This is a genomic window from Desulfitobacterium sp. LBE, assembly GCF_007830365.1.
Classification (GTDB): domain Bacteria; phylum Bacillota; class Desulfitobacteriia; order Desulfitobacteriales; family Desulfitobacteriaceae; genus Desulfitobacterium; species Desulfitobacterium hafniense.
In genome coordinates, this window is the sequence record NZ_VLKD01000001.1 from 1742491 (window position 1) to 1800161 (window position 57671).

The 57671-nt window shown below is 49.8% G+C and carries 49 protein-coding genes, 3 pseudogenes and 3 riboswitches (1 of these 55 running past the window's edge); of the genes and pseudogenes, 7 read left to right on the top strand and 45 right to left on the bottom strand.

The window, feature by feature from the left end; all coding sequences use genetic code 11:
* The first annotated feature begins 117 nt into the window (after positions 1-117).
* Entirely contained in the window at positions 118-2226 is a 2109-nt protein-coding gene (locus DESLBE_RS08300; RefSeq protein WP_144676286.1) for an FAD-binding protein, read from the top strand.
* A 286-nt stretch (positions 2227-2512) separates the two neighbouring features.
* Here the strand turns inward: DESLBE_RS08300 and DESLBE_RS08305 are convergent, their stop codons facing one another.
* Positions 2513-2713 carry a hypothetical protein gene (locus DESLBE_RS08305; protein WP_018305077.1) on the bottom strand — a complete coding sequence of 67 codons (201 nt, stop codon included), beginning with the start codon at positions 2711-2713 and terminating at the stop codon, positions 2513-2515.
* Between the two features lie 186 nt (positions 2714-2899).
* Positions 2900-4600 carry an adenine deaminase gene (gene ade / locus DESLBE_RS08315; RefSeq protein ID WP_018305076.1) on the bottom strand — a complete coding sequence of 567 codons (1701 nt, stop codon included), beginning with the start codon at positions 4598-4600 and terminating at the stop codon, positions 2900-2902.
* A 109-nt stretch (positions 4601-4709) separates the two neighbouring features.
* A riboswitch (purine riboswitch) is annotated at positions 4710-4806 on the bottom strand.
* Positions 4807-4966: 160 nt separating this feature from the next.
* Between ade and DESLBE_RS08320 the strand changes: the two genes are divergently transcribed.
* A complete protein-coding gene (locus DESLBE_RS08320) occupies positions 4967-5458 on the top strand; it encodes a GNAT family N-acetyltransferase (RefSeq protein ID WP_005809429.1) in 492 nt (163 codons plus the stop codon).
* 113 nt (positions 5459-5571) lie between these two features.
* Here DESLBE_RS08320 and DESLBE_RS08325 read toward each other — a convergent pair whose 3' ends face one another.
* The 11 genes from DESLBE_RS08325 to DESLBE_RS08375 all read right to left on the bottom strand — a co-directional run bounded on the left by DESLBE_RS08325 (position 5572) and on the right by DESLBE_RS08375 (position 20326).
* Entirely contained in the window at positions 5572-7497 is a 1926-nt protein-coding gene (locus tag DESLBE_RS08325) for a heterodisulfide reductase-related iron-sulfur binding cluster (RefSeq protein WP_144676288.1), read from the bottom strand.
* Positions 7498-7524: 27 nt separating this feature from the next.
* Positions 7525-7800, bottom strand: a complete 276-nt coding sequence (locus DESLBE_RS08330; protein ID WP_144676290.1) for a hypothetical protein — start codon at positions 7798-7800, stop codon at positions 7525-7527.
* A complete protein-coding gene (locus tag DESLBE_RS08335; RefSeq protein ID WP_035213644.1) occupies positions 7761-8495 on the bottom strand; it encodes a hypothetical protein in 735 nt (244 codons plus the stop codon). Before DESLBE_RS08335 ends, DESLBE_RS08330 begins: the two co-directional genes overlap by 40 nt.
* A 49-nt stretch (positions 8496-8544) precedes the next feature.
* On the bottom strand, positions 8545-9132 hold the full coding sequence (locus tag DESLBE_RS08340; protein WP_018305072.1) for a hypothetical protein: 588 nt from the start codon (positions 9130-9132) through the stop codon (positions 8545-8547).
* A gap of 31 nt (positions 9133-9163) precedes the next feature.
* Complete coding sequence (locus DESLBE_RS08345; protein WP_005809438.1) at positions 9164-9628, bottom strand: hypothetical protein; 465 nt, start codon at positions 9626-9628, stop codon at positions 9164-9166.
* Positions 9625-10494, bottom strand: a complete 870-nt coding sequence (locus tag DESLBE_RS08350) for a hypothetical protein (protein ID WP_005809440.1) — start codon at positions 10492-10494, stop codon at positions 9625-9627. The genes DESLBE_RS08345 and DESLBE_RS08350 overlap by 4 nt, the downstream gene beginning before the upstream one ends.
* 76 nt (positions 10495-10570) lie before the next feature.
* A complete protein-coding gene (locus tag DESLBE_RS08355; RefSeq protein ID WP_018305071.1) occupies positions 10571-11368 on the bottom strand; it encodes an energy-coupling factor transporter transmembrane component T in 798 nt (265 codons plus the stop codon).
* Positions 11356-12234 (bottom strand): energy-coupling factor transporter ATPase, encoded by an 879-nt coding sequence (locus DESLBE_RS08360; protein WP_005809444.1) that lies wholly within the window; start codon positions 12232-12234, stop codon positions 11356-11358. Before DESLBE_RS08360 ends, DESLBE_RS08355 begins: the two co-directional genes overlap by 13 nt.
* The gene (locus DESLBE_RS08365; protein ID WP_005809445.1) at positions 12225-13043 is read right to left on the bottom strand and encodes an energy-coupling factor transporter ATPase; all 819 of its coding nucleotides are present in this window, start codon (positions 13041-13043) and stop codon (positions 12225-12227) included. The genes DESLBE_RS08360 and DESLBE_RS08365 overlap by 10 nt, the downstream gene beginning before the upstream one ends.
* 98 nt (positions 13044-13141) lie before the next feature.
* Positions 13142-18892 (bottom strand): cell wall-binding repeat-containing protein, encoded by a 5751-nt coding sequence (locus tag DESLBE_RS08370; protein WP_035213647.1) that lies wholly within the window; start codon positions 18890-18892, stop codon positions 13142-13144.
* 150 nt (positions 18893-19042) lie between these two features.
* Positions 19043-20326, bottom strand: coding sequence for a fibronectin type III domain-containing protein (locus DESLBE_RS08375; RefSeq protein ID WP_144676292.1), 1284 nt, complete (start codon positions 20324-20326; stop codon positions 19043-19045).
* A 115-nt stretch (positions 20327-20441) separates the two neighbouring features.
* Positions 20442-20571, bottom strand: a riboswitch (molybdenum cofactor riboswitch).
* Positions 20572-20943: 372 nt separating this feature from the next.
* Here DESLBE_RS08375 and DESLBE_RS08380 point away from each other — a divergent pair.
* Both DESLBE_RS08380 and DESLBE_RS08390 read left to right on the top strand, forming a co-directional pair.
* Positions 20944-22059 (top strand): helix-turn-helix domain-containing protein, encoded by a 1116-nt coding sequence (locus tag DESLBE_RS08380; RefSeq protein WP_144676294.1) that lies wholly within the window; start codon positions 20944-20946, stop codon positions 22057-22059.
* Between the two features lie 639 nt (positions 22060-22698).
* Positions 22699-23154, top strand: coding sequence for an Hsp20/alpha crystallin family protein (locus DESLBE_RS08390; protein WP_005809458.1), 456 nt, complete (start codon positions 22699-22701; stop codon positions 23152-23154).
* 49 nt (positions 23155-23203) lie between these two features.
* On the opposite strand, the gene DESLBE_RS08395 is transcribed toward DESLBE_RS08390, so the two are convergent.
* From DESLBE_RS08395 to DESLBE_RS08425, 7 genes are all read right to left on the bottom strand, one after another.
* Positions 23204-25453 (bottom strand): FtsX-like permease family protein, encoded by a 2250-nt coding sequence (locus tag DESLBE_RS08395; RefSeq protein ID WP_005809460.1) that lies wholly within the window; start codon positions 25451-25453, stop codon positions 23204-23206.
* Entirely contained in the window at positions 25453-26151 is a 699-nt protein-coding gene (locus tag DESLBE_RS08400; protein ID WP_005809461.1) for an ABC transporter ATP-binding protein, read from the bottom strand. The genes DESLBE_RS08395 and DESLBE_RS08400 overlap by 1 nt, the downstream gene beginning before the upstream one ends.
* A 17-nt stretch (positions 26152-26168) precedes the next feature.
* Positions 26169-26843, bottom strand: a complete 675-nt coding sequence (locus tag DESLBE_RS08405; protein WP_005809463.1) for a TetR/AcrR family transcriptional regulator — start codon at positions 26841-26843, stop codon at positions 26169-26171.
* Between the two features lie 208 nt (positions 26844-27051).
* Complete coding sequence (locus DESLBE_RS08410) at positions 27052-27363, bottom strand: type II toxin-antitoxin system RelE/ParE family toxin (protein WP_005809467.1); 312 nt, start codon at positions 27361-27363, stop codon at positions 27052-27054.
* A complete protein-coding gene (locus tag DESLBE_RS08415; RefSeq protein WP_015943598.1) occupies positions 27360-27638 on the bottom strand; it encodes a type II toxin-antitoxin system Phd/YefM family antitoxin in 279 nt (92 codons plus the stop codon). The genes DESLBE_RS08410 and DESLBE_RS08415 overlap by 4 nt, the downstream gene beginning before the upstream one ends.
* Positions 27639-27735: 97 nt before the next feature.
* Positions 27736-28503 (bottom strand): sulfite exporter TauE/SafE family protein, encoded by a 768-nt coding sequence (locus DESLBE_RS08420; protein WP_005809472.1) that lies wholly within the window; start codon positions 28501-28503, stop codon positions 27736-27738.
* Entirely contained in the window at positions 28496-28996 is a 501-nt protein-coding gene (locus DESLBE_RS08425) for a GNAT family N-acetyltransferase (RefSeq protein ID WP_005809474.1), read from the bottom strand. The genes DESLBE_RS08420 and DESLBE_RS08425 overlap by 8 nt, the downstream gene beginning before the upstream one ends.
* 453 nt (positions 28997-29449) lie before the next feature.
* On the opposite strand from DESLBE_RS08425, the gene DESLBE_RS08435 reads away from it, so the two are divergent.
* On the top strand, positions 29450-31312 hold the full coding sequence (locus DESLBE_RS08435; RefSeq protein WP_005809478.1) for an MDR family MFS transporter: 1863 nt from the start codon (positions 29450-29452) through the stop codon (positions 31310-31312).
* Between the two features lie 80 nt (positions 31313-31392).
* Here the strand turns inward: DESLBE_RS08435 and DESLBE_RS08440 are convergent, their stop codons facing one another.
* The 8 genes from DESLBE_RS08440 to DESLBE_RS08475 all read right to left on the bottom strand — a co-directional run bounded on the left by DESLBE_RS08440 (position 31393) and on the right by DESLBE_RS08475 (position 36938).
* Positions 31393-32103 carry a VTT domain-containing protein gene (locus DESLBE_RS08440; RefSeq protein ID WP_005809480.1) on the bottom strand — a complete coding sequence of 237 codons (711 nt, stop codon included), beginning with the start codon at positions 32101-32103 and terminating at the stop codon, positions 31393-31395.
* A gap of 246 nt (positions 32104-32349) precedes the next feature.
* Positions 32350-33105, bottom strand: coding sequence for an ABC transporter permease (locus DESLBE_RS08445; protein WP_015943595.1), 756 nt, complete (start codon positions 33103-33105; stop codon positions 32350-32352).
* Positions 33102-33863 (bottom strand): ATP-binding cassette domain-containing protein, encoded by a 762-nt coding sequence (locus DESLBE_RS08450; RefSeq protein ID WP_005809483.1) that lies wholly within the window; start codon positions 33861-33863, stop codon positions 33102-33104. Before DESLBE_RS08450 ends, DESLBE_RS08445 begins: the two co-directional genes overlap by 4 nt.
* A 15-nt stretch (positions 33864-33878) precedes the next feature.
* A complete protein-coding gene (locus tag DESLBE_RS08455) occupies positions 33879-34229 on the bottom strand; it encodes a DUF1048 domain-containing protein (RefSeq protein ID WP_005809485.1) in 351 nt (116 codons plus the stop codon).
* Positions 34230-34238: 9 nt separating this feature from the next.
* Positions 34239-34586 (bottom strand): DUF1048 domain-containing protein, encoded by a 348-nt coding sequence (locus DESLBE_RS08460; RefSeq protein ID WP_005809487.1) that lies wholly within the window; start codon positions 34584-34586, stop codon positions 34239-34241.
* Positions 34586-34909 carry a PadR family transcriptional regulator gene (locus DESLBE_RS08465; RefSeq protein ID WP_005809489.1) on the bottom strand — a complete coding sequence of 108 codons (324 nt, stop codon included), beginning with the start codon at positions 34907-34909 and terminating at the stop codon, positions 34586-34588. The genes DESLBE_RS08460 and DESLBE_RS08465 overlap by 1 nt, the downstream gene beginning before the upstream one ends.
* A 320-nt stretch (positions 34910-35229) precedes the next feature.
* Positions 35230-36618 carry a DUF2812 domain-containing protein gene (locus DESLBE_RS08470; protein WP_005809491.1) on the bottom strand — a complete coding sequence of 463 codons (1389 nt, stop codon included), beginning with the start codon at positions 36616-36618 and terminating at the stop codon, positions 35230-35232.
* The gene (locus DESLBE_RS08475) at positions 36618-36938 is read right to left on the bottom strand and encodes a PadR family transcriptional regulator (RefSeq protein ID WP_005809492.1); all 321 of its coding nucleotides are present in this window, start codon (positions 36936-36938) and stop codon (positions 36618-36620) included. The genes DESLBE_RS08470 and DESLBE_RS08475 overlap by 1 nt, the downstream gene beginning before the upstream one ends.
* Before the next feature lie 294 nt (positions 36939-37232).
* Between DESLBE_RS08475 and DESLBE_RS08480 the strand changes: the two genes are divergently transcribed.
* Positions 37233-37655: a hypothetical protein gene (locus tag DESLBE_RS08480; RefSeq protein ID WP_144676296.1), complete on the top strand. Its 423-nt coding sequence runs from the start codon at positions 37233-37235 to the stop codon at positions 37653-37655.
* A 101-nt stretch (positions 37656-37756) separates the two neighbouring features.
* Here DESLBE_RS08480 and DESLBE_RS08485 read toward each other — a convergent pair whose 3' ends face one another.
* From DESLBE_RS08485 to vanX, 15 genes and pseudogenes are all read right to left on the bottom strand, one after another.
* A complete protein-coding gene (locus DESLBE_RS08485; protein ID WP_144676298.1) occupies positions 37757-38071 on the bottom strand; it encodes a hypothetical protein in 315 nt (104 codons plus the stop codon).
* A 217-nt stretch (positions 38072-38288) separates the two neighbouring features.
* Positions 38289-38569, bottom strand: a pseudogene (locus tag DESLBE_RS08490) (S26 family signal peptidase); the annotation flags it as partial.
* A 105-nt stretch (positions 38570-38674) separates the two neighbouring features.
* A complete protein-coding gene (locus tag DESLBE_RS08495) occupies positions 38675-40054 on the bottom strand; it encodes an extracellular solute-binding protein (RefSeq protein ID WP_144676300.1) in 1380 nt (459 codons plus the stop codon).
* 32 nt (positions 40055-40086) lie between these two features.
* On the bottom strand, positions 40087-41193 hold the full coding sequence (gene ugpC / locus DESLBE_RS08500; RefSeq protein ID WP_144676302.1) for a sn-glycerol-3-phosphate ABC transporter ATP-binding protein UgpC: 1107 nt from the start codon (positions 41191-41193) through the stop codon (positions 40087-40089).
* Positions 41162-42592, bottom strand: a pseudogene (locus DESLBE_RS08505) (ABC transporter permease). The gene ugpC and the pseudogene DESLBE_RS08505 overlap by 32 nt, the downstream one beginning before the upstream one ends.
* On the bottom strand, positions 42589-43755 hold the full coding sequence (locus DESLBE_RS08510) for an efflux RND transporter periplasmic adaptor subunit (protein ID WP_144676304.1): 1167 nt from the start codon (positions 43753-43755) through the stop codon (positions 42589-42591). Before DESLBE_RS08510 ends, DESLBE_RS08505 begins: the two are co-directional and overlap by 4 nt.
* A 93-nt stretch (positions 43756-43848) precedes the next feature.
* Positions 43849-44733, bottom strand: a complete 885-nt coding sequence (locus DESLBE_RS08515) for a carbohydrate ABC transporter permease (protein ID WP_172625408.1) — start codon at positions 44731-44733, stop codon at positions 43849-43851.
* A 23-nt stretch (positions 44734-44756) separates the two neighbouring features.
* The gene (locus DESLBE_RS08520; protein WP_144676308.1) at positions 44757-45629 is read right to left on the bottom strand and encodes a sugar ABC transporter permease; all 873 of its coding nucleotides are present in this window, start codon (positions 45627-45629) and stop codon (positions 44757-44759) included.
* Positions 45630-45675: 46 nt separating this feature from the next.
* Positions 45676-45789 (bottom strand): annotated as a pseudogene (locus tag DESLBE_RS08525) (vancomycin resistance protein); the annotation flags it as partial.
* A gap of 243 nt (positions 45790-46032) precedes the next feature.
* Positions 46033-47166 (bottom strand): vancomycin resistance histidine kinase VanS, encoded by a 1134-nt coding sequence (gene vanS, locus DESLBE_RS08530; RefSeq protein WP_144676310.1) that lies wholly within the window; start codon positions 47164-47166, stop codon positions 46033-46035.
* Positions 47156-47854 carry a VanR-ABDEGLN family response regulator transcription factor gene (gene vanR, locus DESLBE_RS08535; RefSeq protein WP_015943584.1) on the bottom strand — a complete coding sequence of 233 codons (699 nt, stop codon included), beginning with the start codon at positions 47852-47854 and terminating at the stop codon, positions 47156-47158. Before vanR ends, vanS begins: the two co-directional genes overlap by 11 nt.
* Positions 47855-48051: 197 nt before the next feature.
* Positions 48052-49077 carry a D-alanine--(R)-lactate ligase VanI gene (vanI, locus tag DESLBE_RS08540; RefSeq protein WP_015943583.1) on the bottom strand — a complete coding sequence of 342 codons (1026 nt, stop codon included), beginning with the start codon at positions 49075-49077 and terminating at the stop codon, positions 48052-48054.
* A 13-nt stretch (positions 49078-49090) separates the two neighbouring features.
* A complete protein-coding gene (gene vanW, locus DESLBE_RS08545; protein ID WP_015943582.1) occupies positions 49091-49921 on the bottom strand; it encodes a glycopeptide resistance accessory protein VanW in 831 nt (276 codons plus the stop codon).
* An 80-nt stretch (positions 49922-50001) separates the two neighbouring features.
* Positions 50002-51363: a UDP-N-acetylmuramoyl-tripeptide--D-alanyl-D-alanine ligase gene (murF, locus tag DESLBE_RS08550; RefSeq protein WP_144676312.1), complete on the bottom strand. Its 1362-nt coding sequence runs from the start codon at positions 51361-51363 to the stop codon at positions 50002-50004.
* A 155-nt stretch (positions 51364-51518) separates the two neighbouring features.
* Complete coding sequence (gene vanX / locus DESLBE_RS08555) at positions 51519-52127, bottom strand: D-Ala-D-Ala dipeptidase VanX (RefSeq protein WP_144676314.1); 609 nt, start codon at positions 52125-52127, stop codon at positions 51519-51521.
* Between the two features lie 283 nt (positions 52128-52410).
* A riboswitch (FMN riboswitch) is annotated at positions 52411-52560 on the top strand.
* A gap of 139 nt (positions 52561-52699) precedes the next feature.
* Here vanX and DESLBE_RS08560 point away from each other — a divergent pair.
* A complete protein-coding gene (locus DESLBE_RS08560; RefSeq protein WP_144676316.1) occupies positions 52700-53662 on the top strand; it encodes a DMT family transporter in 963 nt (320 codons plus the stop codon).
* Positions 53663-53707: 45 nt separating this feature from the next.
* On the opposite strand, the gene DESLBE_RS08565 is transcribed toward DESLBE_RS08560, so the two are convergent.
* Together DESLBE_RS08565 and DESLBE_RS08570 are read right to left on the bottom strand one after the other, a co-directional pair.
* Positions 53708-55954: an FAD-dependent oxidoreductase gene (locus DESLBE_RS08565; RefSeq protein ID WP_144676318.1), complete on the bottom strand. Its 2247-nt coding sequence runs from the start codon at positions 55952-55954 to the stop codon at positions 53708-53710.
* 50 nt (positions 55955-56004) lie between these two features.
* Positions 56005-57671, bottom strand: the 3' portion of a protein-coding gene (locus tag DESLBE_RS08570; RefSeq protein WP_005809520.1) for an FAD-binding protein. The gene runs 490 nt beyond the window's last position; 1667 of the gene's 2157 nt are visible here — the last part of the coding sequence; its start codon lies beyond the right edge, outside the window — the gene reads right to left on this strand; it ends in the stop codon at positions 56005-56007.

Below are 57671 nucleotides of genomic sequence, written 5' to 3' on the forward strand. Positions count from 1 at the left end.
TCCAGAGCCAATAACTTTATAGACAAAACAGCGGAACTGTACGATGAAATTTCCGGCAATGATTTGTAAAATGAAATCGCGCAATTATATTATCAATCGTTGGGAGGAGAAAAAACAATGAGCACTACTATCTCACGCAGGGACTTTTTTAAGACTGCCGCTTTAGGGGCAGCCGGCATCGGCCTCATGGGACTGACAGGCTGCGACACATCCGTAGTAAATGAGACTCCCGGGGCGGACCTCACATCACCGGAAGGCACCGCCGCGCTTCCCGGCCCTTTCACCCTTGAAGAGTTTAAGGATTCACTGGTACAGCTTGACCCCATTACCAGTTTTGTTGGCGAGGTTACAGTAGACATCGTCGTTGTCGGCGCCGGTGCGGCCGGTGTACCGGCGGCAGTCACCGCCGCTGAGGAGGGCAATTCCGTCGCCGTGCTGCAAAAGCAGAGCACGGTCGTCTCTCAAGGCAACTGCGGTTCCGGTCTCATTATCGACAAGAGTGACACCGAGGGGCTCCTGCGTTATGTCCAGCAGACCAACAGTCTGAACAGCTGGCGCTCCGACCCTGAGCTTCTTAAAGCCTACGTTATGCATTCCGGCGAGGCCGTGCAATGGGTATACGACCGCGCCCGCCTGACCGGCACTTCCGCCGGCAAGCCCAATGACAAAGGACTCTTCGCTTACCTGGACACCAGCCAGGATTTCACCGGAGAATGGACCGACCATCGTTACAGCAAGTTCGACTACGGCACGGCTAAAGCCCATATGTATGCGCCCTGGATGGGACCGAAACCCAATAATATCGGCACGTACCTGAGCTACGTGCTGGACGAGGCCGCCCAGCAATATTCCGACCGTATGAAAATTTACTACAGCACTCCGGGGGTTCAGCTTATTGTGGATGCCGGCCGGGTGAAGGGCGTCGTTGGCAAGCTTGCCGACGGGACTTATGTGAAGTTTAATGCTAATAAAGCCGTTATCCTCGCCACCGGTGACTATCAAAACAACCCTGCCATGGTGAAGCACTGGTGCCCGGATGTGGAGGACTTCGACAAGAAACAGTTCCAGAAGACGGGCGACGGCCACCTCATGGCGGTCACCGCCGGGGCTGTCATGGAAAAGCTCGGGCATACCAAAATGCTCCACGACTTTGATGCCGGCCTCATGTATGAGGAGCCCTTCCTTTCCGTCAACATGAAAGGCAAACGCTTCTGCAATGAGTTCATCGGTTTCGTCTACATGAACGACATCATGCTCCATCAGGATATGTACAAGGGCGGCAAGAACTACGACGTTCCGGAGAAAGGTTCTCTCGGATGGTATTGCCAAATCTACGACAGCGACTATATGAGCCATGAAGCTTTCGAATCCTTAGTCCCCCCTGCCGTCATGGAAAAATACATGCCGGAAATTACCGATGAACACTATGCCGCCTCCCATAATGGCACAGCCCGCACAGGCGTCTTCCCCCATCTGATCGACACCTGGCGTGCCGACACCCTCGACGAGCTGGCCGACAAGCTCGGCATTGAGGATAAGCAAGCGTTCCTGGCCACTATCGAGCGCTACAACACATTGTGCACAAAGGGTGCGGATGAAGACTTCGGCAAGGATAAAAAGTGGATGAATGCTATTAAAAAACCTCCTTTTTATGGAATCCGGCGCCATCTGCGCGTCTCGGCCCTCTGCTCCGGGGTCTATATAAACGCCAACGGACAAGCTCTCGATGAAAACAAAATGCCTATCGAAGGACTTTATTGTGCCGGCAACCTGGGCGGACAGTTCTACGGCGCGGCGGATTATCCCTTCCATGCTACAGGTCTCTCCATCGGGCGCTGCTTCACCTTTGGCCGTCTGGCCGCTAAGCACGCCGCCTCCCTTTCCGGCGGCAGTGGCAAGATCGCCGAGTCCGGCACCACCAACCTTGCCCCAAGCTCTGTGGGTTCTTCCGGCAATTGGAAGGACGGCACCTATCAGGGCAAAGGCTCCGGGGTCTTCGGAGACGATATTAAGGTGAGCGTCACCATCGCCGGCGGCAAGATCACCGCCATCACCGTAGACGAGCAGAAAGAAACCGAAACCATCGGCGGCGCGGCATTGCCTACGTATATCGAAGCAGTGATCGCCAACCAGTCCACCGGGATTGACGCGGTCTCCGGCGCTACTATGACATTAAAAGGTTTCACTGACGCAGTAAACGATGCCCTGGCCAAAGCATCCGCCTAATGACGTAAAAGCAAACCATTTCTTAAGACACAAAGACTGCCGCCTAAGCCTTAACAGGGCCTTGGCGGCAGTCTTTCCTATACTGGACTATGGAAAAGAGGGCGGGGTCCAGACCGGCATGCTAATTTGCTTTTGGGTACTCCCGCCCAACAATAATGCAGGCAATTCACGGAATATGATATGTTTATACCTCAGCCAAAGGGAACCGCTGCAGTGCGAAAAGACGCCTACCTTTCCTGTGCAGGAAAAACCGGGCGTCCTGAGTACAGCGGCTCCCATCATTTCATCAGTCGCTGATCTTTTTGGGACATGGCTTGGACTTATTTTCTAAAAGCCGTTCAAATTCCACCGCGCCGCGCCGGATGTCGGCAAGCTCTTCTTCCCGTGTCATGCCTTTGCGGCGCTCGAAGTTCCATTCACGGATTTTATGAATGTCCTCTGTCGTGAAGTATGGAGATATATCGGGTTTGTTCATTTTGGGTTCCACTTAAATCTCTCCTTCCACAAGCATAGTCGGCGTGCAAATCATCAGGTCTTTATACCCTTCCGAAGTTGTAACCATTTTTACGCCGCGCATGGTCTTTGGGTTTACGATATGCTTAAAGTTCCATGATACGATGAATTATCGCATCGAAGGGAAGAAGCATAGCCCTATACCTGCGGCATGGCCGGCTCACCTGATAAACTTCTGCTCCACCGCATCATACAGCCCCCGGGTGGTGATGCGGATCTCCGGAATCACCGGCAGGGCAATAAAGGACAGAGCGATAAAAGGGTGGATCGGGGCCGGCACCCCCATCTCATGAGCATAGCCTACCATGGTATTCAACATGCTTTCCACGGACTTATGTCCGGCATCACTGATCAAACCCATGATGGGCAGAGGCAGGGTGGCCAGCACCCTTTGCTCACGGACCATGGTATAGCCCCCCTGAACTCTCTGCAATTCCTGCAGGGCGAGCAGGATACTTTCGTCGTTGTCACCGATGGCCACCACATTATGAGAATCGTGGGAAACGCTGGTGGCGATTGCCCCCTGCCGCAGATTAAAGCCAAGCACAGGAGCCACAGCGAAATGCCCCGTCCCTTTGTGGCGCTCCACCACAACCACCTTGTTATATTGGGCATTGGGAACAAAGCAGCCGTCCCGGGCGGGCAGCACATCCCGCACATGCTTCGTCGTGATTTGACCTTCGCTCATTTGAATCAGGGAGGACGGGGAGTCAGAGACGGCTAATTTCAGATCATCGGCGCTGAGGGTGGGAAGGTGGACGGTCCGGCGCAGCTGCTCCGGGCAGGGCTTAATTTCAATCTTCTTTTCCCGCTCCACTTTTTTCCCTTTGTGGTAGACCGCATGAACCGCTACCTCTTCCAGGCTGTCCAGGATGACGAAATCTGCCTGATATCCCGGGGCAACTGCCCCCAGTTCCGTCAGGTTGTAGCATCTGGCTGTATTGAGGGTAGCCATTTTGATGGCTTTAAGGGGCGGAATACCCAAGGCAATGCTCTTTTTAATATTATAGCTGATATGGCCTTCCCTTTGGATATCGTTGATATGTTTGTCATCGGTACAGAAGGAAAAGTTCCCTGTATCCAGGTTATTTTCCTGAATCCCCCGGACAATAGCCGCCAGGTTTCTGGCACCGGAACCCTCGCGAATCAGGACCTGCATGCCGTTGCGTATTTCCTCCAGGGCATAGGCATAGTCGATGCATTCGTGGTCCGTTTTGATTCCGGCCAGGGCATAGGCCGCCAGCTGTTTATCCTGGAGATAGGGGGCATGCCCATCTTTTATTCTATCTTGGAAAAGATGGAGTTTTTTCACCATGTCTTCTTCCCCTTCGATAACGGATACATAATCCATCACCTCGCCTAAGCCCAGAACACGGGGGTTAGATAGATAGGGTTCCATCTTTTCCGCTGTAAAAACACCGCCGTTTTCTTCAAAAGGCACCGCCGGAACACAGGAGGGCAGCATCAGAAAGACATTGGCCGCCAAACCTTCGGTCTGCTCCAGCATATAATCCAGGCCCTCTTCACCGGCCACATTGACCACTTCATGGGGATCAATGATAAACGTGGTGGTTCCCCATTGGAGGGCGGAGTGAATGAGCTCCGGCGGCGCAACCAGGGTGCTCTCCAAATGGAGGTGGGCGTCGATGAAGCCCGGGCAGAGATACTTCCCGCTCAAATCCACTTCTTCCCGGCCCTGGTATTGCCCCACACCCACAATCATCCCATCTTCAACGGCCACGTCCCTGACCAGAATTTCTTCTGAGAACACATTGATGACCTGGGCGTTCTTCAGCACAAGCTCTGCCTTCTCCCGTCCCAGGGACTTTGCTGTCAGCTTTTTAAAATCCTTATCGTTCATTGACCACACCTCCTCATGCATTTCCATTCCACCAAGGGCTTAAGGATAATAAAAAAAGATTATAAAACATTTCAAACAGAACACAGCCGGCCCTTAACATCGCCGGTTGCTTTCCATTTAAAATTTTCATAATCAACTATTTACGGTAGTTGGTAGAGACGTTCAACCCATTATGAACTTATATAAAAATTTTACTATTCAGTTCAGTTCGATTTTCCTGGACTTTTCCCTGGTTATGACCACCCTTGCCGCTGATTTTGTTCTACATTATAATCAGCGAAAAGGTAAATGTCAAGGAAAGAAAGGTCCATGTTATAATGAAGGATAAGATACTCGGAGGATAGATAGAAGTCAGGAGGATGGATTATGAGCATTACCGTCAGAGAATTTACACCTGAAGATATTCCCGCTATGCTGCCCATTTGGAACGAGGTCGTGGCTACCGGAATTGCGTTCCCCCAAATGGAACCCCTGGACGAAACAAGCGGCCTGGAATTCTTCGGCGGCCAGTCCTTTACCGGGGTGGCCATCGAGGAAGCTGCAGGCAAAATGGTGGGGTTGTATATCCTCCATCCGAACAATGTGGGCCGCTGCGGACATATCTGCAATTCCAGCTATGCTGTCAAAAGTGAAGAACGGGGAAAACGTATCGGCGAGATTTTAGTTAAACATTGCATCGCCAAAGCCAGGGAAATCGGGTTTCAGATCCTGCAATTCAACGCCGTCGTCAGCACTAATACGGCAGCTCTTCAATTATACGCTAAGCTGGGTTTTGTACAGCTGGGGGTCATTCCCAAGGGCTTTCTCATGAAAGACGGAACCTATGAGGATATTATTCCCCATTATTATCTGCTGTGAGGAGAAATTGCCATAAATGAGATTTTTCCTGGCAGCGATTAAATACTGAGAATGCTCAGGGAAAATAACCTCCTCTTCCTTCTTACTTCGGGCAGGAATAATCCGAAAAAGAGCTATATTCTTCTGCTGAGAATCTCCACAATATCGGCAATCTCCATTTTCTGTTCAGTCTTTTGCCGCCCGTTCTCCTGTTCGAGGGTTATCCTGCAGTACGGGCAGGCTGTGGCGATTAAATCCGCCCCCGTGTCCAGCGCTTCCCGCAAGCGATTTTGACTGATCACATTTTCCTTGTCTTTTTGTACCCAGAAACGTCCCCCTCCCCCTCCGCAGCAAAAAGAATCTTCTTTATGCCGGGGCATCTCGATCAGACGGATACCGGGAAGTGCCCGGAGCAGCTCCCGCTGTTCCTCATAAAAACCGTTATAGCGTCCCAGGTAGCACGGATCATGATAGGTAACCACAAGTTCCGGCCCCCGGGACGGTTTTATTTTTCCGTTCTCCAGCAGCTCTGCCAACAGAACCGTATGAGGTATCACCTCATAACTGCCGCCAAACTGAGCATACTCGTTCTGCAGGGTATTAAAGCAATGAGGGCAGGCCGTGATTATCTTTTTTATCCCTTTCTCCTGCCAGAGTGTGATGTTTTTCCGCACCGTTTGCTGAAAGAGCCGTTCATCGCCCAACCTCCGCGCCGTCTCTCCACAGCACCATTCCTCAGGGCCGAGAATGGCAAAATCGACCCCGGCCCCTTGCAATATTCCGGCAAAAGCAACCGCTGTGCGACGGGCAAGAGGATCAAAGGCAGGAGCGCACCCCACGAAATACAGATACTCGGCCGCAGGGTGTTCAGCCATAGTCGGAATACCCATCTCCCAGGCCCAGGTATAATCCAGATCTTCAGGACGTTTACTGCCGGAAGGATTCCCCTGTTCAGCAATCCCGGCCAAAACTTCCGTTACCGCCGGAGGAAGATCATTGCCCCGTGATACAAAGAAACGGCGGATATCGATAACCTTGGTCAGGTGTTCACAGGACACCGGACAGGCTTCCATACAGGCGCCGCAGGTTGTGCAGCTCCAAAGATATCCATCTTCAATAATTCCGCCGGCGATTTTACTTTGACCTTTATTTTTGCCTTGCCCTTTTTTATGATCCTTATTGCTTTGGCTTTCTTTATCCGGCTTTGAGCTTTTGAAAATAGCCGAACGGTTCTCTGCATATTTGCGGAGACGCCCGTTCATTCGCTTCGGTTTCAATTTCTCACCGCACAGATAAGAAGGACAGCTGCCGTTGCAGCGTCCGCATTTGGCACAGCTGAAAGCATCGAATAACTGTTTCCAGGTGAATTCTTCCGGCTTGCCGACCCCGTAACGACCGCTCCCGTTTTCCCCGAAATGAACCGGCTGCAGGGCTCCTTGGGGTTCCAAGGTATGCCAGTACGTGTTAAAAGGCGCAAATACGATATGCAGATGTTTAGAAAGGGGTATCACAAAAAAGAAAGCAAATATCGCCAGAAAATGAACCCACCAGCTGACTCCTTTCAGAAGAACTTCAGCGCTTTTCCAGTAGTAAAGCCACTCACTGATGACGATCACCAAAATCAGAGCCTGAATCATAAAAGCCTCAGTATTGTTTTTCAGCCATTCAGGCTTGCCAAGCAAACGCCGGGCCAGGCCTGCGATAACTCCCGCAATAACCAAGACAAGGAAAGCATCTCTGACCAGCGCAAATCCCGGTGTACTAAACACCGCGGGAAATGGCCGGTCAAAAAGATGGGTGCTCACCATATGCATGCTGCTGAAAATCAAGAAAATAAACCCCCACATGATGAAAATGTGCGCCATTCCAAACAAGGGGTGTCTGCTTATTTTCTTATGCAAAACGACTTGCTGAAAAAAATAGCGCCAGCGTCTGAGCGGCCGGTCGCTGCGTTCCTCCGCCCGTCCCGATCGGATGACACGAAATTTTTCATAGAAGGAAACTGTGAAAAATCCAAGCGAAACCGCCGCCAGGATAAAAAAAATAATACTTTCCATCATCTCTTGCCTCTCCATAATCTATACCGCTCAGCGTTTCATACAGGTAAAGGAGCTTTCCGTCCAGCGTCTGAACCGGCAATTGTAACAGGAAATCTCTTCTGCAGCAGTCTGTTCATCCTCATGATCCGGAGCAAAGCAGGGACACCCGCCGGCGATTTCCGCTGCCCGTGCCCAATCTTTTTTCCCGCCTCCGTACTGCCATTGCCCTTTTTCATCGATGACCCAAGTGCTCATTCCGCCGCCATCCCCTTCAGCATTTTTCCTCAGTATCTTTCCAGGTGATTGTTCAGGCAGGTTTCCCACTCCCGTATCCCCTCACGTTGATAGACCAGAAAAACACGTTTGCCGCCCAGCAAAACGGTCTTTAATTTTTCTCCCAGCCGGACCTCCTCATCCTGGTCTAAAACATATCCATCCAGGCTTTGAACACTATCCATCAGCCCTTTGCTGAGCATTTCGCCGACCTTAATCCGCGTTCCCGGCTCTTTGATTTTCAGTTTGCCCTGAAACCGTCCGTCGTTATTGGTCATGCGCAAGCCCACCCCGGCCAGAGCCCCGATCACGCCCAACCCTGTCCCGCCATGTTCTGATAGATGGATATTTGCTTTCTTGGCCAGCACATAGGCCTCCGCTTTGGTGACGACTCTTTTCTTGGCCTCATAGCCGAAATCAATCAAAGAGTCTCTTTCCCGAATTTGTTCCTCGATGGCCAGGCAAAAACCCGGATCGGAACCGGGTGCACTCTCCTGCTTAAGGAAGCCGCTTATGCCCTGCATTAACGATTCTATACATCCTGTTTCCATATCTGCCGCAAAACACATGGAACTATTGTGAGAGGTATAGGGAATGTCAGGATGAAGATAAAGCTGATGGCGCGTCACCGCCTGACAGCGTCCCCACTGTTTGCTTTCGATCAGTTTAATCAAATGATTGGCTGTCTCGCCGGTCGCTCCTACCTCCAGATTGTCCGTATCATCAATACCAATATATGTAAGCACCGAGCTGTCTCCCTTCCCCATTGCACTTTTATATGATCAGCCTGAACCCTTATCCCCACGAAACCAGGCGCGGCTTGAGCCGTTTGATCAGGATAGAGGCAATCACTCCGCCGATGGCTCCGAAAATCAGATGAAGGATGGCGGCATAGCTGAAGCCCATCGCCAGAAAAACCATGGGAATGTCCAGAATCACGCCCAAAGCTATACTGGCAAGGAGCTTGGAAAAACTGATGAGAGCACCGATAATTGCTCCCACCCAAGCCGAGCCAAGCTTAAATAAGAACAAAATAGCCAGAAAATCAATCAAAACGCCGGGCACAATGCACTTGAAAGCCAGCAAGGGACCTTCTTTGCCCAGTCCAAAGACTATAGCCAGTATTCCCGAAACGATTCCCATAATGGTCCCGGAACCGAACTTGGGGATCAGCCCTTTTCCCAACACCAAAAGCCCCATCCAGTAGATGCTGGAATGGCCCGGCACTCCAATCGGCAGCTGCAGCAGGAAGCGGCTGACACTGATCAGCGTGCCGAACATCGTTAACCTGATGACATCCGCCAGGCCCAACCGGAATAAAAAAGGCGAGGTTTCCTCCATGATGTCCATTTCGCCTGAATTCACAGGTTCCTCAATTTTCATAGCATTCTTTCCTTTCTGTGCCCGTACTGCTCTAATCCGCAACATACAGCTTGCCGACAATTTTAATCAGTACTTTGTCACCCTGCTCCGGAGCGAGCAGGGATACGGTACCGTCAGTACCGGGCCGCAAAACGACTTTAGCCGCCTCCTGACGGGTCAGGCTCAGGCTGTTGTCATTGTCCGCGATATCACCGATCTCCACCCGGCTGTAAGCAGTAATGCCTGCCGAATTAAGCACAAAATCCAATGAAGCAGCCTGATCATCACGCTTCGCCGCGGCTTCCCCTTTGACTTCCTTCTCCTGTTCACTCAATTGGCCAACGGCTCCGCTGTCCACATAAGCTACTATCGCATCATGCTGTACTACAGGGACCAGCTGTCCGGTCATACTGCCCTGAGCTTTGGCCTTGGCTTCGAAAAGATAGGATCCGCCGGCAATCAGAGCAATCGTTATCAGGCCCACCACAACCCTAACAGCAAATGACGGTTTCCTCATTGTCCCGCCCCCCGGTTATCTCTGTTTTTTTGGCGCCGGAGGAACTCATAGATTATCCAGGCCGCAATAATGACCAGGCAGACCCAAGCGAAGTACTTGGCGAATATAGCCTGGGGGCTTGGTGTATAGCCTGATTCCCGGACAGGTTCATTGGCATCGCCCGATTTCTGTATCGGCTCCGGCGCCGGGGCCGGCTGCTCGGGTTCTGTAGCGGCAGGCTTTACGGTGTCAGGTTCTGTTGCGACAGGCTCTGTCACGGGAAGTTTCGGTTCCGTCGCAGCAGGCTCTGTGGCAGCGGGCCCAGTCGCAACGGGCTCCGGCAGGGCCGGGGCTGCCGCCGCCTTCTCCCCGGCAGTTTTAAACAGGATCGAAAGGCCTTTGCCCTCCGTGGTAGATGCCAGCAAAGAGCCGCCATTCTTGGCGATCAGATCGGGGGCCACATAAAGGCGGTAATTGGTCCCGGGTTTTAAAGGTTCTACCGGCTCGACCCAGATGTATTGGCGCTTGGAAAAATCCACAGTATCGTCGATTTTGGTGACATTGATGGGAACTTCCTTCTCCTCATCGTCATACAGGTGAAAACATTCCTTATTGCGGCTCCAATAAATCAGATAGACCACATTTTTATCAAAATGCAGTGTGAACTTGGGCTGCAGAGGCACGTTCTGATGATCAATGACGTTGGTGCCATCCTCCAGAGTTGCCGATGTCAAGCCCAGGGGTTTGAAAACGCCGTTTACCAGCGGTCCTGTGCCGTCCCCCCCTGCGGCATACACAGCGGCAGGCCAGGCGCTCAGCAGCATGATCATCATGATCATTGCGAAAAACCTGCGGTGGCCGCTATATTCGCTAAATCTATTGGCCATAAGCTCCCCTTCTTTCTTTTAGAGCTCTCATCCATTGAGTATTATATTTGAGTAGTTTACCTGCCCCGAAATAAGCTCACCTGCCCCAGAATAGGGTCAGGGGCAGGACGCAGAAGAACAGAATGAACAGCGCCGCCTGCCCGTCAATACGCTGAAAGCGCAGCTCCTTGGCCCGGTTGAAGCTGGAGCCGCCGCTATAACACCGGCTTTCCATGGCGGCCGCCAGATCGGTAGCCCGCTGTAAAGCGCCGATAATGAGCGGCACGAGCACCGCCAGCCCGGTTTTAATGCGCAAAAGCTTATTGGTGGAATGAAAAGGGGCTCCCCTGGATTTCTGAGCGCGGATGATCATTTCCCCTTCCTCCAGAATCGTCGGCACAAAGCGCAGGGATATGCTGGTCATCATGGCAAACTGGCTGACGGGAAGTCCGACATGCCGCAGCGGCGCGAACAGGGCCTCCAGCCCGCCGGCCATCCGCATGGGCGATGTTGTCATCGTCAGCAGGGTGGAGTTCAGATAGATAATCAATAAGCGCAAAAATGTAACGACACCCCTGTACACACCTTCCCAGGTCAGGGTAAGGGGACCGACGCTTAAGATAGGCCGGCCATCGGTGGCAATAACCTGCACGGCGAAGCTCAGAAAAAAGACCAGCCACAGCCATTTCAAGCTGCGCAGCACGGAGGGCCAGCCGATCTGTGACAGACTTATAGCCACAATCATGAGCAGCGTGCCCAAAGCCATCACCTGCCAACCGTCGTCGATCAGAATAGCCAGGATGATTACGAACCCGCCAACCAGCTTAGTACGCGGGTCAAGACGGTGAATCGGGGAATCTCCCGGCACATATCTGCCAATTTTCACTCTGGCCATCTGCATGCGCCTCCTTGGTTTCCCAGCCTGTTCCTGACCCGTTCGATCTCTGCGGCCGCTTCCTCCAGCGTTAGTTGCCCGCAATGAACCGGCCAGCCTTTTTCCCGCAAATCCGTCAGCACATTTAAGTATTCGGGCAATATTACCGCCTCGCCCAGCGTACCGCTCAAGACTTCTCGCACCTTCCCCTGGGCCTTGATCCGGCCTTTCTCCAGAACAGCGATCCGATCGGAAAAGAGTATCAGCTCATTTAAGCAATGGGATACCAGGATGACCGTTATCCCTTTTTCCCGCTGGAGTCTCTTAACGGTCTCCAGGATTTGGCTGCTGCCCTCCGGGTCAAGCCCGGCGGTGGGCTCATCAAGAACCAGAATTTCCGGTTCCATAGCCAGGATACTGGCTACCGCCACCCGCCGGCGCATCCCGCCGCTTAAGCTGAAGGGCGATTGCCCGCTGACCCCCGCCGGCTCAATGCCTACACCCAGAAGCGCTTCCTGTACCCGCCGATCGATTTCCCCTTTGGCCAGGCCCATATTTTTAAGTCCATAGGCCAGCTCATCATAAACCGTCCCTTCAAACAACTGCTGCTCGGGGAACTGGAACACCAGCCCCACCTTCTGCCAGAGCTGTTCACGGTATCCCTTGTCGGCCACCGATCTTCCCAGTACCATGAGTTCACCCGCCTCCGGTAAAAGCAAACCGTTCAACTGCTGGATAAGGGTGGATTTTCCTGAACCGTTGGCACCGACCAGGCTTAGGAATTCACCCCGCTCCACAGTAAGAGTGATTCCGTCCAGGGCTTTCTTGGCATGAGAAGCTCCCGGATGATAGGTATAGCTTATTTCCCGTGCCTCGATCACCAGCATAGCGCATCCACCAATTCCCGGCGCACCGTGATCCGGGGATCAAGGCTTCCGCCCCTTTCATTCAACTGCCGGACCAACCGGGAAATATCCGGCGGACGCAGCATACCGGGCAGGCTGTCCCGGCCGAAAACCTCCCAGGGCGGAGTATCGGATATGATCTTTCCTTCGTCCATGACCACCAGACGGTCCGCTTCCGCCAAATCTTCCATGTTATGGGTGATGAGCACCGTCGTCATACCCCGGCGGCGGTTCAAAGTCAGCAGATAGGTCATCAGCTCCTTGCGGCACCAGGCATCCAGCATGGAAGTGGGCTCATCCAGGACCAGCACATCCGGCTGCATGGCCAGAGCGGAAGCAATGGCCACCCGCTGCTTTTGTCCGCCGGAAAGAAGATGAGGGGCATGTTTCCTGAACTCGGTTAGCTGAAGCAGTTCCAGAACCTCATCCACCCTGCGGCGAACCTCGCCTGCCGGCAGATTCAGGTTTTCCGGCCCAAAGGCAATCTCTTCCTCGACTACGGGATTGACAATCTGATTTTCCGGATTCTGAAAAACCATGGCCACTTTTCGCCTGATTTCCATCCGGCATTGACGGCTTCTGGTATCCATCCCGCTCACCATAACCCGGCCCCGGGTAGGAAGAAGCAGTCCGTTCAACAGTCTGGCCAGGGTGGTCTTGCCGGAAGCGTTTTTGCCGGCAATCCCCAGGAATTCTCCCTCCCGGATTTGCAGGTTGATGTTTTTAAGGGCCGGGACCGCACCACCCTGAGGGGTGGGGTAATCCTTGCCTGCACCGATCAGTTCAATCATGGACTCCCTCTTCTTTCCGCAGCTGATTTTCCGCCTGGATGCTATCACTGGAGTGACTCTCAGTGGGAGAAGGAATCCCCCACTGAAAGAAGTCTCATTCAATTTCTGGTGGTCGTGAATTCGAAGGAATAGGTTTTACTCGTTTTATTGCCGTTATTGAAGGTGAATCCGGCCAGAATCTCAATCACATAGGTCGTGTCAGGCTTCAGTTCCCGGCTCTTCAGGGTCAGCCCCAGAGGCGCATGACCGCCAATCCGGTCGAACCACCAATCTGTGATCTCCATATGCCCTTCACTGGTGATGGGTATCGTTACCACATTAGGGAGATCGACCACTGTTTTGGTCTCCTTTTCATAGAACTTGACATAATTCTGCAGATTGGACTCGAAGGTACTGAAGAAGCCAAAGGAGAAGTACCAGACCAGCTCAACCCGGTTATAAGGAATGAGGTTATTGTAACGATACTCGATCCTGTCCTCACTGTCCTTAAGCACCGTCGCTTCCGGTACAAAGTCATCGAACATTTCCGCCGGACGGCTGTTGGCTCCTGAGCCATCCCCCGTACCATCTCCTGCACCGCTGCCGGTGCCGGCCAGTATGGCGGAGCGCATAGCACTTTCCTGAATGCTGCTGACAGCACCCTCACCACCCACCATGATCAGGTTGGTGATTTTGCCTTTATGATTCAGCAGGAAATCGGCTGTGGGGCGCGGGATTTCCTTATCCACCAAAATGATGGGGGACAAGGTGCGGGCGGATAAGTTTCCTGCCACCAAAGCATCGGCAAAATTCAGAGCAGTAACCACATAAACCTGGCTCGTACTCAATCCCAGTCCTTCAGCCACCAAAACAGAGGTTTCATAGGCATTCTTACCACCATAGCGGGTGGCTTCCGGCAGACGATCCGCCAGGGTCTGGGGGATTACTCCGGTCCCGCCTACCACAATGGTCCGGGATACTTTCCCATCGTCCAGGGCCTTAGCGGTGGCCGCCGGTAAGCCGTCACTGCGGGTAAAGAGAATAGGAACTCCGTAATATCCCGCATAGCCTGATATGGCCAAAGTATCCGTATAGCGTCCCTGCTCGGTGTTCACGATGATCGCCTGACCTGTGCTTCCCAAAGCCTCGGCCAGCAGAGCAGCCGTCTCGTATCTTTCCTGGCCGCCATAGCGTGTGACATTGGCTTCACCGTACAGCCCGGCCAACTCGGCTTCCGCCGCCTCGGAGATCACACCTGTCCCGCCTGCCAGGACAACTTTTTGGACACCCAACCTTTGCAGTTGGGCAAGAGTTTCTGGGGTGACGCGGTCTTTTTCGGTAAACAGGATCGGGGCATTTAGCTTATAGGCCAAAGGAACGGCAGCCAAAGCATCGGCATAAGCATAGGCATTGACCAAAACCGCTTGATCGGCCCCGCCTCTCCAACCGTAATCTGCCACCTGATTGGCAGTATCAAATCGTGTGCTTCCGGCCAGCCGCAAAGGCCTATCCACCGGATCGGCCATCACGGCATAGGTAGAGAAGTGATAGGTCGTTATAGAAATCGTTCCCGCAGCGGCATCATAGACTCCGCCTAACTTGACCCAATCTTTTTTATCCGGATTCCACCAATAGATGGCCAGTTGCTCGAATTGGGTTCCGCCGGGCAGATCTGCGGAAGTGACCGGGAAGCTTACGGTAATGGGAACATCAAACTGAGCCTCTCCCTCATCGATCCCCTCAATGCTGAACTCCCGTTGGAATTTAACCGGATCGAGCATCAGTGAGGCGGACTCAGCCTTGGGAACTTCGGTTACCGAACCGATCTCTACTTTGAAGCGGACCGGACCGGTACCTTGTTCTAATCCTGCCAGTCCTTGCAAAGCTCCGGGCGGAATCACCAGCCTGACCCCATCGTTTGTCTGCAGGGTCTGCTGAGACGTTTCCCCAATTCCGGCCTCGGCATGACCTTCTGTGAGGCGGGCCGCCTGTCTCTGCTCTTCCGTCACCTTGGCCAGATTCTCCAGAATCTTCTTGTTGGCTTCCGAATTATCGGGAGCGTTAGTGGCTGTGCCCTGATTTGCCGGTGGGTTGTTGGGAACCACTGCCGGAGTTCCTCCGGCTGTAAACTCGTAGGTATAATCCATGCCTAAAGTGCTGCCGTTATTGGCCGTAATACCTGCTCCGGCTTCCACCACATAGACGGCATCCTTTTCCAGGCCGCGGTAGGTCAGGGTCAGCCGGCGCAGCCGCTTGTCCGCCGAAACACCGCTGTCTCCGTAGTGGTGATAATTCTCGGTCGCGTAAGCAATAGGAGTCGTTGTGTCTTTTTTATAAAGCTTGATTTGGGAAAGGTTAGCAAGATAATGAGCATCGCTTAAACGATTGGCAATATTGTCCGGACTCATGAAACCGGCGGTGAAATCAAACTGGATGACCGCGTTGTTCGGATCCGTATTCAGTGCCGCGATCGTTACAGTGAACGATCCCACATTCTGCCCGCCGACGATGCAGGACAGAGCCGTACTTTCATTGCCCGCCGCATCCACTGCCTTAACCAGGACAGTGACCTGGCCGGAACCAATATCCGTGATATAAGCGCTGGTCACGGTTCCTGCCACAACTTTAATCGGGGTATCCTCACCGGCGAGATAAATCCGATACTCTGTCACACCCACATTATCCCGGGCCGCCGTCCATTTCAAATTGGCATTGACCTGCTTATCTTTATCTCCGGTCAGGGAAGCACCCACCGGCCAGGTAGGGGGAAGGATATCCGCACCCCCGCCGGGCGTTCCGGTTCCTGAGCCGGCAGTCAGCTGGGTAACGGATGTATCAACATATCCCGTCGCTTTAATCACAATGGAATGGGAGCCGCTGCTGTCAATAACACCTTCCCGAATATGGAGAATCCCTGGGCTGAGTGTGTACTGAGCGGAAGTCAAAGACACACCGTCGAGCAGAACATGGGTCACTGCCTGCCGCCAGGCCGCATTGTCCGTGAAACGGATATCAACCGCCTGACCGGGCAGTTTATCCCCACTGTCCGGTGTCAGCCCAGGCGCCGGCTGCTGTGTCCCATCCGGCGGAGTGGTCACCGTGGCATGGAGGTTGACCTCACTCTTATTGCCGGCAAAATCCTCTGCCTCCACGCTGAAATAATAACTTGTTCCGGGTGAAAGCCCGCTGACTTCATAAGTGGTCTCCGTGCCGCCCACTGTAGCAAGAAGCAGTCCATTCTGATAAATATTATAGCGCAGATTATTATAGGCTGTACCATGATTATCCTGGGCTTCCGGCCAGCTTAAGGTCAGGGCAGCACCCGGAGTCGCCGCCATCAGACCGAAGGACAGAGCGGAACCCGTGGTCACCGGTGCCGGATCGTAAGACAAAGCCGAACCTGTGGTCACCGGCATCAGACCGAAGGGCTGAACCGATGCAGCACCTGCCTGCATCGTCCCCAGGTCGTAGGACAGAGCGGCACCAGCGTTCCAGTAAGGCTTCGTCAAAGACTCCGCTGCGGTGGTAAATTCAAAGATATATGCAATATCCGTCAGGCTGCCGTTGTTGAATTCAAACCCTTTGGCGATTTCTATCACATAGGTGGTAGATGGCTTCAATGCCAAACTCTGGAGTTTGAGACCCAGTGGAGAGTGTCCTCCGATCTGCTCAAAATACCAGTCCGTCATTTCCAGCCAACCAGTCCCGCCAGAATGGACAACTGTCCCGATATTGGGCAGCTCAACCTCTTTGAGCGTGTCTTTTTCAAGAAGCTTTACTTTACCGCTTCCATCTGCCCCGGTACCATTCAGGTTTTTATCAAAGCTTCTAAAGAAACCATTGGTCAGATATAAGATGAGATGGACATCGTCATAGTCTACCGGCTCTACAAACCGATATTTCATCGTCATCGCTGCTGAATCATAGGTGATCTCGTTAGCTACCGGCGCAAAATCCACCACACCGTTGCTAATCTGGACAAGTTTATTGTCCACCGGCTGATCTATAAAGTTCTCCAAAACTCTGCCGTCAGTAGAACGCACTTGTTCCTGACCGCCAATGGTATAACTCAGAGTAACATCTTGGGGAGTGCTCATGGTATTTGCCAGCGCATTCCATTGAGATAGAGTCAAGATGATTTGATTTGGAGTGTCACCAAGATTGACAGCAGCTATAGCGGCCTCCACCCCATTAACCTTAGCCCGGAACTGAGCCGCTAGTCCTGAGACGTCCTCCACCGGCCCATCGAATTCAAGCACGATGTTCTTGCCAATTCTATCTGTAACAGTGCTTGTGATCTGAAGCGGTGTAACCGCCACCCCGGTCACAGGCAACGTGAGCTTATTGCTTGTAACATTGTTTACACTGACCTGAACTTCAATATCTCCTGCATTGGAAACAGTCAGGGTATGATCACTGATGTAAGCATTGGCTGTATTGGTAATGGACCATTCCGCATCCAGTCCTGTCACATCAAAAGGCTGATCATCCTCCCCCACCCCCGCGATGGTCAGATCATTAAGATCATAGGTTACGGGAATTCCACTGTAGTTCAGGGCAGGAGCACCGCTTATGGTAAGGGTTTTCAGTTCCGGTGTGGGGTCAAGACGCATATAGAGAATCCGGCTGTTGCCATCAGCGATATAAAGATTGCCCCTATCATCCCAGGCCAATCCATGCGCTGTAAATACAGAGGATTTAAGGCTGTCATTAGCAGGCGCTGTAGGAGTGTTTTTATCGGCAACTATGGCCAATTGACCGGAACTGTCGATTGTATAGATATAACCGCTGCCGCATAAATAGAGAGTCCCAGCATGAAAGCCCAGCCAGTGTGTGCCTGGAATCTTAGAGTCTTCAGCTGGTCCGGGAGTAGGATCGCCATTGGTTTCCTTTCCGGCAATGGTGGTAATAATCCCTTGCGGATCGACCTTGCGTATCCGCCTATTCCCACTATCACTGATATACATATTCCCTGCGCCATCAAAAGCAAGAGCGTTTGGTGTCTTAAGCTGTGCCGCAGTTGCCGGACCGCCGTCACCTGAATAGCCTGTTGAAGTTCCCGCCACCGTATAGAGCTTATTGGCTTCCATTGCAGTGGCAATTCCATACAAAGCCTCTTCCGCCCCATAATCTCTTGCCGGAATTATCCCAATTCTAGCACCATTGATAATATAGAGATTGCCCGCGTTGTCCATGGCAATATCTTTGGGTTGTATACTTACCGCATTGAGGTCGGCACCATCATCCCAATTAGATGATGTGGATGACCCGGTCCCGGCAAGGGTATAGATATTCCCCGCCACCAGATCCGCACCATGTTCTATTCCCCATAATGGACCATGCTGAGCCGGTATGATGCGCACGCTGTTTTTATCCGCAAGGTATAAATTGCCCGCCGGGTCAAACATGGTTTTGACAGTCCCATTTATGGTAGCGGCGCCCGCCGGTCCACCGTCACCGCTGGAAGAAGCCGTTCCATTTCCCACCACAGTATGAATATAGTTTTTCTTAACATCGATACCGTACAAGGTACCGTCCTGAGCCGGAATCACCCTGATCCGGTTGTCAGTTGGAATATACAGATTCCCGGCATCATCAAAATTGAGGCCGCCATTGGGGATTCTAATTGTGGCATCTTTGGCAGGGCCATTATCCCCTAATTCCCCTGTCGCTTTTTTGGTCCCCGCTACAGTAGCGATTTCTCCCACGCCAATTCCAGGGAAACTCAATAAAGGAGCCGGCTGCGCAGCTGCCGCATACACCCTTGCCGAAGGAAATGTGCCCCAAAGGCTGAATACCATAATCAATAAAGTAAACCAGGCAACAGCTTTCCGCTTATAGACTTTTGCTGGAGACCACTTTGAATTCATCTCTTTTATCCCCTTATTTCTAAATATCAATCATCATCCACTTTGTTTATAGCTACTCTGGCCTGTCCTAATCTGCTTAAAAGGAAAGTTTCCCCGAAGTTAACCGAGGAAACTTTCCAGTTTTTTGGCCACCTTACGGAGAGAAATTAGTTATTTGGCCGCTCCTGATCCGGCCCAGGAGAATCCTACTGAACCCGCAGCATTGACCGGCACAACACGCACATAATAGGTTCTGTTGGAAACAAGGCCGGTTAAAGTTGTCGAATCACCGATAACACCGCTATCTGCTAAGCTGTACACTGCCGTCAGCGGGTCAGCATAAACTGTTGAATCGGCAATATACACATCAAAAGTATCGGTATACGGAGTAATGTTGCTATAATCCCAGGCAACATCCAGTTCCCCAGAAGATGTACCTGCCACAGCTGTCGGGATATTATCCAGCCACCCTGGCAGATCATCGCTCACTGTAGTAAAAGAAAGCGATCCTGGGGTACTGAAGGTATTGCTGCTCACATCGGTAAAGCTGGGCAACGTCAGGCTGTAGCTGTGGCTGGCATCATCGGCCCGGTTATAGACAGGATTGGTGTTGCCGTTCACCGTCTCAGGAAAGAAAAACGTAGTTTGGGCTGCATTGGCATGAGGGGTATAACATTCCGCATTGGCGGTTGCCGACCCGTTAATCGTTGGATCCTGGACCACGGCAGGACTGCCCATAAGATCCGTCCGGACATAGTTGCTGCTCAGGTCAGACAGGAATGTTGAAAGAGACGAAGAGTCGATGGGCCTGTCAAAAACAACCCCCAGATTGGACTCGTAGCTCCAGTCCGTCCCGGCAGCCGGACCGCCGAAGAAGGTCACGACGGGAGCCACATTGCTGTAACCTCCAAGTGAGTCAGGTGTTCTGAAAGTGAAGGTAAAGTCCGCCCTGTCGGTATAGTTGCCCAGGGTTTTTCCGGGGCCGCTTCCTGAGCCGCCACCGCCGGCACCTTGGGCATCAGCCAAAGTGGCGGCATTGATGACCACATCATACAAGGTATCGTCTGCCAAAGCGGAAGCGAAGCTCAGGGTAACCGTGCTGCCATTGGTCAGGCCCGAATCGGTCACACCGCTTACATTACTGCCCACCTGTAAATTGGTGTAAGTGAAAGAAGCCGGCGTATAAGGAGAGTTGTGCAACTTAACCTGAAACTGTCCCCCTGTCACCTGGCTGGATGCTAAGGATTTATTGAAATAGAGATTCAAGGTTGCCGTACCGCCGGTTTTAGTATATTCATACCCATTAAAATCCAGGGACTTATTGCCCGTACCGGAGCCTGTGCCGTTGTAATTCAGCGCGAAGGCTGAGGGAACAAAGGAAGCGATCATCAAAACCGCCACCATGAGGACGGAAAAAATCTGCGTTCTTTTACGGCTTAAGAATTCTTTCATCATAATTTACCCTCCTTTAAAATCAGAGCAGGAGCACTCCACCGGGTCCTACTGATAGGCTTATCCCCGTCATTATCAAACACCAATCTTACTCTTCTTCCTGCTTCACCTTGATTGCAAAGCACTTTTCTTCCCTCCTTTTCAAACGTGAAGGCCTATCCGTTTCCAGACACACCCTGAGGACTTTCGTCCTGGCCGGCAACCGTAGAATTCCCTTAGGTCTCACCAGCTTGGAGATATATTATATTGGTGCCTGAACCTTATGTATTAGGCATATATTATATATGCCTTTAGTCAAAATCATTATAACACAATATAACCAAATTGAAAGTACTTTTTATTAGCTTTCAAAATGGTTTATATTAGTTTATATAGATTCTTATCCCCTCTCTTTTCCTAAAACAATAGAAAAGGAGTTTTCTACTTGTCATGTTGGCATAAATACAATATGACTTTAGGCATTATTTGCTATAGCACCAGCTTTCAAAACAGCTGTTGTGCACTATTTCTATTACAAGTTCTGGTTCATTTTGATGGGAGCGATATTTCTTTTCAGGAGCTCAAGCCTTGATGATTGCTGCAATTCATGGCATAATATCCCATAGGAGGTGAGCCACCAAGTGGATTTTGGCAGTCACTTAAGACAACTGAGAGAGAATCATATGCTTTCAACCTCCAGGTTATCTAAGCTATCCGGTTTAAGCCAATCCTTTATCTTCAGGATCGAGTCTGGAGAAAAACAACCGACCCTGGAAACCCTGCGCAAGTTGGCCCAGGGGTTGGGCATCAGCCTGGGAGAGCTGCTCGGCGAGGAACTGCTGAGCGAGCCTCAATCACCGAAAATCAGCCGGATTATCGGTAATATACGGAAACTTCCCGTTGAGCAGGTGGACGCCCTTGATTTATTTTTGGCATCCCTTTCTTCCAGTTATGCCGTAGGGGAAAACCCGCTGACAGTACAGGCCATTAATCTCAAAAATTCTGCCGGGGATGGCTTTGAAATGGAGGTAGTCTTTTCTTCCAATGTCTCGGCTATTATGGAGCATAGAATCCCTGACGGCACAAACCGAAATATGGCAGGATTCCATCTCTATGACGGTGAGATGAAGGAGATTCCGATTGAAATTATTTCGGGAAGCAAGAAAATGCTGGGGCAAAGGGCGGAAAGAATCTTCGTGATCAAACCCAAAATCCGGCTTACGGACGGAAGATTTTATAAGCTAACCATATCTAAGCTGCTGCAGGCTAATAATTATAAGTACTTGAAAGAAAACCACACCATATTGTTTACGACACGGGAGATTGTCGATATCACTCCATATAATAAGAAGCTATGCAGCCCTTATCTTTCCTTGGCCCTGGAGAAAAGCAATATCAATTCCGGTGACGAAAATATCCCGGTTAATACCGAAATCAGACTGACTTTTTCCAATAATGTGATTACGAAAGCAGTGCGCGATAATAACCTGCATTGTTTTTCTTTGCGCAGCAGCAAAAACCAGCCTATAGAGATCGATGTCATCATGGCGGACCCTGATGATAATTCTGATAAGAAAAAGGAGATTGTGATCCGTCCCCAACAACACCTACTGGCAAATACTCTTTATATCCTGACCATTTCCGAAAACCTGCAGGGGGGCAATCAGAAGCTGCTGGGAAGGGATAAAGCGATTATCTTCACTACCGATGAGACCGGCGCCGCTACTGCCGGACAGGGCGGGGTAGGGATTGCCTAGACTTATCTACATCTACCCCAAGATAACACCATCAAAGCAGATTTTAAAAAGAGCCCCTCATCGCAGAATTAGACTACGATGAGAGGCTCTTTATTGTAATCCTCCAGCAGTGCATTTACGTTTAGAGCGTCACACAAAAACAAACATATCTGCCTACCCTCTCCCAACTTCCCTATGGTGTATTGCAAAAAAAGAGGGCTCTTTCCTTTTACTGAACAACACTTTCGCATGCCCTCAAATGGTGCGTCAATGCACCATTTGAACTCCCTTCCCCATTTCACCGATTCTTCTCGCTCCTGGCAAAGAAGAAGGTGCCATGATATGAATTCAACTTATCCATTTGAGCTCCTAAAAATGGTTGAAAGTTTTAAAAAAGCAGCGATTTTCTGTGATCGATAAAACTATTTCAGGCTAAAAGGGCAAGATAAAAAAATATAGTCAAAGAAGGTCAAAACCCCGCCTTGAACCTCCTGCAGAAAAGTTATATAAATAAATTGTAAAGGTCAGTTTTGGTCAGTCAACATAAGCGAACTCAAGGAGGTGGCGCTGTATGTTTTAGTTAAATTATAAGGCTTTGGAGCCTTGCTTACCCTTACCATTGCTTAAATTCAAGTAAAAGTACAGACGGAGGTGTTGTTTATGTTTGATTTAGTCCCCTTTGAAGGAAGAAATTCAGGTTTGCCAAGGAAATCCCGCAATCTCTTTGACATTGACAGCATTTTCGAAAACTTTTTTAATGATACTCTATTCCCAGCCTTTTACAACCAAAGCGGTCAAATGCGGGTGGACGTCAGGGAAAATGAGAAGGAATTCATTGTCGAAGCCGAACTTCCCGGTGTGAACAAAGAGGAAATCCAGATTGACTGCACTGAGGATAGGCTTACTATAACCGTCCAGAAGACCGAAAGTACGGAAGAACAGAAGGATAACTATATCAGGAAAGAAAGAAAAGCCAGCTCCATGGCCAGGTCATTTGCCATAGCCAATATCAGACATGAGGAAATAACGGCTAAATATGAAAACGGCCTGCTTACCGTTACCTTGCCTAAGCATGAAAAGACTGCGCCCAAAGGCAAAAAAATTGATATCCAGTAGTTCCCCTTTAAAAAGAGCGCCGGACTTCCCCGGCGCTCTTTTTCCTCCACTATTCTGTTCCCGCTTTTAAAGCCTCACTCATGGAAACCGCGTGTACCTTCCTGGCACACAGCAGTTTGCTAAGCTGATAAGTCAGCATGATCGCCCCAAAGCAAACAACCACATACAGCGGATTAATAACCGTCGGCAGCACCAGATTGATCATCCCGCCCACATAGCCGTAGATGGCACCCATGGAAGCCGCCATGACCGGAATGCCGATCAGAAATCCGGCCACGATCACCAAGGTCGAACTGTTCAGGATCAGAGCATTGATCTCGCGGCGCCGGTAGCCAAAAATCTTAAACAACGAGATGGTATTCTTATTCTCCTCAATCATGAGGGAGGTTACCAGATAGATGATAATCAAGCTCACCATACAGGCGATCAGAGTCATCATCCCTACCATGGAAAGCATTGGCCCCAGCAGCTCATCCATAGCGGCCGCAGTCTCACTTAAAGATTTTGTTCCTGCCAGCTGTTCATCAGGAACAGCTAATTTTTCAGTGCTCCAGAGTCCCGTATAGCTGTTGGCGGGCAATCCGAGCTGCCTGTTCAATGCCTCAACGGGCATAAAGATAAACTGCCCCGCGTAGGAATCGGCCACCGCGTCAATAGAGAAAACATAGGGCTGCCCATCCTGCTTGCTGATCAAGCTTACCCTGTCCCCCGCCTTGATTCCCAGCTTTTCCGCCAAAGGCTTGGTTACGTTGATCTGATCATTGGGAAGGGGCTGCCCCTTGCTGTCGGTCAGCGTTAAGAACGCGGAATCCGGCTCTACACCGGTCACATAAAATTCTATTTCTTCCTCGTCTTCAGGATAAAACCTCCCGGCGTTGAAAACTTCCGCCCCTGCCGGCGCTTGCCCGTAGTGCAGGTCCTTAAAAGCGTATTCATATTCGAACCGGTAAGTGCCTTCGGTACTGCTTTTGAACACATAACCCATGGAATTCATGATCGTAAAACCCAAGAGCATAAGGACCGAAGCGCTGATGACCCCCAAAAAAAGGAACAAAAGACGGGAAATGCTTCTCAGCTGCTCCCGCAGCTTGAATTTGGTGCCGAAGGTGAATCTCTCCAGCTTAAAGGCCCGCTCCAGAGCGTTCACTTTGGTTTTTTGTTCACTCCCTTTCATCAACTCCGCCGGAGAACGTCGCAATTCCAGGCGAATGACCAGGTAGCTGCTGAGGCCCAGAAACAGCACAGGAGTCAGTACGCCGATGAGGGCATGCCAAAGGTTCAGTTCAACACCTGCAACAGGAACATTGTAGTAAGAAACCATCCCTGTGATCGCCGGCGCCACGGACAACAGGGCCAGCAAACTTCCTGCCGCTCCCCCCGCAACGGCCAGCAGCAGAGGAATAGTCATATAGTGGCCCATCAGCTCACGCCGCCGGTAGCCCTGGGCGTAAAGTGTTCCGATGATCACCCCTTCCCGGCGGATCATGCGCCAGATCATAATGCCGATAATCAGGCAGCACAGCAAAAACATCGCCGCCGGCACCGGAATGCTCATGGTTTTCAAACCGGTGATCGACGCCCAGGCCATCCTGGCCCGTTTATTGTTCATAATGTCAACCCATTCAGATTCTGTGACGCCTTCGGCATGCAAACGCTCCCGGAATTGCACTGCCTGCTGGTTCAGGCTCTGGGTTCTGTCCTGAAACCTGACAGAATAAAAGAGGGACCCGTTGCCGATATCCGCAAATTCCGCAGGGTCGATAACGCCCACACCGAAATTACTGGGGGATACCATGATATCGTAGACATTTTTTAAGGGATAGATATAGTGAGGCAGGGATACATAGCCCACCACCGTAAAGTTTTTACCGGCTGCCTTGATACTGTTTCCCAGTGAATAGCCGTTGGCTTTGGCAAAAGCGGGGTCAAGCAGGATTTCTCCCGGGCCGGCAAGCCCCCGCCCCTCGATGACCGCCGGGATGTTCAGCTTTTTTGTTTTACTTAAGAGCCGCAGGGTCAGCGAATCCGAGAGGGCAGCGTCAAAACTCCTGTACTCCTCAATGACGGCATGAACCGCTCTCTCCAATTCCCCGCTGTCGGGAATGGCTTTGTCCGTTGCAAAGGACAGATCCTCCTGCTGATGTCCCTCTGTAAAGGTGGTGATCAGCGTATCAAGGTTCTGGGCTATGCCTGCCGCCACAACAAAGGTATAACTGCCAAGAACAATGAGCATAAGAACGCCTAGGTAGCGCAGTGGGTTTTCTTTCAAGATCCGCCAAACTCTCTTGTTCAGCGCCATTACCACTCAATCCTTTCCGCCGGAATAATTACCTGGTTGACTGCTGCTTCCACGATTTCCCCGGATCTCAGTTTAAACACCCGGTTGGCCATGGCGGCAATCGCTTCATTATGAGTGATCATCAAAATGGTAGTTCCGTATTCTCTGTTCACCCGTTCCAAAAGCTGCAGAATGCTGCGGGAGGTCTGATAATCCAGAGCGCCGGTCGGCTCGTCGCATAGCAGGAGCTGCGGATTCTTGACAATAGCTCTGGCAATAGAGACTCTCTGCTGTTCACCACCGCTTAGTTCTCTGGGAAACCGCCGCTTTTTATCGGTCATTTCCACCGCCGCCAAGACCTCGTCAACGTTCAAGGGCGCTTTGCTGATGTTGGCAACGACTTCAATGTTTTCCCCCACGGTAAGGTTGGGGACCAAATTATAGAACTGGAAGACAAAACCGATGTCTTGACGCCTGTAATCGGTCAGTTGGTCATCGTTCAAATGGTTGATCTCAACCCCGCCAACCATGACCTCCCCGCTGTCGCCGCGATCCACACCGCCAATGATATTCATCAAGGTCGATTTGCCTGAGCCTGAGGGTCCGAGGATGACACCGATCTCCCCCTTTCCCAGCTTCATCCCGATTCCTTTCAAAACTTCATTGGTCATGGCGCCGGATGCGTAGCTTTTCTTTAGATTCGCAACCTCAATCAACATGCTCCTGCTCCTCCTTCTTACTTATAGAAACAGCGCTTCAATATATCGAAATACCCATCCCACTCCCGAAGCAGGTCAAGGCTCAGATCTTCAAAGGACTCGACCCGGTCCCTTTGCTGTTCGGCAAAACTTAAGATAGTCCAGGTAATAATATTGAGCATTTTTTCCCGCTCCATATCTTCACGAAATTTTGTCCAATCAATATTTTCATACCCTCTGCCCAGACCGTCGGCAATGAGATGCCTGCCCGTTTCAGCGATTTCCGCTTTCACTTCCCCTGCATCCTCATGGGCTGCGACTTTGAGAAAATTAATGGCATGGGGAAACTTTTTGTAAATCTTGAATTTAACCAGGCCGATTTTCCTCATTCTTTCAAAAAGATCGGTTTCCTGCCAATCCACCTCATCATAAATGCTTTCGATGACCTCTACCACATAGTCCAGCAGAAACAAATACAGTTCCTTTTTCGTGTTAAAATAGCTGAACAATGAGCCTTTGGAGATGTCTGCTTCTTTGGTCATCTCATTGGTCGATGCCTTTTCATAACCATTGCGGGCAAATTCTTTAAGGGCCGCATTAATGATACGTTCCCTTTTCTCCGCTTCTAAGCTATAGAATTTTGGATAAATGACAGCCACCTCATTTCTATCTAGTTCTATATTGAGATAAATCACAATGACCCAAGTGGTCATTTTTATAATACTGCAAAATGACCACTTGGGTCAAGATACTTCCGCATGCAGCAAACCATTTCTGTGCGCCTTGAAAATGCAAAAAAAGCCGCCTAAGCCTGACGAAGCTTTGGCGGCATTTTCTGATTCCCAACCACAGCACAGCGTTAATGCCGCAAAGGGTCCTGATCAACTCGGGCCTGAAGGGCCTGGCGGCAGACTATAATTTCTATAATAAATTATGGTATTCTCTTCTTCCATCAACAATGGCGTATATAATTACTGCTTTTTCTTCCTGATCTATTTTGTAAAACACAAGATGTTTTTCAACTATTATTACTCTATAACCCTGCTTCCTCAAAGCCGAATATCTTGGCACACTTCCCGATTCCGGAAAATCTTGCAGCCGATTGATTGCTGCTTCTATTTTATCCAGATATTTGAGTGCCACATCCACATCTCCTGAATCATCTGCTATATAGAATATGATATTACGGAGCTGCTCTTCCGCCTTATCCGTCCGTAGGATTTGATACTTCATACATTCTTCCTCTCTAACAAAGAGGCACGAAGTTCATCGAATGAATCCTTCATCAACGCTACACGGCCGGCTCTCACATCATCTTCCGCCTCTGCCAACGTTCTCAGCAGCTCCAATTCTGATTTCATCTGATAGTAGTCCTGCAGCCCAAGAACCGCCGTATCCCCACGCCCGTTTACCGTAATAATAACGGCCTCCCTTGTTTCTTTACACTGCTTGGATATCTCACTATAATGATTTCTTAAATCTGCAGATGGCCGAATTACTTCCCTCATACGCTCACCTTCTTTTTCCATATATTATATAGTCATATTATATCTTAGAACGGCTATTTTGTCGATCACATACTGCAGCGCTGTGATAAAGCGCTGTTCATATCAACAGCCGTAAGGCTGACAGTGCCGTCATGCAGATAATCAGATACCGGAAAAACCTCTCATTGATTTTTTTAATGACCCAAAGCCCCAAAGCCGCTCCTAAAGCGACCATCGGTACCATCACCCCTGCCAGTATGAAGGACTGCAGCTCCATATTATGCCAGGCAAATACCTGAACGGGCACCTTGATAGAATTAATAATGAAAAAGAACAAGGCATTGGTCCCCATAAAATCATTCTTGTGTAGTCCCAGGGCCAATAGATAGACGCTGAAAATCGGACCGGCCGCGTTGCCGATCATGGTAGCGAACCCGCTTAAAATTCCCGCCGTAATATAAAACCATGTCCCGGTAGGCACGGTAAAATTCTTTCCCATTTTTTCTGTGTACACTAAAATACCCAGACAGAATAAAATAATCGTTCCGATCAAGATGACAAACACCTGATCAGCGATGACTCTGCCAACGACAGCACCAAGGAACAGACCGATCAAGGCCCAGGGCAGAGGTGCCAAAACCTTTTTCCAATCAATACTCCTGCGATAAGACCAGACAGCAAAAATATCTCCCACTAACAATAGAGGGAGCAGAACCCCTGTCGAATCTTTCCCGCCAAAAACAGTAGCCAGAACAGGTATCACAAGCATGAGCACACCGCTGACACCTGTCTTGGAAAAGCCAACTAAAAAGGCCGTTAACATCACGACCATGCCTTGTATCCCGGTCAGGTCCAGCATATGTAGAACATAATCCATCTTATCCATCAAATTTCACTGCCAATTCAGCTAAGGCCTCATCGTGTACCCGATACACTGTCCATTCAGCCATGGGAACCGCACCTAACTGTTTATAAAATTGAATGGACGGCTCATTCCAATCCAAGCACCACCATTCCAACCTTCCACAGTTTCTCTCTAAAGCCAGTTTAGCAAGGAAAGCAAGCATCATCTTGCCGATACCCTTTCCTCTCATGTCAGGCTTCACATATAAATCCTCCAGATAAATACCCGGTCTGCCCAGGAAGGTGGAAAAGTTATGAAAGAACAAGGCGAAAGCAACCGGTGCATTTTTGTATTCACCGATTACAACCTCAGCCATTTTGCGTTCAAATAGAGACTCTATTAATACTTCTTCTGTCGCTACAACCTCATGGGCCATTTTTTCATAGTCGGCTAATTCCCTTATCAATTCCAGAATTAGCGGAGCGTCATTGATTTCCGCAAATCTTAATTTAAAATCCTCTAACTTTGTATCCACTGTTATTTACCTTTCCTCTCCTATTAAAAAATCCCCAAATTAGTTATCACTAACCTATAAGTATAACCAGGCAGCTTAGCCATTGCATTTCTGAAAGCTGTTCTGCCAAAGCAAGCTGTGCTGTAATCAGTCCGGTTATCGGCATCAGAACATTGTTTGTCAGCATACTTCACGACGATATTCGAAAGCGCGTCCTTACACCCATTTCGCTTTCCGGCCATATTTCTCCTCCATGGTTTTCGATGATTTTACATATGACTAAGCCTGCCCATAATTTGATAAACGCGCTTACATTAAAAACCCCATTGCCTTCCGGGGCAAACCGGTAGGCAACGGGGCAGATATTCTGAAAATTACAGATTGAGCTATCGAGTAATTCAGAGTATAATGATAGATTGTGTAATTGGTGTGCCAATATCATAATTAATATCTGTAGAAAGGTCGCTTTTATACATGAACAAACAAGCAAAAATAACCGCTGTAGTTCTAATGCTCGGCGCATTTATTTCCGTACTTAACCAAACTCTCATTAATCCTGCCTTGCCGACGATTATGGAAGAACTCCACATTGAAGCAACGACAGCCCAGTGGCTCGTATCAGGATTTACCCTCGTCAACGCCATCGTTATCGCCATATCCGCATTTTTAATGGATAGATTCCGGACGAAACAACTCTTCCTCTCTATTTTTGTCCTGTTTCTCGCCGGGAGCCTGCTGGCCTCCTGGGGAGTGAATTTTACTGTTTTGCTCATAGGGCGTTTACTGCAAGCCATATGCGCGGGGATCATGATGCCGCTGTCCATGACCATAATACTTCTCTTGTTCCCCCACGAAAAACGCGGCTCAGCTATGGGCATGTACAGCTTGGTCATTATGGTTGCGCCTGCCATTGGACCTGTCTTGGCAGGAGTGCTTACCGATAAAGTCGGTTGGCGGATTATGTTCCTTGTCATGGCGGTGCTTGCAGGGGCGATAATATTGCTGGCCTCGCTGATCATGAAAAATTACGGTGATGTAAAACAAACAACCCTTGATAAACCATCCTTCACGATGGCTTCCCTCGGCTTATTGGCCTTATTGTACGGTTTTTCCCTGTTAGGGAATATATCCATGATTTTAACCGCTTCCGCTTTAGTTCTCGCTGGGGTCGTGATTCTGTTTCTGTTTGTCCGCAGGCAATTAAGCCTTACGCAACCCTTCTTGCAGATTAAAGTCCTTGGCAATGCTCAATACCGCAACGGTACGATAATTTTAATGCTTATCCAGGCTTCCCTCGCCGCAGCAACCATTACCTTGCCGATCTACATCCAAACCGTACGGGGAATGTCCGCCACCGTTTCGGGTATGGTCATGATGCCGGGTGCAATTTTGGGAGCTGTATTTGGCTATTTTGCAGGAAAGCTCTACGATGCCTTCGGCGCAAGATATGTCGGACTTTTCGGCGGGTTTTTGCTGCTTCTCGGTTCTTTAGGCATGGCATTATTTGATTTTGATACGACAATTGGCTTTATGACAGCCGCTTACACCTTGCGCTCCGTCGGGCTTATGCTAGCCAACACCCCCATCAATATGTGGTCTATAAAGAAGCTGCCGGATGAAATTCTCCACCATGGGAACGCCGTCGGAATCACCCTTCGTCAAGTTGCCACAACCCTTTGCACTGCAGTCATGGTCTCCGTAATGTCGTTCGCCTCTTCGGTATATGCCGCAAAAGGGGAAATACAGTCACAGATGTACGGTATTAGCATGACTTACTGGTTAAGCGTCGTTATCGGGCTTGTTGCGCTTATTTTGGTAGCCGTCAAGGTAAAAAACAGGAAAAAAACCGTCGCAGCCGTCACCGAAGCCGTTTACGAACTTGATATAGCTATGAGAGCCGACCCTTACACGGTTTCCTGTGATGATAATCTGAAGCAGGTTGTCGAAAAGTTCATAGGTTACAAAACAAGCGGATTGCCGATTATTGATGCGCAGAAACACTTAATCGGATTTGTTTCGGACGGCGATGTTATGCGGTATTTCACCAAACAAGACCTACGATTTGTCGCCGAATTCTATTCAGCCGTTATTCCCGATACGGACACTCTTAACTCCAAAGCGAGAAAGCTGTTAAGCATGAATGTCATGGAGATCGCTTCCCCAAATGCTATTGCCGTTTCACATGACACACCGCTTCTTGAAGTCTGTGAGATATTCAGCAGACGTAAGATAAACAAACTTCCTGTAACTCAAAACGACATCCTCATTGGTACGATCAGCAGAGGCGATATTATGCGGGCTTTGATGACCCGGTTGCCATTGGGTGGCGAAGATTGAGATCGGACTATAAAAAACACAAAGGTATCGCTGAACGCCTTATTCCAGAGTTTATCAATGCCTTTGTGTTTTTTAATTACTTAACACCTGCCTGAATTTTTAACTCCTTGAACAGCGGCAACCAGCCTCTTTTCCAGTTTGTCACTATTTTTAGCTATACCAATAATAACCAAAGCCATGACTCCCCACCCCCACAAGGGCATTGCTATATTAAAGGAACCCAGGGCTGAGGCGGCCAGTATTTCCCAAGGCCTTGTCAGCAGCATGATGACTACATATCTTCCTAAACTTATCCTGCTGAGTCCGGCTACGAAGCCCAGGGCATCATCGGGGAAAAAGGGCAGAAATAATAGTACTATGAGCAGCAGTTCCCCCTTCCCGGATGAAAAATACTGTTCGTACTTATCTAAAACTTTAGGACTTACAAACCTCTCCACAAAGGTTCTTCCGAATTTTTTGCCCAGCATAAACACTATGGTAGAACCCATGATAATTGCCAGCATACTGATCAAAAATGAACCCATCATACCAAATACTGTTCCACCTACTACAGCACTTACATTGCTGGGTATTGGGGCAATAATAACCGATATTAATTGAAGAATAAAGAACGCTAAATAAGCTTTTTCTCCGTACCCCTCAATATAGTTCTTAAATTCTTCAGCAGTGGACATATAATTTAAGATACCGCTTGATTTCAAGTAAACAACTATCCCTATGAGTCCGGCAATCACTGCCAGCAAGTAAACACAAAATTTTATTCTATCCTTAGACTGATTCATATAGCCCATTTAGCCTCCTTGTTGCCTTTCATACTGCCGATGGCTTCATTATGAGCTATAGAATTTAAGAATTAATAAAAAAAGTCTTAAGAAACCCTCTCTTTATTCTTTAAGTATTTCTTAATAACAAAAAACAGCAATAAAAAAACCGGCCGATAGATCTGCCGGAAAGATTTTTAGCTTTTTACAGCATTTTTAGTAGCCGCTCTTATGACCGGCTGTTCAAAGGCTTCCATCGCTCCGCTGGTCTGATTTTCATATCCTGCTTCGATACGCCCTCATCGCGAATAGGTAAGCAACAACTATGATACCGACACACCACGCCAGGGCTATCCAGATATCGTTTCCGACGGGTTCAGCATTCAGCAAAACGCGTATTGTTTCCACGATAGACGTTACAGGCTGATTCTCTGCAAAAACACGGACGACTTTGGGCATCGTTTCAGTCGGCACAAAAGCTGAACTGAGAAAGGGCAGGAAGAGCAGTAGATATGAGAACGAGGACGCGCCCTCCATCGATTTTGCCGTGAGCCCCGGAATGACCGCGATCCATGTCAGCGCAAGCGTGTATAGTGCGAGTATTCCTGCTGCCGCGAGCCAGTTAAGTATGCCCGCGTTTGAACGGAAGCCCATAATCAGCGCAACGAGGATAATAATAACGACGGTAAGCATGTTGGACACCAGAGAGGTCAGCACATGACTCCACAGCACCGACGAACGACTGATCGGCATGGAATTGAACCGCGAGAAAAGCCCTTTCTGCATATCCATAAACAACCGAAAGGCAGTGTAAGCTATGCCGGACGCGATAGCAATCAACAGAATGCCGGGCAGTTGATAATTAACATAATTCACATCAGCGCCCATGCTCATTCTTACCGCGCCGCCGAACACATAGACAAACATCAGCATCATCGCAATCGGCGTTAACGCAACCGTGATAATCGTGTCCGGGCTGCGCAATATGTGCTTCATTAAGCGCCCGGTCAGTACGACTGTATTGTTTTTCATTTTGTTTGCCTTCCTTTACCGATGATTGCGAGGAAAATCTCCTCCAGTGTCGGTTGTTTTTCGATATATTCTTTTTGGGCAGGCGGGAACAGCTTTTTGAGTTCTTCAAGGGTTCCGTTAGCGATAATTTTGCCCTCGTTCAGAATCGCGATTTTGTCGGCAAGCTGTTCCGCTTCATCCAGATACTGCGTTGTGAGCAGAATCGTCACGCCGCTGCCGGCAAGCTCCTTAATGGTTTTCCAGACCTCAAGCCGCCCCTCCGGGTCAAGCCCCGTCGTCGGCTCGTCGAGGAAGATGAGGTTGGGCTTTCCCACAAGGCTCATTGCTATATCCAGCCTGCGCTTCATGCCTCCGGAATACGTATCCGCCCGTTTGTTTGCCGCGTTAGAAAGCCCAAAACGCTTGAGCAGTTCCTCGGCAACTTGGGCTGGTTTGGGAACACCCCTTAGCTTTGCGATCAGAATAATGTTTTCCAGCCCGGTCAATATCTCATCCACAGCGGCGAACTGCCCGGTCAGACTGATATTTTCCCGCACCTTTCCCGGCTGACGTGCAACGTCAAAGCCGCAGATGCTGGCGGTTCCGACCTCAGATTTCAGAAGTGTGGAAAGGATGTTGACCACCGTGGTCTTGCCCGCCCCGTTGGGGCCCAGCAGGGCGAAAATCTCGCCGCGCCGGACTTCAAAATCCACGCCTTTCAGGACTTCCGTGTCCTTGAAGGACTTCCGCAGACCTTTCACTTCAATAGCTTTTTCCACCCCGATATCCCCCTTTTACTTTGTTTTATCCGTAACCTTTTTCATGGCCTTGCAAACTTCTTGGTCAGCAGATTCTTGATAGATATCGGCATAAGTTTTTGAATCTTTGATCAGATCGTCGCAGAAAGCTGCTACGTCCCTGCCTGTCACTTCCAGTACGCCTTTCCCCAAGGCCGCGCCTTCTTCAAAAAGATCGATTATCCCCGAAAGTAAGCCCATCCCGTCGGTTAGCTCAACAGGGCCTACCTTAAAGAGATATTTTTGAAGCTCTTTATAAACAATCTGATAATCTCGGGGGAGCGCTTTGACACGGGCCATGTGCCCTCGCCACTCTTTTTTGCCTTCGATGATATCCTGTATTCTCATTGTATCCTCCTATTTACCTAATTTTTTAGCGACATTATGGTTGAGCTGCTCACGCCACTTATCGCGATAAGTCTTTGCCCCTTCTTCGCCGGCCAACGCTGCACAGAAGCCTTTGATATCGTCACCCAAAACCTCTTGAACACGCTGACCCTCCGCCGCCGTTTCTTCGAGCAGGCCAAGCACACCGTCAAGAATCGGCATGAGGTTGCGACCGGTGAAATCTGAGTGCGGCCAAAGATTCAAACTGATTTTTTCCCATGCCGCTTGATAATCAGCCGGCAGTTTTTGGACTCGCGATTCAAAAGCTTTCCATTCTTTAGTCATGTCGCTGCCCGTAATTTTCTCCCAAAAATTCATTATATTTCTCCCTTCAACTCGTTAAGTTTTGATGATACGAACTCCCATTTTTCCCAGAACTTCCGTAGTTCTTTGCGCCCCGCGTCGTTGAGTGTAAAAAACTTGCGCGGCGGCCCCATATCAGATGGCTTTTTCGTAATTTCCACCAACTTGTTTTTCTCAAGCCGCACCAAGATGGTATATACTGTTCCATCCACAACATCCGAAAAACCAAGGGCATTCAGCCGCCGCGTGATCTCATAGCCGTAGATCTCCTCGTGGCTGATGATCTCAAGCACACAGCCTTCCAGTACGCCTTTGAGCATTTCTGTAAGGTTCTCCATTGTAACCTCTCCTTACTATTCTGTATCACTTGTATTCGGTATCACTTACTACTAGTATATAGTACCACAGAATAGCGTAATTGTCTATGTAATCTGCTGGCAAATGAGGCGAAGTCCTGGTTGGCCCTTATGCTTAGAAAGTATATAGCGCAAGTTGCTTTCTAATAGTGTAAAAAAAGGGATTTTTGAGATTCAAAGTTCTACCCTCGTATCTCAAAAATCCCTTACTAAATTCCTTTCCTGACTCTTCTTTTGTACACAGCAATCTGCCCAAGAGCAACTTTGCGGGGGTTGGGGTCAATTTCCGCTGGCAGGTAAAGTTAAATTCGTAATTTTTCTTTAATGATGGAAATTTGTTTCGTGGTTGGCGGTTCTTCCATATTTAGCACAATAATTTTCTTCTCAAAAAGCAAAATGTATTCACCTGTTGGCGTATCATCATAATACTGCTGATAAGCTTCTACCGTGCCGAAAATTTTATTGTCAATGGGCTCATAGCTTTCATCATCTCGCCACTGGGGTATCTCAAGCAGGTGATTCTTGGCGAGATGATAAATAAACTTAAATTGCGGTTCTAAGATATCGTATACGAGCCGCGGAGGTGCGTCTTTGGCAGGCAATGAATCTTGCCGGTAATTGCTTTGGGTAAGGAACAATGTGCTATTTATCTCTTTTTCATAGGAATAATAGTCATAATCGAGATCACCGTATAAAGCTTCACAGGTGAGGGGGATATCATCCCTATACAGCCTGTACTCATGGCTGGTTGTTGCGGTAACCGGCCAAACAACGGTGCGATAATCCGAGTCAGCACCTATATTAAAGCCCAATTTAATCGTGAACAATACAATGAAGGCGAGATAGACAAAATCAGCAATGATCAGCACAGTAATCGATATCACTTTATTGATCGCAGCCGATGCCTTTTTCATTTTCAAATAGTTGATTGACAACCGAAATACGATGAGCAGAATGGGCATTTGTATGATGCATAGGAATACACCGAACCAGCTTATTTTAAAAACGAGGTAATACAAAAAGTAACCAAAGCCAGCTAAGAAAAAACTCATAAAGATAATATGGACTATTCTGCGCACCATGCTGATATTTTCAACACATTCTCCGCCACCGGCGATGGAGCGCTCTGAGCGTTTACACCAAATCAAGTAATCCAGCAAGAAATACACTTCATAAATGACAACCGCCAGAATCATGGCAGCAGAAAACAATCGACCGGGATCCGACAGAAACTCGATTGGATTCAATTGAAATGAATTAAACTGCACAACCAAATTAAACACGCAAACCAGCATCATAATCATTATCGATGGAAGAAAGCTCTTTCTCATACATCGTTTGATATTGTCAAATTTCTCTTTTTCATCCGTCTCAAATGGTATAGGATTGTCAGCTTCGCTGTAAAAGATCTGCATTTGATTGAATTGAGTTACAAAATTCCAACCGGCGGCCTTGGCATAATCGAAATATGTTTGCTGATTATCCGTAATATCGGGATTAAATACTGACCCCTCAGAAAAATATGTAACAGTGTATTTTAAACTCTTCGGCTCTCCTTTGCGAAATGTCCATAAAAAGGCACCGCACTCCTCCAGAAATAACCCCTTGGCAGCCAGTTTCTCCAGTTTAATTTCTATGTCCTTATAACGGTCAAATCTAAAATTTATTACCTTTTTCACTTTATCTTTCATCACTGCCCACCACCTTTTACGAGTGCTTCGTAATCACTTTTCTGCTTTGTTAGTCGGCGATATTCCTTTTCAAGCATTTCTTCACCAAGATTAGTAATGATATAGCTTTTTTTTCGATTCTCCGTTTTCGTCTCTATAATCATTTTTTCCTTGACAAAGTTATCCAATAAGCTGTATAGGGTTCCAGGGCCAATGAGCACTCTGCCGTCGGTAAGCTCTGCGGCCATTTTCATAATATCGACACCACAGGCCTCATTTTTCAGGCAAATAAGGATATAAAACATTTGCTCTGTTAATGTCTGATATTTTTCTCTGGCCATGTCATCATTCCTTCATAAATATCGAATATCGATATAATTTGCTAACAGAATAACATCGAATATCGATATTGTCAAGATATTAAAAGCAGACTGTATTTCAAGTCTGCTGACGGAGGGTGTTGCATTTTGCATTCGTACGTTCCATGATTTCCTGTACTATTGAGGTTACACTTATTTCCAAAAATCGATGTAAATCCTGCTTCTATTCCAGGATTTATTTACCGGTTGTTTTCAGGAGAGATTCTTTTAGTAATGTCCGTCTAATCTAATAACTAAAGTAAGGAAGGTGCTCCAATGAAATTAATTTTCGTACTCGCTCTGACAGGATTGCTTGTTTTCACCGGAATCACAGGGTGTACACCGGCTAAAAATAGTACTATTGATCCAGCAATCCAGAGTCAAGCCGATGCAAGCCAGCATCCAACAGCCTCAGACCAGGATCAAATCGACAAAACAAAAATCAGAAATATAGCCTTTCAATGGCTAAAAAATCAAGAAGCCAAAGTCAAAGAATGGGAAACCGCCCAAGTAATCGAGACCAAGTACACCGATGATCATAACGTTTATAAAGCGGATGAGATAATAAATATTAAAGGTATGGATACGCTTAAAGTTGTCTTTGAAATGGAAGATGATGTCTGGAGAAGTATCGCAGTAGCTGTTTATGTTGATAAGGCCACTGAAGAAGTATTAGGAATTGATCCAATCGCCCGCTAGATCCTTTTCAGCCCTGTTTTCTCTTAGGGAACTCCAAATCATTTACCGTAAATACCAACGATTATACCTTTACCGGCAATCAGCGTTACTCAGTCTTTTAATTATTTTCCACGATATACAATAAAAGTAATGGCATTAAGTACAATTGCAACTGTGAGAAGTAAGCCTGCAACCAAAGCCACTGCGGAGGAAGTATCCATAAGTGCCGACCAATCCTCTATTTTTACCAGATGATCGGTATAGAGAATTTGCATCCACAAGGCGATAGCACAGGCACTGAGGCTTGCTGCGGCGCAAAATGCAACCCGATTCCTTGCCTTGGCCTTATTGCCCTGGGCGAGAATAACCACCGGTAGCGCCCAGGCAATCAGTCCAAACACCAAGCTCCCTATATTCAGCCAACCTGCTCCTAACATAACGTTCTCCTTTCATACCCCATAATAAATGACGTATTTATTTTCCGTGACGGCTTTTCTAGGCACTTTCCCATAGCTTCTCATACAACCAGCCGCGCCGGAGCGATACATTTTTATTTTAGATCAGTTGTATTAACAATTCAAACTCTTTGCTGGTCAGCTCAATAAGTGTCGGCCTTTTATGACCTCCCGGGCATTCAAATCAATGGTCACTCACTTAGCGGGCCAGAGTCCCGAAACGTTCAAAAGGCCAATAGCGGAAAAGGGTTCTGCCTGTGATGCTGTCGATGGGCAAAAATCCCCATTCCCGGGCAGAGCGATCAGGCGCTTGATAAAATCATCGGAAGCATGGGCTTCGCTTGGCGGGTGGAAGACAATGACATCTCCCGGATGAAGCTCACCGAAATACTTGAAAAAGAATTTATCCACGATGAGCCGGTCCTGAAGCTGAATTGTCGGCAGCATGGAGCCGCTGGGAACATAACGGGGTTCGACAAGCTCAACCCCTAAAACACTATAACCTATAGGGCTATGTAATTTATGAAAATTTGATAAACTCGCCTTTGAACTAAGAGCACCGAACTGCTCGGTGCTCTTTGGCGATTACTCATTTAAATAGGTGCTCACCCTGTCCTGAATCAATTGGGCAGTCACCTCCGCTGTCTTCTGTCCTGTAAAGAAAGCCGCGGTTTCCTCCTGAACAATGGCAATAATCTTCTGGTCCGTTCCGATGTAGACCTTCGCTTGACTGAGCAGGTTTTCCATATAATCCACATCCTCCTGGGTGGGGGGGTTCAGTGTTATTGATTGACCGGGAATGCCGTCGTCCTTGATCATCATTTTCCCACCTCTTGTTTGGATAGCCTGGGTGAAATTCTGGGCAACCTGGGGAAGCACACTCTTATTAATCGGCATTCCTCCCTGAGTCATCATCTCATCAGAGACCAAAAATTTTAAAAATTCCCAGGCTAGTTCCTGATGGGCCGATTGACTGCTGATCCCGTATAGGGAGTCCGTGGCAAAGGACACGTTTCCGGGGGGCTTTAAAAGCTGAACACCCTCGCTGAAAATCGCCTTGGTCGTTTGCAAGGCCCAAAACCCTTGGAGAGAAGTGAAATTAAAAACAAGGTTACCCCGGGCGGCCATGTCCATAATGTTGGTCTGGGCCGTATCCGTATTCACCAGCTTGTGGTCAATCAGATATTTACTTAAGGAAAGTAAATCAAGAAATTCCTGGCCGGTAAAATTGGCAATCTTCTTCTCCGGAGCGACCAGTTTAGCATAGTTTTCTTTAACCAGCGTCCCAATCAGTCTTTTTTCATCCATCCCGGCCAAGGCATACATCTCCTGGGTTTCTCCGTTTTGGTTTTCGTTCATGATCTTTTCCGCGGTCTTGACAAAATCGTGCCAATCCCAGTCGCTATCGTCGATTGACACCTGGGAATCAGCCAATAAGGTTTGATCGGCGGCAATCATATCGATGCTGATATTAACCGGCAGCCCATAGAGTTTTTCTTTATACTCTAAAGCCTTGAAAATATTCTGGTAGTATTTACTGCTGTCGAAGCTTTGATCCGACTGCATCAGCCCGCCCAAATCAACTAAAAGATTCTTATCCGCATAGGTCTGATAGGGCAGGTTGTTTAATAAAATAATATCGCTGCCCTGGCCGGACATGAGCTGGGTATTCATAGCCATGACATATTTTTCAATATCCCCGGACTCCGCCGCTCTGACACCTTCACCTCTTTCCGAAGTACTGGAGGTGTATTCTTTCACTTCCACCCTAACGCCGGGATGAAGTTCCTCAAACTTTTTTACTGCCGTATCCAGATACGTATCTTTGCTCACTACCGCAATGGTCAGGGAATTAGGATCATTTGCTCCCCCGGCAGCCTGAGTATTGCCGCAGCCGGCAGTAAATACCCCTATGCCGAGGATCAGAACCAGGCTAAGGATAACTCCGCATTTATTTTTGATCATTAAAACACCCCTTTTCCTTTAATTGTTCAAATTTAGATATTTACCCCACTTTCCTGATCGAAAAAATGGGCCTTGGCCATCTTAAAACCCACCCTGACTTCCTGCCCGATTGCGGCGGGCAGCTCCGGACTCACCCTGACAACCACCTCTCTGCCGGCGATCCTTACATAATGATAAGTTTCAGCCCCTCTCAATTCGCTGAACTCCAGCCTTCCGTCCAATGCACACTCGGAATGACGGTCCAAAATATCTCCGCTGCCCCAGAGATGCTCCGCTCTGATCCCCAGGACCATTTTCCGGCCTAGATACCCCTGCTCTTTTAACCTTTGTCCCCCGGCAGCGGGAACAGGCAGCAGGGCGTCGGCCAATTGGGCAAAAATACAGCCCTTTTCCTCGATGATTAAAACGTCCAGAAAGTTCATCCCAGGGCTGCCGAGAAAACCGGCCACAAACATATTGACCGGATGGTCATAGATGGCTTGGGGACTGTCGATTTGCTGGATCAGGCCGTCCTTCATCACCACGATTCTGGTGCCCATGGTCATGGCTTCGGTTTGATCATGGGTTACATAAACAAAGGTTGTCTGCAGGTTTTTATGGAGCTTGGCAATTTCTATTCTCATCTGGGTTCTCAACTGAGCATCCAGGTTGGACAGCGGTTCATCCATCAGGAAGACCTTGGGTTTCCTGACAATGGCCCGCCCCAGGGCCACCCTTTGCCTTTGCCCGCCGGAAAGTTCCTTGGGTTTGCGTTGCAGCAGCTCTTCAAGTCCCAGAATCCTGGCCGCTTCCTGCACATTTTTCCTGATCTCAGCCTTGGGCAGCTTTCTCAGCTTAAGCCCAAAGGCCATATTGTCATAGACCGACAGATGGGGATAAAGAGCATAATTTTGAAAAACCATGGCGATATCCCGATCCTTGGCGGCTACCTCATTAACCAGCCGGTCATCAATATATAATTCACCGGCTGAAATTTCCTCCAGCCCGGCTATCATCCTTAAAACGGTTGTTTTGCCACAGCCGGAGGGACCCACCAGGATTAAGAATTCCTGATCCTTTATTTCCAGAGAGAAATCCCTGACTGCCGTAACCCCGCCGGGGTAGGTCTTAGCTAGATTTTTCAGATGTAAACCCGCCATCCGCTGCCCTCCTATCAATAAAAGTAACCACGGCTAAAAATACAGAGCTGAATACCAGCAACACCTCCCCGGTCTCGATGATAAGGGGCATTTTGATGAGCCACAGCAAGGCGGTGCCCAAACTTAAGGCGGCCAGCAGGAAAACGCTGCAAAACACTTCAACTTTGAGCAGTCCTTCCTGCAACAGCTGGATCTGGTAAAGTCCCAGCAAGAACAGCGGCCAACCCAGCAAGATGTTTAAAAACAGATTCCAGTTCCGGACGGTATTCAGGATATTTAACTGAACTTCTCCAGGCGGTGCTGCATAACCGGCGCTTTGCATCCCGGTTTGAATCCCCTTCTTAATGAGGTCGGCCCAAAATGAAACATCAATCAGTTCATTGGGGATGTTTTCCGGCGGAATATATAAGGTAAAGCTGATTGATTTTCATATCAGCAGCATCACGGCAGCAAGCGCTGATACCTCCGCCATACCGAGCATAAGGCTGGCGGCGTCCCCCTTGATCATCTCCCACCAATACTTATCCCGGAGTCTCAGGCGGCAGAAATGAGCAATACCCTTTATTCTTCGTCTGAGCAAGCTGAAAATCATCACCATGGCCACCGTCCCCGCCAGGAAATTGCGCAGCAGGTTCCCTTGTTCCATCAGAAGACCCGCCAGATTATAATCGATGATTTTGTAGTTTGCCGGGTCCTGGCCGATGGAGGCCAGGGCCGAGGCCAAAACGGCGGTATTGCGGCCTGTGGTGCCGGCATCCTTGGTTGCCACTGCCAATGAGGTTATGCGGGCATCCGCTTCCAGTTCCAACAGTTTTTTCGCCGGTATGTACAAAGTGCCGTAGCCCCGGTCCGTCAGAGTCCCGATCAGAGAACGGTCCTTCCCGGCCACCCCGACTATCTTAAATTCCCGGCCATACAGTTCTATCTCCAGGCCCACCACATTGCCGTTCTGAAAAAGTGCCTGGGCCAGCTCTTCATCAATGACGGCCACCTGCTGGTTTTCCTGTACAAAGGTTAAAAAATTACCTGAACGCATGTTGATTTGCTGGAATTGAGCATACCGGTCATTCACCCCCAGCACCTGGGCCGGGCTCTGATTCTTTTGATAAGCGGCAGAAGTTGAAGCTTCCATGGCGTAAGCCAGATCGTAGTCCCGGAGGCTGTATTGGCTAAGCTGCCTCAGATCCTGCAGGGAAAAAGACCCTTCTTCCGGCTGATGGGAGTCGCCCAGCCAGGTGGCGGTGATTTTGCCGGTTTGGTGCGGGCCGCCAAGATCCGCCAATTGAGCGGGCAGGGATGGCCCCAGAAGGGTGCTCCAGGTTAAGACCAATAGTCCCAGGCCCAGAACAAGATAAGCCGGGTAGGCTGATTTATCCGGTTTCAATTGAGCCGGTTTCAATTTGCCCCCTCCTTCAGAACCCTGTCCCCGTCCTCCACCGGTTTATTGCTTTGCCACACCACTTCGCCCATCACCCCATCTGTAAGCGCAGACATTTCACGATCCCTGTCTTCCACATTGACGTTTACCTTTTGCAGATAGTTCTCTGTCCCTAAAGGCCCTTTTCTGGATTCCAGAACGAAGACATAGGAGCCGCTGGTGTCGTCATAAACCGCGCTGTTCGGTACGAGGGTATCGTAAGGCTTGGTTTTTTTGCTTAAATAGATTTCTCCCTTTTCGCCGCCGCTCAGGCCTTCCAGAGAGACGTCGATCCACAGATCCTTCTCCTCGCCGTTATGACGGCTGTTTTCCACGATCCTGTCGATTGTCCCCTCGGTTTTCTGATCCCCCAGGGAGAGCATATTCACACTCACCGTATCTCCGGGTTTGACATAATCAAGCAAATCCTTGTCAATGGGCACGATCAGCCGGAACCCCTGCCCCAGGTCAGCCAATTTAAACAGAGGCAGGGAGCTATTGGTCATCGACCCTGCAGGGAAATTCAGTTCTGTGATCAGGCCGTCCACAGGCGCTGTATACACGCCGTTGTTGGCCACCTGTTGGGCCAGAGCAGCCACCTTTCTGGCCTGTATTTCCAGATTAAGCTGAATATCCTCACAGTGCCTTTGCGCGTCCGCCAGGTTCCTGGCGGCATTTTCCAGGTTTACCGCCGTTTCGGCTTCATGATCAAACAGGACCTTCAGATTATCGTAATCTCTTTGTTTTTGCGCCTGCTCTGCCTGGGCTCCGGCCAGGGACAGCTGGAGCTGCCGGTAGTGGGCCTGTTCATCCTGATAATCCGACTTCAGACCATCCACGTCCAGGATGATGATGGTCCGGCCTTTGCTGACCCTGTCCCCCTGCTCCACCCTGACCTCCTTGACCCGCAAATTGGCATCTGCATATTCCTCCCGGGTTGATTTGACCTCCACCGTCCCTTCCCCGAATATTTCTTTGATTAACGCCCCGTTGGTGGGCCGGACCGTCTGGACCCTGGGCAGAGCAAAGTTATTGATGGTATTGGAGAAGAATGTTAACCCGATCATTGTCATTAGGAAGAGCAGGCTCAGCTTTCCGATCAACTTTTTTCTTTGCCCATCACCTGCGATTGCTTCATTCCCCAATTTCCTGTCTCCCTTCCTGGACTAGTGCAGCGGCAACACAATAGCCCTTGTAGAGTAAGTGTGCAAGAATTTATATAGCAAGGCCTTCCTTGCTCAGCCTTTGATTCCGGAAAGCCGGATTCCTTCCAGCAAGTATTTTTCGGCATAAAGGAAGTTCAGCAGCGTCGGCAGCATATATAAAACGGACGCGGCAAAGGCCAATCCTTTTTCACCGTCGATAATTCTGGAAAGATAGAGGGAAAGAGGCTGTTTGGCCCCATCCTGTAAAAAAATCAAAGGCTGTTCCACCATGTTCCAGTTATCGATAAACACAAGGATGGCCATGGCTGCTATGCCGCCCCTGGACATGGGCAGAATGATTTTGAGGAAAATCTGGAGCTGGCTGGCTCCGTCCACCCGGGCCGCTTCAAGATAGGAGTCCGGTATTTGCTCCATATACTGTTTGAGAAGAAATACGCCAAAGGTGCTGAAGATGCCGGGCAGGATAATGGACCAGTGGCTGTTGAGCAGGCCCAGCTGGCCGGCCATTAAATAATTGGGCACAAGCGTCACCTGGAAGGGCATCAACATCACGATGATATACAAAAAAAACAAGAAATTTCTGCCTCTGAGCTTCAGCTTGGCAAAGGCATAGGCGGCCAGGGTTGCCACCATCGTTTGCCCGATGACGATCGGGAAGGTGATCAGCACGGAATTCCAGAACATGAACAGAAACTGGGTCTTTTTGATGAGTACGTTATAATACTGCTTCAGCACCACCACCTCGGGGATCAGCTGGAACCGGGCAAAGTGATCCCCGCTGTCCTCCTGATAGCTGCTTAAATTTTTGTCCGTCACCGGGTTATAATGAGCGGCGATTTCCTGTTCACTCATCAAGGAATTGGTGACGGTTACAGCCAGAGGAAACATCAACAGGACAGCCAGTACCAGCAAAATTGCAAAATGGAGCAGATTTCTGATCCGGTGGTTACCCTTCAACACACACCCCCCTCTCGCCGGGTCTAATTAATCATATTGGTGATCTTTCTCTCCACGATAAAAAGCAGTAAAACGACGGCCACGATAAAGGCAGCCATAATGAAGGCCGCGGAAGTCAATTTCTGATAATCCAGAGCCATGAACATATTGTTCATGTAGTGCTGCAGCATATAGATGCTGTTATGGGGATAGTCTCCGGAGATAAGATATGTCTCCCGGAACACTTTAAAGGAATTGATCATCGAGATGACAAAAACAAAAAAAGTCGTGGGGGTCAAATAGATCAGTGTTATTCGAAAAAACTCCTGATAGCGGCTGGCTCCGTCGATTCTGGCCGCTTCGTAGTATTCAGCCGGTATATTCTGCAATCCGGCCAGAAACAGAATGACACTGTAACCGACGTTTTTCCATAGATAAATCACCAGGACCACCATCCTGGACCAATTGGTTTTCATCCAGTCCACAGACGGGTAACCCAGGGCATGGATCAGAGAATTTAAAACGCCGTTCAAATCAAAGAATGCCTGCCACACCAAAACCACCGAGGCCACGGGTACCACTAAAGGCGTGATCATAATGGTGCGGAACAGGTTCCGGCCCGGTAATTTTTGGTTCAATAACATGGCCGCTCCCAGGGAGAGCATCAGATTAAGGGGTACACAGATTAAAGTAAACTTGGCTGTATTGGCCAGAGCTGCTAAGAAGCTTGGGTTTTTTAACAAAGCGCCGTAATTATGTAGTCCGACAAACGTACCGTTAAGGGGACTGTCCACCAGGGAATAGTAAAAGCCGGTGACAAAGGGGAGCAAATAAAAAAGAGCAAAGCCCAGCAGGCTGGGCCCCAGGAAAAACCAGGCCAGACCGCCGTTATTCGTTTTTAATTTTCCAGTTTTCATCCTGACCACCCTAAGCGTGATGGACCAGGCAACAGCTGTCCTTTGCTTCGGCATAGCGGTTCCGCTCAAAGCCCATGGCAGTATAGAAGAATAGTTTTCTTTGTGCCCTGCGGAGCGGCAATAAGAAGGGAACCAGCTGAGTCATTCTTTTTCTTTCCATATCCGAGACCCCTTTCTGGAATGTCAAAGCCCGTTCGATTGGGCAAGTTCATCTTACCGAAATCAGGCAGGCGATGTTGGAATTTTAACTTAGCAAAATCTTAAGAAGTGCTTACGAAGCACTTATTCTTTTCTTAAGCTGATGATTTCCATAATAAAACAGCTCCTTATTCTGTACTTAACCACAGAACAAGGAGCTATATAGGACTTCCAGCTTATGGACTTCTCAAGATTTTTCTTATTGTTATAATGGAATTTTTACTGTAAATGTCGTATTTTCCGGGTTGCTTTCCACAGAGATCGTGCCGTCGTGAGCCTTGACAATTTCTTGGGCGATGGCTAAACCCAGTCCTGCTCCGCCGGTGTTTGTGGAACGTGCGGAATCTAAGCGGTAAAATTTTTCAAAAATAGTTTCCAGCCTTTTCTGCGGGATGGGGTCTCCCTGATTCGTAAACGTTATCACCATAGTCTTGTCCTGCTGCCCGGCAGCAATGTCAATGACGCTGTTTTCATAGCTGTAAGCGATGGCGTTTTTCAGAATGTTATTGAATACACGGGCCAGTTTGTCGGCATCTCCCCATAGAGTGAGGCCGTCAGGCACATTGACGGACACCTGCTTGGCCTGGGGAGCCAGCATGGGATAGAATTCATCGGCCAGCTGCTGGAGCATGAACTGTAAATTGATTTTCTCTTTATCCAAAACAATCGTTTGCAAATTAAATCTGGTGATCTCAAAAAACTCATTGATCAATTGTTCTAATCGATAAGCCTTTTCCAAGGTAATACCCACATATTTTGCCTTTTGTTCCGGAGGCATATCAGGTGCTTCATCGAGAAGACTTAAGTAGCCGATTACGGAGGTCAGAGGTGTCTTGATATCATGAGCCAAATAAACGACTAAATCATTTTTGCGCTGCTCGGCCTCCAGGGCGGCTTTCTTTTGTTTTTCCAGATTGTTTTTGATCTGATTCAGCTTATTTTCCATAAAATCCAATTCCGGTGATAAGGCTATTTCAGCAGCGGATTCCTCAACAAGTTTATCCATTCCGGCACTGACTTCATCAAAATATTTAGTAAACCAGGAAGTCGATAAGTTAAGCAAAATAACTACGAAGACAAGAATCACAATAAAGGTAATAATTTCTATATTACTGTAAAATACAGACCGATAAATTAATACCGCAACGTTTTCGCGCAAATCAAACGCAGTCATTAAAAAGCGGACTATGCTATCGCCCACACTGAAGTTTTTTTGAATGACAAAACGCAGGAAGATAACTGTTGCAGCTGTGGCAAAAACAATCAAGAGCATGCGAAGAAATAATTCCCTTTTTAACTTTGTATAATCATTCCTTCTTTTATCTCGCTCACTTTTCAATTTTATAGCCAACCCCCCATACCGTTTTGATATATTTAGGATGTTCCGTGCTGTCCTGCATTTTTTCCCTTAAATGCCGGATATGAACCATGACCGTATTATTGCTGTTGGTAAAATATTTGTCTCCCCATACCTCATTGAACAATTCTTCCGAACTGACTACCCGGCCGCGGTTGGAGCAAAGGACCCAAAGAATGGAAAACTCCGTAGGCGTGAGGGATAGTTTTTTTTCATTCAAGGTACATTCATGGGTATTCATGTCTAAGACCAAGCCGGAAAAGGCAATCACGTGTTCCTCTTGGTTTGGCTCTGAAGAATTATATTTGGTAAATCTCCGCAGCTGCGCCTTGACGCGGGCAATCAGCTCCAAGGGGCGGAACGGCTTGGTGATATAGTCGTCTGCACCTAAGGTCAGCCCGGTAATCTTATCGATTTCCTCTTCCTTGGCTGTCAGCATGATCACCGGAAAATTATGCTTTTCCCGGATTTGCCGACAGATTGAAAAACCGTCTACATCAGGGAGCATGACATCCAAAATGGCGAGATCCAGCTTTTCCTTGGCAATACAGTCAAGGGCATCCTTGCCGTTATAAAATTTAAAGAGATTATAGTTCTCATTTTTCAGATAAACTTCCACCAAATCGGCAATAGCTTGTTCATCATCAACAATCAAAATATTGGCAGCCAAAAGCGTCAACTTCTTTCTTTTAAGTATATAACCCCATATTATTATACCGCAAAGCCAAAAATCCATTTTGCAGCTTTTTGCTTATGAGAATCTTAAGATTTTCTGAATATCACCATACCGATAAGGGACAGCCCACCCTATCGGCAAACTGTCCCTTTGGCAATTTTCTTGTCCTGCTCAATCAGGTGATGGGGAAATTAAAAGGCCAACGAGACAAGCCGGTCGATCACTTCGGCAAAGGGCAAGCCTGCGGCCGCCATCATTCTCGGAAAACGGCTGTATGAGGTCATGCCGGGCAAAGTATTCACCTCGTTGAGGATTACTGTTCCATCTTCTTTCAGAAACATATCCACCCGCGCCAGTCCCCTGCAGCCCAAAGCGCGATAGATGGCTTTTGCCGTCTCCTGAACCCGCGAGCGCGCCTCTGGGGAAATGTCGGCGGGAACGATTAGTGTTGAGTTTTCGGAACCCTTTTCCGGCTCATTCTCCTGATGGATTCTGAAAAAGCCATGAGACAGACAGATCTGATCGACCTCACCGGCCATCAAATCCAGATCGTTTCCAAATATCGCACAGCCTACCTCGCTGCCGACGACAGCCTCTTCAATCAGCACCTTCGAGTCATACTGTCTGGCGATTTCCACCGCACTCAGCAATTCTTCTTGGCGGCATACCTTAGTGACGCCGAAGGATGAACCCGAACGGGCCGGCTTGACATAAACGGGATAAGCAAGCCGTTCGGCGTCAATAGTCTCCTTCGCAGTGACCGTCCGGAACTTTGGCGTGGCAATTCCTGCCTTTCCAGCGACGATATAAGCCAGGGATTTGTCCATGCACAGAGCCGAACTCGGGATATCGCAGCCCACATAGGGGATGCCGGAAAGCTCCAACAAACCCTGTATCGCGCCATCCTCGCCAAATTTGCCATGCAGAACGGGAAACACCAGATCCAAGGGGATCCTTTGGTATTGCCCCTGCTCCAGAACAAGCAATCCCTGGACGCTTCTGTCCGGTGACAGGATAGCCGGACGGCAACTGCCCTTTTCCCAATTGGCCTCAGGGTAGTGACAAAGCTGCCAAACCCCATCTTTCGTAATCCCGATATAGAAGGGTTCATACTTTTCGAGATCCAGGTTTTTGGCCACCTCCCCAGCAGATTTAACGGAGACGGGATGTTCTTCGGAACAGCCTCCGAAGATAATTGCGATTTTCAACTTACTCATAAGCTTTCTCCTTTCAAATTTCCTTTTCCTCTGCGATAGCAGTTCCTTCCGGAAGCGGATACCCGATTTCAAATACATCCGTATAAAGCATATTTTCGGAAATAACTTGCTTGGATTTGTTGTCGATCACCTGCCGGCAAACGGAAACCCGCTCAAATATTTTTCCCTCTTTTTGGAGAAAGCGCTTATCACGATTAACAACCTCGTAACTATACCCTTTAGCCTGATCCATAAAAATACGGCCATAGATGTAAGGCCCATCAATGGATAGTTCAATTTGGAAGGTAAGATTGGTATCGTTTTTGACCTTTAAATCCAACCACCCTTCGTGGATTGTCGCGTCCACACCATCCGGTTCATCCTCATCAGGAGAAGGAAAATCTTTAATCTCATGAGCATGCCGTTCGACAATCGTGAGGGGCGTATGCAGAAAGAGCCAAAACAGCAAATTGCTGAGATGACACAAACCGCCTCCCGGAACCGTAACCAATTCGTCATTGACCACGCATAGACCGTCCTTATACCGCTCATTTTTCTCGGCATATCTCACCCGCTGCCAAAATGAAAATGTTTCGCCAGGGCGGATCAATAGGCCATTGACGGGCTCCGCAGCAAGGCGCAGATTAAACACCTTGTTCTCCTGGTATTTTATATCCATGCCGGTATTTTCATTGAGAAGCTTCGACTTGGTTTCATAAATGCAAAAAGGCAAAAACTCTGGAGCCTTTGCTTTGGCATAGTGGTTCCGGTCAAGGTACATCTTGGTATAGAAGCATAATTTCCGTTGTATCCTGCGGACCGGCAGCAGGAATGGGAATAACTGAGTCAATCTTTTTCTTTTCATGTCGAGACCCCTTTCAGGAATATGGTTTCACCACCCTACCGCCGTTTTAAGTACAGCTGGAAAGCCCGGTTAACGGGAAGCTAAAGCAGGGCGCGGACGATCTCCTCCGTATGCATGCCGCGGGAGCCTTTGACCAGAACTGCGTCACCGGGAGACAGAAAGGATTTCAACTCCTCAGCGGCCTGATAGTTATTGTCCAAAACGCGGCAGTCGATCCCGGCCCGGACGGAGCGGGCACCCTCGGCCACGGCTTTCGCCTCCTGACCGACGGTGAGTAAAATATCCACTCCGTTTTCCGCAGCGCAGACGCCGACTTCAAAATGCGCCTGCCGGGAATACTCCCCCAGTTCCAGCATATCCGCCAGCACGGCTACTCTGCGGCCGGCCCGGAACCCCGCAAGAACACTCAGGCTGCTTTTGGCCGCGCCGGGACTGGAGTTGTAGGAATCATCAATGACGGTGACCTCGTTGACATGGTAAATCTGCTGGCGCATGGCCAGGGGGCGGTAATCCCTGAGTGCGGCGGCGGCCCGGTCCAGGGGCACGCCCAGCCGCTCCGCCACCGCAAGAGCGGCCAGGGCATCCAGAACATGGTGCATTCCCAGTACCGGCAGGGTCACCTCCACGCTCTCTCTTCCCGGAACAAGGCAGCGGAAAGCGGTGGTTTCCTCTTGAACCGTAACCCCCTCCGCGCGGAAATCACACCAGGGCAACCTGCCGTAAAAGACGGTCTCATACGCTGTCTTGCCGCGGAGCCCGGCCAGCATCGGATCGTCCCCGTTTAAAAACAGAACGGAACCCTGGGTGAACCGGTCGGTGATGTGCAGCTTCTCCCCCAGGATGTTCTCCTGGGTTTTGAGCTGGCCGATGTGAGTAATGCCGAGATTGGTCATGACGGCATAATTCGGCGCGGCGACCTGAGCCAGGCGCGCCATTTCGCCGAAATCGCTTATCCCCATCTCCACCACCGCCGCTTCGTGTTCCCTGGAAAACTGAAACATCATCAGTGGCAGCCCGATCTGGCTGTTATGGTTTCCTCCCGTCTTCATCACCTTGTATCCTGCGGAAAGTGCCAGTGCGGTCATTTCTTTCGTCGTCGTCTTCCCGGCGCTCCCTGTGATCCCGACGACAGGGATGGAAAATCTCTGCCGATAGGCGGCGGCAATATGCTGGAGTGCCAGCTGCGTCGAATCCACCGCGATCCAGGCTTCTTCCGCCTCCATCCGCGTATGCTCCTGGGTCAGTGCCGCGACTGCGCCCGAGGCGAATGCGGCGTGCAGAAAGGTGTGGGCATCCGCCTTTTCGCCTTTGAGGGGGACAAACAGGGAACCGTCGGTCACTTTCCGGCTGTCGGCCACCACCGAGGTCACCATCGTATCCGGGTCTCCGCAGAGTAATTTTCCGCCGCAGGCGGCGACGATTTCGCATACCGTCATTTCCATTGCAAAAAGCACCTCACAACTCTCGTCGTCAAGATTGCTATTTCCGGTTTTGCACTAGCGGAACAGCATGTTTTGCACTGTATGTATTCCGCCAGGTCTTATGCTCACTTCCGCCGGCATCCCCAGATGCCGCCGCACACTGAGCTCCGGCTCAGCTAGGCGATGAGAAAATCAAAGTAAGTGTTGGGATAAGGTTCGTGTTTCAGGCTGTAATGCCACCACTCGCAAGCGTAGGAAACAAAACCGCTGGCCTCCATGATCGAACAAAGATATTGACGGTTTCTCGCTTCGGCTTGGTTGATTCCATGTGCGCCATGATGTGAGACTGAATCCATCAAATCAAAATCACCGCCCATGGGTACAAGTGTTCCGGAAGCTAAATGATAAAGGGTTAAATCAATGGCGCTGCCCCGGCTGTGGCCCGACTTGGCAGCCACATATCCTTTTTCGATGATCTCGGATCGGTCAATATTCGGATAGTGTTTCTGTTTCGTCCGGCCATCTTCCGGCTGCTTAGACCAGCGCAGAAAGCAATCTACAGCGCATTGAGGGCGGTAACCATCCCAAAGAAGCAAGCCAAAGCCCAAGGATGCGGCGTTTTCCCGTGCTTTTTCCAAGGCCGCGCACAACGCTCTCGTACCGACAATTCGATTGGCTGCATAGCCGTCCACCGGTTTGCCGGTAAAATTATCCCAGGTGGCGTATTTAGCATCCCAACGTATTCCTGATACAAACTCGTCCACAAAGACAAAATCACTTTTCATGGTCTTTCTCCTTTCAACGACACGATTCATCCTTGCATAGTTACATTTTTCTTTGCTTTTGTCCGAGACCCCCTTCCAGGAATATAAAAACCTGTCCGATTCGACATTTTTATCTTAGCGAAATCAGGCAGGCGATGTTGGAATTTTAACTTATGGATTTCTTAAGATTTCCTTATTTCCATATCCGGAGATTCAGATTAAGGAGAAAATCACCCTATCTTAAGGGTTTATTAAGGCATCTACCACTGAAGTCAACAATGTGCTATACTCTTTTTAGATGAATACGAACCTTCGAGGTAGGGTGAAATTCCCGACCGGCGGTAATGATTGCCCGTGCAATTCAGCCCGCAACTCAGTGCAGCGCCAGCGCTGCACCGACTGACTTGGTGAGACTCCAAGGCCGACGGTATAGTCCGGATGGGAGAAGGTACAAACCAGCTTAGGCCAAGTGGCCTTATGTTTGTTATGTTTGTATGTTTATGCCTCGAGGAACACCATTTCCTCGAGGCATTTTTGTTCTTTCTGATCTGAGGGTTTTATTCTCTACACATTTACTATTGGGGGATTTATCAATGCAACAATCAAAGCAAGCATCCAATCGGAGCATCTGGCTCATCGCCCTGGGGGCAGCCATGTGGGGCCTGGACGGGGTCTTCATCGTATCCTTATTGCAACATGTGTCATCTTCACAAATCGTCTGGTTGGAGCACCTGTTACTATTCTTATTTGCCGCACCTGTGCTCATCTGGAAGCGTCAGGAGCTGAAGCAACTCAATGGCGGAGACTGGCTGGCTGTCTTATTTATCGGCTGGGGCGGCTCAGCCTTGGCCTCCATTCTGTTCACCGCCGGATTTACTTATGGTAATCCCAATGTGGTCCTGCTCCTGCAGAAAGTTCAGCCCATCTTTGTTATTCTTCTCGCCTCCTGGATGCTTAAGGAACGGATGAGAAAAGATTTCTATGCCCTGTTTGTTGTGGCCCTGATCGGCGCCTACCTGCTTACTTTCGGCCTGCACCTGCCAACTTCCGAAGTCAGCTTAGCACAATTGCTCGGTTCCTTATGTGCCATCGGAGCAGCCGCTCTCTGGGGCGGATCCACCGTCATGGGCAAGCGTCTGATCGGAAAATTATCCTTCACCACCTTGACTGCCCTGAGATTTGCTGTCGCGCTGCCGCTCTTAACCGTCATTGTCCTGGTACAGCAACCCAACTGGGCCGATCTCGGTCAAAGTCTCCATCTGGCTCCGGTCTGGGCCAACCTGTTGTACCAGACCCTCGTGCCCAGCCTTTTAAGCCTCTTGCTCTATTACCGCGGCTTGAACGGCGTCCGGGCTTCCCATGCCACCATTGCCGAACTGGCTTTCCCGGCCACCGGCCTGCTCGTAAACTGGCTGATTCTCCACCAAACCATCGATTTGGGGCAATGGCTGGGCTTTGCCATCGTTTGGCTTGTCGTACTGCAACTGTCGCGGTTGCCTAATGATCCCAAGTCTGCGGTGAAAACTTCTGAAAGAGCCAACCTGGCAGGCCTATAGGTCATTGCTTGAAAAGCAGAGCGCAACCACGGCAACCACGTTGTACTACACAGCGCGGCCCACATCGTTTCCGGCCCGGATGGCCAAAGCGATGTTATAAGGCTCATTGCAGTCCCCGATAGCGTAAGTCTCCTTCACCGCAACACCGTCAAGCAAAGACTTGTTCGGCAGCAAGTCGGCGGCGTTGATGATCGAGTCGGCGGCGATCACGGTTTCCACTCCGTAGTCCGAGGCAATAGTAATCTTGCCGTCCCCGATTTCCTTGATCATGGATCCCGGATAGGCTTTGACACCCAGAGCATAGAGGGCTGTAGTCATAAAGCGCTGGGCGTGATGAGACTGTTGCTTGTCGAGATCCTCGTTGGGATTCGGTGTCACAATGGTGACCTTCTTCTTGCGCACCGTCAGCCACAAAGCGGCATCGAAGGCCTGAGCATTGGAACCGAATACCACCACGTTTTCGCCGGTGTTGTTGCCCATGAACCGGTCATAGTCGATAATCGGTACATTGCCGCCGCTTACGCCCACCTCCCCCGGCAAAGAGCCGGTGGCAAGGATTACGGCATCGGGGGCTTCGCCGGCGATCAGGGCGGCGTCCACTTCCTTGCTCAAAACGACGGTCACGCCGGTAACCTCCAACTGCCTGGCCAGGTAATCCTTAAGGTCGCCGAGGTTTTCGTGAGGTCCTTTGACCATGCCGGCAAAAGTGAGCTTGCCGCCGAGGGCACCGGTCTTTTCATAGAGGGTGACTTTGTGGCCGCGGGCGGCGGCGATGCGGGCGGCTTCCATACCGGCAGGACCGCCGCCGATGACCATAACCTTCTTGGCCGCTGCAGCCGGTTGAAGCTCATAAGTCTTCGGACCTTTGGTGGTCATGACTCGCTGTGTCAAAGCGTTAACGCGACAATACCCCATCTCACGGTTCATCTCGTTGGAGCCGATGTGGCAGTGCAGGCAGCGGGTGCAGGGGGCGATTTCGTCGCTGCGTCCCTCCTTCAGTTTGTTAACGTATTCAGTGTCAACGGTAAGGGGGCGGTTCATAAGATAGAAGTCGACTTTGCCCTCGGCCAGTGCCTTCTCAAAGTAATCCGGGGCATGGGCCGGATCCATATAGGTGACGGTGCCGCAAGGGATCTTAAGCGCTTCTTTGTAGCGCCCGACAATGTTGATCAGCATGCCGGCGCCGCTGTGGTTGGCGATCAGCTGGCCTTGCCAATGCCTGGAGAAATCCCACTGGGTGCCGTATCCGGTGGCGCCCTCAATCCCGTTTAAGATAAAGTAAAGGTCGCTGCCGAATTGACAAGGGTGGTTGTCGAGGGGGCCTAAGCGCAGGTGCATGGCATCGCAGCCGGCGGCCTCGATCAACCTGGCCAGGCCGATGCCCTCTTCAATCGTCGTTACTTTATTGTGGGGCGCAGTCACCGCATTGTCTAACGTCGCCAGGGTGGCGTTGTTGGTAAGGTTGTCGTTTTCCTCAATGCAGTCGATCAAGACTTGAACGACAAAGTCGCTGCCGCAGGCTTGTTTGATTTTTTGGATGCATTCGGTCACGAAGCGCGCCCGGTTTTCCAGACTGCCTGGGCCGTATTCATCCGTGCGGGCGTTGTGGAAACGGGAAAGGAAATGCTCGCCCAGGTTAAAGCCGGCGGCGTTGATCTCGAACGCGGCAAAGCCCATTTGCTTGATCTGCTGAGCAGTGTTCACATAGCGGGCCTGGAACGCAGCAATGTCTTCTTTCGTCATGTCGTTAACCGGCTTCAGCGGAAACCCGTACGTCTGATAACCCAGCTTGGCGCCGTATTTGCCGCACTCGGCGACGAGTTTCCTGCCGAATTCCAGCGCTGCCCCAGATGCCGGGCTGCCGTCGGAAGGCGGCTCCAGCGCGGCGACCATTTCCACCCAGATCAGCTCAACGCCGCCCTTGGCAAACTGTACGTAGTACTGGAGGAGCTCATCGGTAAGCCCGGCGAGGTAAGTGGCCGATCCGGCGGCGGACTTGACCATGCGGTGGCTGAGGTTGAGGGGGCCGATCTGCAGAGGCGAAAACAGGGTCTTGAAGTCGGTAGTGTTTTGACGGTAGTCGTAATCCTGCGGATTAAGATAGGCCGCCGCGATCAGTTCACCTGCAGCTGCCGCTCCGGCCACGCTTCCTGGGGCACCTTCCGCGGGGCTGCCGGAGCCGGAACCGCTGCCTGCCGGTGCGGCGGGCGAGCACCCGCTAAGTCCCGCTCCCGCGGCAACCACCCCGGCCGCTCCGACACCTTTGAGAAATTGACGTCTTGATAAACCCATAACTCCTTCTCCCTTCTAAGATGGCTTCTCCCACGCCGATAGATTTGAAATTATTTGCCCATAGCGTACTTAGCCGCGTTGGCACCGGCCAGCCGGCCGGAGGTTAACGCCCAGCTCTGGGCCTGACCGCCGTATGGGGTGTAAGGAACATCACTGGAGAACAGAACACCCATGGAGTCCTGGCCCACGGCGTAGAGATTCCCGATGGGAGAACCGTCGGCCCGCAGCACGTTCATGGCGTCGTCCACGTTCAAGCCGCCGCAGGTAGCGTAGGCGTAGCCTGAGCAGATCACTGCGTAGTAGGGTCCCTGAGCGCCGTTCAGGCTATCCTTAAGAGTCGCTGCGTCGCAGTCGATGGCCTTGGCCAGATCCTCGGCGCTTTCAGCAGTGAGGACGTTCTTATAGCCGGCTCCCACCTTGAGGATTTCATCGATATTGGCGATGGGCTTGCCTGCCTCCACGGTTCCACCCTGATCCATGAACATGGACTTATTGACCTTGGCCAGGCCTTTGGTCTTGATCGCCTCGATCTGGGCGGCGGTGTAGATATTATAGTACCGGTATTGAGGGGCCAGGCAGATCTCCTCTCTCGTGTTCCACAGCTTCCCGTTCCCATCCACAGCCAGAGCGTCAGTGGCGATAGCCAGAGAGGTGAGGACCTGCTTGCCGTCGGCATCCAGATCGTTGTTCTTAATGAGATTGGCCACCTGGTTGATGTGCACCATAGGAGGAATATCGGGATTCATGAGCGCACCGCCGGCAGAGAGGCCGAGCTTGATGCCGTCGCCGTCATCCACCGTCATGGCGACAGTGTTGGCAGGACCGTCCAGGTATTCGTTCATCATGTCAGCATTGCCAATAAAGCCGCCGGTGGCCAGAATGACAGTCTTGCCATAGATCTCATAGATGGTGCCGTCGTAGTAAACGGCCTTCACCCCGGCCACCTTGTCGCCGTCCATCAGCAGTTCCTGAGCAGTGAGTTCCAGCATATATTCGGCGGCAGGATTCTGATCCTGGGCCTTTTTGACCGCGTTTTCGAACATATAGGTCTTGTTGGTGCCGAAACGGTTCTTGGTTTCGCCGCCATAGTAGCACCAAATCTTCCAGTCAGGGTAGGGGCTGAGGATAAAGCTGCTCATGGGGGAGAACTGGAACCCCCAGTCCTTGATCATCCAATCCAGGGTCTCACCAGACTCGTCGATGGTCATACGGATCATCTCCGGCTTGGCGTCGGCGCCGCAATAGTCGTTCCAGGCCTTGTAAAGGGCGTCGGCGTCGATGTACTCTTTGCCGCCGAACTCCTCATCCATCTTAACCTGGGAGTTTGCGGCCATGGGACCGCTGGTGGTAGCGCTCTGTCCGCCCAGCTTAGCCGTGGTCTCAATGCCGAAAACCTTGGCCCCCGCCTGGGCAGCGGACAGGAAGGAGGTGATGCCGGAGCCGCCCATGCCTACGATAATGACATCGTAGCCCTCCTTTTTCACCGTCTTGGTGGACTTAGCTACCTCGCCGTACCACTCAGAGCTCCTACCGCCGGCGGCCTCAATGGCCTGCTCCACGCAGCCGCGCACACCATTGGAGGAGAGGGTGGCTCCACTGATGCCGTCCACCGCCAGAGATTGGGCCTCCAGGATCCGGGGAATATAATTGTCAAGAACGGTATAGAAAATCTCGCCGGTGTAAGTCTCTTGCTCCTCCACGATGTTGATGTCCGTGA

Excerpts from the sequence above, each read along its gene's own strand:
- vanX (WP_144676314.1), bottom strand. The coding sequence starts at position 52,127 with ATGAAAAGTGATTTTGTCTTTGTGGACGAGTTTGTATCAGGAATACGT.
- DESLBE_RS08355 (WP_018305071.1), bottom strand. The coding sequence starts at position 11,368 with ATGGCCAGAGTGAAAATTGGCAGATATGTGCCGGGAGATTCCCCGATT.
- DESLBE_RS08480 (WP_144676296.1), top strand. The coding sequence starts at position 37,233 with ATGAAATTAATTTTCGTACTCGCTCTGACAGGATTGCTTGTTTTCACC.
- DESLBE_RS08495 (WP_144676300.1), bottom strand. The coding sequence starts at position 40,054 with ATGATCAAAAATAAATGCGGAGTTATCCTTAGCCTGGTTCTGATCCTC.
- DESLBE_RS08420 (WP_005809472.1), bottom strand. The coding sequence starts at position 28,503 with ATGGATAAGATGGATTATGTTCTACATATGCTGGACCTGACCGGGATA.
- DESLBE_RS08470 (WP_005809491.1), bottom strand. The coding sequence starts at position 36,618 with ATGAAAGATAAAGTGAAAAAGGTAATAAATTTTAGATTTGACCGTTAT.
- vanI (WP_015943583.1), bottom strand. The coding sequence starts at position 49,077 with ATGAGTAAGTTGAAAATCGCAATTATCTTCGGAGGCTGTTCCGAAGAA.
- ade (WP_018305076.1), bottom strand. The coding sequence starts at position 4,600 with ATGAACGATAAGGATTTTAAAAAGCTGACAGCAAAGTCCCTGGGACGG.
- DESLBE_RS08520 (WP_144676308.1), bottom strand. The coding sequence starts at position 45,629 with ATGAAAACTGGAAAATTAAAAACGAATAACGGCGGTCTGGCCTGGTTT.
- DESLBE_RS08365 (WP_005809445.1), bottom strand. The coding sequence starts at position 13,043 with ATGATTGAACTGATCGGTGCAGGCAAGGATTACCCCACCCCTCAGGGT.
- DESLBE_RS08395 (WP_005809460.1), bottom strand. The coding sequence starts at position 25,453 with ATGGCGCTGAACAAGAGAGTTTGGCGGATCTTGAAAGAAAACCCACTG.
- DESLBE_RS08405 (WP_005809463.1), bottom strand. The coding sequence starts at position 26,843 with ATGACCACTTGGGTCATTGTGATTTATCTCAATATAGAACTAGATAGA.
- DESLBE_RS08400 (WP_005809461.1), bottom strand. The coding sequence starts at position 26,151 with ATGTTGATTGAGGTTGCGAATCTAAAGAAAAGCTACGCATCCGGCGCC.
- DESLBE_RS08360 (WP_005809444.1), bottom strand. The coding sequence starts at position 12,234 with ATGCTGGTGATCGAGGCACGGGAAATAAGCTATACCTATCATCCGGGA.
- DESLBE_RS08350 (WP_005809440.1), bottom strand. The coding sequence starts at position 10,494 with ATGGCCAATAGATTTAGCGAATATAGCGGCCACCGCAGGTTTTTCGCA.
- DESLBE_RS08410 (WP_005809467.1), bottom strand. The coding sequence starts at position 27,363 with ATGAAGTATCAAATCCTACGGACGGATAAGGCGGAAGAGCAGCTCCGT.
- DESLBE_RS08460 (WP_005809487.1), bottom strand. The coding sequence starts at position 34,586 with ATGAATTTTTGGGAGAAAATTACGGGCAGCGACATGACTAAAGAATGG.
- ugpC (WP_144676302.1), bottom strand. The coding sequence starts at position 41,193 with ATGGCGGGTTTACATCTGAAAAATCTAGCTAAGACCTACCCCGGCGGG.
- DESLBE_RS08300 (WP_144676286.1), top strand. The coding sequence starts at position 118 with ATGAGCACTACTATCTCACGCAGGGACTTTTTTAAGACTGCCGCTTTA.
- DESLBE_RS08440 (WP_005809480.1), bottom strand. The coding sequence starts at position 32,103 with ATGGGCTATATGAATCAGTCTAAGGATAGAATAAAATTTTGTGTTTAC.
- DESLBE_RS08485 (WP_144676298.1), bottom strand. The coding sequence starts at position 38,071 with ATGTTAGGAGCAGGTTGGCTGAATATAGGGAGCTTGGTGTTTGGACTG.
- DESLBE_RS08390 (WP_005809458.1), top strand. The coding sequence starts at position 22,699 with ATGTTTGATTTAGTCCCCTTTGAAGGAAGAAATTCAGGTTTGCCAAGG.
- DESLBE_RS08560 (WP_144676316.1), top strand. The coding sequence starts at position 52,700 with ATGCAACAATCAAAGCAAGCATCCAATCGGAGCATCTGGCTCATCGCC.
- murF (WP_144676312.1), bottom strand. The coding sequence starts at position 51,363 with ATGGAAATGACGGTATGCGAAATCGTCGCCGCCTGCGGCGGAAAATTA.
- DESLBE_RS08565 (WP_144676318.1), bottom strand. The coding sequence starts at position 55,954 with ATGGGTTTATCAAGACGTCAATTTCTCAAAGGTGTCGGAGCGGCCGGG.
- DESLBE_RS08375 (WP_144676292.1), bottom strand. The coding sequence starts at position 20,326 with ATGATGAAAGAATTCTTAAGCCGTAAAAGAACGCAGATTTTTTCCGTC.
- vanW (WP_015943582.1), bottom strand. The coding sequence starts at position 49,921 with ATGAAAAGAAAAAGATTGACTCAGTTATTCCCATTCCTGCTGCCGGTC.
- DESLBE_RS08370 (WP_035213647.1), bottom strand. The coding sequence starts at position 18,892 with ATGAATTCAAAGTGGTCTCCAGCAAAAGTCTATAAGCGGAAAGCTGTT.
- DESLBE_RS08465 (WP_005809489.1), bottom strand. The coding sequence starts at position 34,909 with ATGGAGAACCTTACAGAAATGCTCAAAGGCGTACTGGAAGGCTGTGTG.
- DESLBE_RS08340 (WP_018305072.1), bottom strand. The coding sequence starts at position 9,132 with ATGAAAATTGAGGAACCTGTGAATTCAGGCGAAATGGACATCATGGAG.
- DESLBE_RS08325 (WP_144676288.1), bottom strand. The coding sequence starts at position 7,497 with ATGATGGAAAGTATTATTTTTTTTATCCTGGCGGCGGTTTCGCTTGGA.
- DESLBE_RS08445 (WP_015943595.1), bottom strand. The coding sequence starts at position 33,105 with ATGAAAAACAATACAGTCGTACTGACCGGGCGCTTAATGAAGCACATA.
- DESLBE_RS08345 (WP_005809438.1), bottom strand. The coding sequence starts at position 9,628 with ATGAGGAAACCGTCATTTGCTGTTAGGGTTGTGGTGGGCCTGATAACG.
- DESLBE_RS08415 (WP_015943598.1), bottom strand. The coding sequence starts at position 27,638 with ATGAGGGAAGTAATTCGGCCATCTGCAGATTTAAGAAATCATTATAGT.
- DESLBE_RS08320 (WP_005809429.1), top strand. The coding sequence starts at position 4,967 with ATGAGCATTACCGTCAGAGAATTTACACCTGAAGATATTCCCGCTATG.
- DESLBE_RS08435 (WP_005809478.1), top strand. The coding sequence starts at position 29,450 with ATGAACAAACAAGCAAAAATAACCGCTGTAGTTCTAATGCTCGGCGCA.
- DESLBE_RS08455 (WP_005809485.1), bottom strand. The coding sequence starts at position 34,229 with ATGAGAATACAGGATATCATCGAAGGCAAAAAAGAGTGGCGAGGGCAC.
- DESLBE_RS08475 (WP_005809492.1), bottom strand. The coding sequence starts at position 36,938 with ATGGCCAGAGAAAAATATCAGACATTAACAGAGCAAATGTTTTATATC.